Annotated in this window: 55 protein-coding genes (1 of these 55 cut by a window edge); 36 read left to right on the plus strand and 19 right to left on the minus strand. The window is 64.3% G+C overall.

Annotated elements, in window-relative coordinates:
- Positions 1–16 precede the first annotated feature (16 nt).
- Both B3P22_RS20580 and B3P22_RS20585 read right to left on the minus strand, forming a co-directional pair.
- Positions 17–568: an NUDIX hydrolase gene (locus tag B3P22_RS20580; RefSeq protein ID WP_296272357.1), complete on the minus strand. Its 552-nt coding sequence runs from the start codon at positions 566–568 to the stop codon at positions 17–19.
- A complete protein-coding gene (locus tag B3P22_RS20585) occupies positions 568–1,620 on the minus strand; it encodes a DUF2333 family protein (protein WP_296272358.1) in 1,053 nt (350 codons plus the stop codon). The genes B3P22_RS20580 and B3P22_RS20585 overlap by 1 nt, the downstream gene beginning before the upstream one ends.
- A gap of 257 nt (positions 1,621–1,877) precedes the next feature.
- Between B3P22_RS20585 and B3P22_RS20590 the strand changes: the two genes are divergently transcribed.
- The 25 genes from B3P22_RS20590 (at position 1,878) to ureC (ending at position 31,816) form a co-directional block, all read left to right on the plus strand.
- A complete protein-coding gene (locus B3P22_RS20590) occupies positions 1,878–3,491 on the plus strand; it encodes a response regulator (protein ID WP_296272359.1) in 1,614 nt (537 codons plus the stop codon).
- Positions 3,492–4,520: 1,029 nt separating this feature from the next.
- Positions 4,521–5,564 carry a methyl-accepting chemotaxis protein gene (locus tag B3P22_RS24005; RefSeq protein WP_419096454.1) on the plus strand — a complete coding sequence of 348 codons (1,044 nt, stop codon included), beginning with the start codon at positions 4,521–4,523 and terminating at the stop codon, positions 5,562–5,564.
- 181 nt (positions 5,565–5,745) lie between these two features.
- Positions 5,746–7,530, plus strand: a complete 1,785-nt coding sequence (locus B3P22_RS20600) for a protein-disulfide reductase DsbD (protein WP_296272361.1) — start codon at positions 5,746–5,748, stop codon at positions 7,528–7,530.
- A 166-nt stretch (positions 7,531–7,696) separates the two neighbouring features.
- A complete protein-coding gene (aroQ, locus tag B3P22_RS20605) occupies positions 7,697–8,143 on the plus strand; it encodes a type II 3-dehydroquinate dehydratase (protein ID WP_275547258.1) in 447 nt (148 codons plus the stop codon).
- A gap of 50 nt (positions 8,144–8,193) precedes the next feature.
- Complete coding sequence (accB, locus tag B3P22_RS20610) at positions 8,194–8,658, plus strand: acetyl-CoA carboxylase biotin carboxyl carrier protein (protein WP_275547259.1); 465 nt, start codon at positions 8,194–8,196, stop codon at positions 8,656–8,658.
- Between the two features lie 17 nt (positions 8,659–8,675).
- Positions 8,676–10,031: an acetyl-CoA carboxylase biotin carboxylase subunit gene (accC, locus tag B3P22_RS20615; RefSeq protein WP_296272362.1), complete on the plus strand. Its 1,356-nt coding sequence runs from the start codon at positions 8,676–8,678 to the stop codon at positions 10,029–10,031.
- Between the two features lie 75 nt (positions 10,032–10,106).
- A complete protein-coding gene (locus tag B3P22_RS20620; protein WP_296272363.1) occupies positions 10,107–10,778 on the plus strand; it encodes a DUF4272 domain-containing protein in 672 nt (223 codons plus the stop codon).
- Between the two features lie 85 nt (positions 10,779–10,863).
- Positions 10,864–11,742, plus strand: a complete 879-nt coding sequence (prmA, locus tag B3P22_RS20625; protein ID WP_296272364.1) for a 50S ribosomal protein L11 methyltransferase — start codon at positions 10,864–10,866, stop codon at positions 11,740–11,742.
- A gap of 139 nt (positions 11,743–11,881) precedes the next feature.
- Positions 11,882–13,150, plus strand: coding sequence for a DUF3426 domain-containing protein (locus tag B3P22_RS20630; RefSeq protein ID WP_296272365.1), 1,269 nt, complete (start codon positions 11,882–11,884; stop codon positions 13,148–13,150).
- Positions 13,151–13,379: 229 nt separating this feature from the next.
- The gene (dusB, locus tag B3P22_RS20635; protein WP_296272366.1) at positions 13,380–14,378 is read left to right on the plus strand and encodes a tRNA dihydrouridine synthase DusB; all 999 of its coding nucleotides are present in this window, start codon (positions 13,380–13,382) and stop codon (positions 14,376–14,378) included.
- Positions 14,375–14,695: a DNA-binding transcriptional regulator Fis gene (gene fis / locus B3P22_RS20640; protein WP_026088753.1), complete on the plus strand. Its 321-nt coding sequence runs from the start codon at positions 14,375–14,377 to the stop codon at positions 14,693–14,695. The genes dusB and fis overlap by 4 nt, the downstream gene beginning before the upstream one ends.
- A 74-nt stretch (positions 14,696–14,769) precedes the next feature.
- Positions 14,770–16,377 carry a bifunctional phosphoribosylaminoimidazolecarboxamide formyltransferase/IMP cyclohydrolase gene (purH, locus tag B3P22_RS20645; RefSeq protein ID WP_296272367.1) on the plus strand — a complete coding sequence of 536 codons (1,608 nt, stop codon included), beginning with the start codon at positions 14,770–14,772 and terminating at the stop codon, positions 16,375–16,377.
- 183 nt (positions 16,378–16,560) lie between these two features.
- A complete protein-coding gene (gene purD / locus B3P22_RS20650) occupies positions 16,561–17,850 on the plus strand; it encodes a phosphoribosylamine--glycine ligase (protein WP_296272368.1) in 1,290 nt (429 codons plus the stop codon).
- 108 nt (positions 17,851–17,958) lie between these two features.
- The gene (locus B3P22_RS20655) at positions 17,959–20,739 is read left to right on the plus strand and encodes a hybrid sensor histidine kinase/response regulator (protein WP_296272369.1); all 2,781 of its coding nucleotides are present in this window, start codon (positions 17,959–17,961) and stop codon (positions 20,737–20,739) included.
- Positions 20,740–20,791: 52 nt separating this feature from the next.
- On the plus strand, positions 20,792–21,385 hold the full coding sequence (locus B3P22_RS20660) for a MarC family protein (protein WP_197859371.1): 594 nt from the start codon (positions 20,792–20,794) through the stop codon (positions 21,383–21,385).
- Positions 21,386–22,047: 662 nt separating this feature from the next.
- On the plus strand, positions 22,048–23,313 hold the full coding sequence (gene urtA, locus B3P22_RS20665; protein ID WP_197859372.1) for an urea ABC transporter substrate-binding protein: 1,266 nt from the start codon (positions 22,048–22,050) through the stop codon (positions 23,311–23,313).
- A gap of 172 nt (positions 23,314–23,485) precedes the next feature.
- Complete coding sequence (gene urtB / locus B3P22_RS20670) at positions 23,486–25,054, plus strand: urea ABC transporter permease subunit UrtB (protein WP_296272370.1); 1,569 nt, start codon at positions 23,486–23,488, stop codon at positions 25,052–25,054.
- Positions 25,054–26,145, plus strand: a complete 1,092-nt coding sequence (urtC, locus tag B3P22_RS20675; protein ID WP_296272371.1) for an urea ABC transporter permease subunit UrtC — start codon at positions 25,054–25,056, stop codon at positions 26,143–26,145. The genes urtB and urtC overlap by 1 nt, the downstream gene beginning before the upstream one ends.
- A 53-nt stretch (positions 26,146–26,198) precedes the next feature.
- Positions 26,199–26,984, plus strand: a complete 786-nt coding sequence (urtD, locus tag B3P22_RS20680; protein WP_296272416.1) for an urea ABC transporter ATP-binding protein UrtD — start codon at positions 26,199–26,201, stop codon at positions 26,982–26,984.
- Positions 26,985–27,089: 105 nt separating this feature from the next.
- Positions 27,090–27,788: an urea ABC transporter ATP-binding subunit UrtE gene (gene urtE, locus B3P22_RS20685; protein ID WP_296272372.1), complete on the plus strand. Its 699-nt coding sequence runs from the start codon at positions 27,090–27,092 to the stop codon at positions 27,786–27,788.
- 149 nt (positions 27,789–27,937) lie between these two features.
- On the plus strand, positions 27,938–28,774 hold the full coding sequence (locus B3P22_RS20690) for an urease accessory protein UreD (protein ID WP_296272373.1): 837 nt from the start codon (positions 27,938–27,940) through the stop codon (positions 28,772–28,774).
- Positions 28,775–28,856: 82 nt separating this feature from the next.
- Entirely contained in the window at positions 28,857–29,159 is a 303-nt protein-coding gene (ureA, locus tag B3P22_RS20695; RefSeq protein WP_004425162.1) for an urease subunit gamma, read from the plus strand.
- A 2-nt stretch (positions 29,160–29,161) separates the two neighbouring features.
- Positions 29,162–29,662: a GNAT family N-acetyltransferase gene (locus tag B3P22_RS20700; RefSeq protein WP_296272374.1), complete on the plus strand. Its 501-nt coding sequence runs from the start codon at positions 29,162–29,164 to the stop codon at positions 29,660–29,662.
- Positions 29,663–29,669: 7 nt separating this feature from the next.
- Entirely contained in the window at positions 29,670–29,978 is a 309-nt protein-coding gene (locus B3P22_RS20705) for an urease subunit beta (protein ID WP_296272375.1), read from the plus strand.
- 137 nt (positions 29,979–30,115) lie between these two features.
- Positions 30,116–31,816: an urease subunit alpha gene (gene ureC, locus B3P22_RS20710; protein ID WP_296272376.1), complete on the plus strand. Its 1,701-nt coding sequence runs from the start codon at positions 30,116–30,118 to the stop codon at positions 31,814–31,816.
- A gap of 39 nt (positions 31,817–31,855) precedes the next feature.
- Here ureC and B3P22_RS20715 read toward each other — a convergent pair whose 3' ends face one another.
- The 7 genes from B3P22_RS20715 to B3P22_RS20745 all read right to left on the minus strand — a co-directional run bounded on the left by B3P22_RS20715 (position 31,856) and on the right by B3P22_RS20745 (position 37,349).
- Positions 31,856–32,299: a hemerythrin domain-containing protein gene (locus B3P22_RS20715; RefSeq protein ID WP_197857107.1), complete on the minus strand. Its 444-nt coding sequence runs from the start codon at positions 32,297–32,299 to the stop codon at positions 31,856–31,858.
- A 75-nt stretch (positions 32,300–32,374) separates the two neighbouring features.
- Positions 32,375–32,641 (minus strand): DksA/TraR family C4-type zinc finger protein, encoded by a 267-nt coding sequence (locus B3P22_RS20720; protein ID WP_197857106.1) that lies wholly within the window; start codon positions 32,639–32,641, stop codon positions 32,375–32,377.
- Between the two features lie 69 nt (positions 32,642–32,710).
- Positions 32,711–33,574, minus strand: a complete 864-nt coding sequence (locus tag B3P22_RS20725) for an isocitrate lyase/PEP mutase family protein (protein ID WP_296272417.1) — start codon at positions 33,572–33,574, stop codon at positions 32,711–32,713.
- 137 nt (positions 33,575–33,711) lie between these two features.
- Complete coding sequence (locus B3P22_RS20730; RefSeq protein ID WP_296272377.1) at positions 33,712–34,713, minus strand: type II secretion system F family protein; 1,002 nt, start codon at positions 34,711–34,713, stop codon at positions 33,712–33,714.
- Between the two features lie 53 nt (positions 34,714–34,766).
- Positions 34,767–35,522, minus strand: coding sequence for a substrate-binding periplasmic protein (locus B3P22_RS20735; RefSeq protein ID WP_296272378.1), 756 nt, complete (start codon positions 35,520–35,522; stop codon positions 34,767–34,769).
- Between the two features lie 53 nt (positions 35,523–35,575).
- Positions 35,576–36,349, minus strand: coding sequence for a substrate-binding periplasmic protein (locus B3P22_RS20740; protein WP_296272379.1), 774 nt, complete (start codon positions 36,347–36,349; stop codon positions 35,576–35,578).
- Between the two features lie 76 nt (positions 36,350–36,425).
- Positions 36,426–37,349 carry a substrate-binding domain-containing protein gene (locus tag B3P22_RS20745; protein WP_296272380.1) on the minus strand — a complete coding sequence of 308 codons (924 nt, stop codon included), beginning with the start codon at positions 37,347–37,349 and terminating at the stop codon, positions 36,426–36,428.
- Positions 37,350–37,515: 166 nt separating this feature from the next.
- Between B3P22_RS20745 and B3P22_RS20750 the strand changes: the two genes are divergently transcribed.
- From B3P22_RS20750 to B3P22_RS20785, 8 genes are all read left to right on the plus strand, one after another.
- On the plus strand, positions 37,516–38,244 hold the full coding sequence (locus B3P22_RS20750; protein WP_197857101.1) for a VC0807 family protein: 729 nt from the start codon (positions 37,516–37,518) through the stop codon (positions 38,242–38,244).
- Positions 38,245–38,278: 34 nt separating this feature from the next.
- Positions 38,279–38,716, plus strand: a complete 438-nt coding sequence (locus B3P22_RS20755; RefSeq protein ID WP_296272381.1) for a YqaA family protein — start codon at positions 38,279–38,281, stop codon at positions 38,714–38,716.
- A 197-nt stretch (positions 38,717–38,913) separates the two neighbouring features.
- Complete coding sequence (locus B3P22_RS20760; RefSeq protein WP_296272382.1) at positions 38,914–39,888, plus strand: lysylphosphatidylglycerol synthase transmembrane domain-containing protein; 975 nt, start codon at positions 38,914–38,916, stop codon at positions 39,886–39,888.
- 63 nt (positions 39,889–39,951) lie between these two features.
- Positions 39,952–41,217: an Hsp70 family protein gene (locus B3P22_RS20765; protein WP_296272383.1), complete on the plus strand. Its 1,266-nt coding sequence runs from the start codon at positions 39,952–39,954 to the stop codon at positions 41,215–41,217.
- Between the two features lie 99 nt (positions 41,218–41,316).
- Complete coding sequence (locus tag B3P22_RS20770) at positions 41,317–41,673, plus strand: DUF6152 family protein (protein WP_197857097.1); 357 nt, start codon at positions 41,317–41,319, stop codon at positions 41,671–41,673.
- Positions 41,674–42,156 carry a hypothetical protein gene (locus B3P22_RS20775; protein WP_296272384.1) on the plus strand — a complete coding sequence of 161 codons (483 nt, stop codon included), beginning with the start codon at positions 41,674–41,676 and terminating at the stop codon, positions 42,154–42,156.
- Between the two features lie 111 nt (positions 42,157–42,267).
- Positions 42,268–42,801, plus strand: coding sequence for a hypothetical protein (locus B3P22_RS20780; RefSeq protein ID WP_296272385.1), 534 nt, complete (start codon positions 42,268–42,270; stop codon positions 42,799–42,801).
- 91 nt (positions 42,802–42,892) lie between these two features.
- Positions 42,893–43,099, plus strand: a complete 207-nt coding sequence (locus tag B3P22_RS20785) for a hypothetical protein (RefSeq protein ID WP_275545370.1) — start codon at positions 42,893–42,895, stop codon at positions 43,097–43,099.
- Between the two features lie 66 nt (positions 43,100–43,165).
- Here B3P22_RS20785 and B3P22_RS20790 read toward each other — a convergent pair whose 3' ends face one another.
- The 8 genes from B3P22_RS20790 to B3P22_RS20825 all read right to left on the minus strand — a co-directional run bounded on the left by B3P22_RS20790 (position 43,166) and on the right by B3P22_RS20825 (position 52,566).
- Positions 43,166–44,335, minus strand: coding sequence for an iron-containing alcohol dehydrogenase (locus B3P22_RS20790; RefSeq protein WP_296272386.1), 1,170 nt, complete (start codon positions 44,333–44,335; stop codon positions 43,166–43,168).
- A 9-nt stretch (positions 44,336–44,344) separates the two neighbouring features.
- Positions 44,345–45,733: an aldehyde dehydrogenase family protein gene (locus B3P22_RS20795; RefSeq protein WP_296272387.1), complete on the minus strand. Its 1,389-nt coding sequence runs from the start codon at positions 45,731–45,733 to the stop codon at positions 44,345–44,347.
- A 100-nt stretch (positions 45,734–45,833) separates the two neighbouring features.
- Entirely contained in the window at positions 45,834–47,207 is a 1,374-nt protein-coding gene (locus B3P22_RS20800) for a glutamine synthetase family protein (RefSeq protein WP_296272388.1), read from the minus strand.
- A 256-nt stretch (positions 47,208–47,463) separates the two neighbouring features.
- Entirely contained in the window at positions 47,464–48,501 is a 1,038-nt protein-coding gene (locus B3P22_RS20805; protein WP_197857091.1) for a TRAP transporter substrate-binding protein, read from the minus strand.
- 135 nt (positions 48,502–48,636) lie between these two features.
- Positions 48,637–49,962: a TRAP transporter large permease subunit gene (locus tag B3P22_RS20810; protein ID WP_296272389.1), complete on the minus strand. Its 1,326-nt coding sequence runs from the start codon at positions 49,960–49,962 to the stop codon at positions 48,637–48,639.
- Positions 49,962–50,468 carry a TRAP transporter small permease subunit gene (locus B3P22_RS20815; protein WP_275545375.1) on the minus strand — a complete coding sequence of 169 codons (507 nt, stop codon included), beginning with the start codon at positions 50,466–50,468 and terminating at the stop codon, positions 49,962–49,964. Before B3P22_RS20815 ends, B3P22_RS20810 begins: the two co-directional genes overlap by 1 nt.
- 158 nt (positions 50,469–50,626) lie before the next feature.
- Entirely contained in the window at positions 50,627–51,574 is a 948-nt protein-coding gene (locus B3P22_RS20820; RefSeq protein ID WP_296272390.1) for an alpha/beta fold hydrolase, read from the minus strand.
- Positions 51,575–51,666: 92 nt separating this feature from the next.
- Complete coding sequence (locus B3P22_RS20825; RefSeq protein WP_296272391.1) at positions 51,667–52,566, minus strand: AEC family transporter; 900 nt, start codon at positions 52,564–52,566, stop codon at positions 51,667–51,669.
- A 272-nt stretch (positions 52,567–52,838) separates the two neighbouring features.
- Here B3P22_RS20825 and B3P22_RS20830 point away from each other — a divergent pair, with 272 nt between their 5' ends.
- Positions 52,839–53,174, plus strand: coding sequence for a hypothetical protein (locus B3P22_RS20830; RefSeq protein ID WP_296272392.1), 336 nt, complete (start codon positions 52,839–52,841; stop codon positions 53,172–53,174).
- Between the two features lie 73 nt (positions 53,175–53,247).
- Here B3P22_RS20830 and B3P22_RS20835 read toward each other — a convergent pair whose 3' ends face one another.
- Positions 53,248–54,330 carry a fatty acid desaturase family protein gene (locus tag B3P22_RS20835; RefSeq protein ID WP_419096453.1) on the minus strand — a complete coding sequence of 361 codons (1,083 nt, stop codon included), beginning with the start codon at positions 54,328–54,330 and terminating at the stop codon, positions 53,248–53,250.
- Entirely contained in the window at positions 54,327–55,412 is a 1,086-nt protein-coding gene (locus B3P22_RS20840) for a ferredoxin reductase (RefSeq protein WP_296272394.1), read from the minus strand. Before B3P22_RS20840 ends, B3P22_RS20835 begins: the two co-directional genes overlap by 4 nt.
- Positions 55,413–55,560: 148 nt before the next feature.
- On the opposite strand from B3P22_RS20840, the gene B3P22_RS20845 reads away from it, so the two are divergent.
- Positions 55,561–56,196 carry a TetR family transcriptional regulator gene (locus B3P22_RS20845; protein ID WP_013713896.1) on the plus strand — a complete coding sequence of 212 codons (636 nt, stop codon included), beginning with the start codon at positions 55,561–55,563 and terminating at the stop codon, positions 56,194–56,196.
- A 163-nt stretch (positions 56,197–56,359) separates the two neighbouring features.
- A protein-coding gene (gene ureE, locus B3P22_RS20850) for an urease accessory protein UreE (protein ID WP_296272395.1) crosses the window boundary here: on the plus strand, positions 56,360–56,839 show its 5' portion. 21 nt of this gene lie beyond the right edge of the window; 480 of the gene's 501 nt are visible here — the first part of the coding sequence; its start codon is at positions 56,360–56,362; the stop codon falls past the right edge of the window.

Below are 56,839 nucleotides of genomic sequence, written 5' to 3' on the forward strand. Positions count from 1 at the left end.
CATAAATGGGAGAGGGTCATCGGAAGGCCGCAAGCGGCCTATTTATGTAGCGCTGCAGCGCCGCTAGCGAGTCCGGGCAATATGGCAGGTGGCGAGTTTCCTCAAGCGCCTGTTCGATACTGATGAAGCGCGCCTCCAGCACCTCTTCCGGCTGCAGCACCAGCGGCGCGTCGGATACCGCCGAGTAGGCCATGCACCACAATCGGCTCTCCGGCGCGTCGTAGAGAAAGTGCGCATGCTCGACCAACTCGGCGTCGACGATGCCCAGCTCCTCGGCCAGTTCGCGTTCGGCAGAGAGCCGATAGCCCTCGCCTTCCAGCACCATGCCGCCGGCTGCGACATCCCAGTAGCCGGGATACAGCGCCTTGCTCAAGGTGCGCCGGTGTACGCACAGCAGACCGGCCGAATTGAACAACAGGATATAGGTACCACGCCCGATCAGCCGGCGCTCGCGCAGCTCGGCGCGGGTGACGCCGCCCAAGGGCTGATCGCGCTCGTCGACCCAGGCGACCCGCTCCCGGTCCGAAGCAGCGCGATGCGCCGCCTCGGTCGCCGAAATCGCGTCCATCACCCCTGGCTCAGCAGTTGGCGCAGGTCGATCAGGCCGGCGTTGGCACGGGAGATGTAGTTGGCCATCACCAGCGAGTGGTTGGCGAGAATGCCGTAGCCGCTGCCGTTGAGGATCATCGGGCTCCACAAGGTCGCTTGCGCTGCCTCCAGCTCGCGGATGATCTGGCGCACGCTGACGGTGGCGTTCTTCTTCGCCAGCACGTCGGCGAAATCGACCTCGATAGCGCGCAGCAGGTGAGCCAGCGCCCAGGCCTGACCGCGGGCTTCGTAGAACACATTGTCGATCTGCAGCCAAGGCGTCTCGTATACGCCGTCGCGCCCGACCAGGCCGGACTCTTCGGCGTCGTTGCCGACCTGCAGGTTCTCGTTCAGGCGCACCTGGCCGACGCTGGCGGAGAGGCGCTGCGACAGCGAGCCGAGACGCGTGCCGGCATCGCCCAGCCAGTTGTTGAGGTTGTCGGCACGGGCATAGAACTGCGCATTCTTCTGGCTCAGGTCGGCCAGGTAGCGGTCCAGCGACTTGATGCCTTCGCGATACTCGGACTCGGACGCCGGTAGCGCCCAACTCTTGTTGTCGAAGTGAAAGCGCGGCTCGGCCTTGGCCAGGTCCGGGTTCTCCGTGGACTGCGACTGCGAGCGGGCGAAATCCTTGCGCAGCGCGCGGGAGAAATCACGCACCTGCACCAGCACGCCGTATTCCCAGCTCGGCATGTTGTCCAGCCACAGACCCGGCGGGGCCAGGTCGTTGGACAGGTAGCCGCCCGGCTTGTCGAGCAGCGTAGTGGCGACCTGCTTGAGGGTTTCCACCGTCGTGTAGCCGGTCACTATCTGCCGCTGCGCCTGCTGCGCCGCGCTCTGCGCGTGCTGCTGCACCTGGAAGGCAGACGGCTCCTGGCTCCAATACCAGCCGACCACCAGAGCGATCAGTAGATAGACGCCGATCAGGCCACCCAGTGCCCGGGCGATCAGGCTACCGCCGCTGCGGCTGCCTCCTGAGGCCTTGTCGGCGCCCTCTGGCGAGTTCGTCGCACGATTCTTCCAATCCAGCATGGCAGTGTCCTTTTCAAACGAATTCGAGTGTTCGACCACAACCCGGGCAACGGGTTGCGACCTGTTGCGCACTATAAGACAAGCCCACAGCAAAGCGCAGGGAACAGAGGCAAACTTACCGTTGGTACGGGAAAACGCTATTTGTGTCGCTTATTCGACAGAAATACCGACGTCAATTGATCGACGGCAATGTCATCGCCCCCCTCAAGTGATAGCATCAAGCCACCACTTACTTAACCACTTATAGAAGTCGGCCCATGACCGAGCACCCCGACCCCAGTCGCGATCGCCTCAAGCATCACTTCGCCCAGCGCGTGATTCACCAGGCACGTCAGGTGCTGGAAGTCTGGCAACGCCTACAACGCAGCGAATGGAACGATGTCGGCATGACCGAGCTGACCGAGGCCAACCTGCGCCTGCTGCGTTATGCCGAGCGCTTCGAACAGGTCGAGCACGCACAGCTGGCGCAAAGCATCGGCGCCAGCCTGGATGAAGTGGCGGAAAACCGTGGCCGACTCAACAGTAGCCTGATCGCTCGGCTCAATCAGGCCATGCAGCGCCTCTCACGTACCGGCCTGCGCCACAGCGATGCCTTCGAGCAGACCTTTCTGCCGCCGCTGCGCAAGCCGGTCTACATCACCCTGCAGGATGCTCAGCGTGGCGAGCGCCTGGCCCAGCAGCTGGAGTTCTTCGGCCTCGCCGCGCAGGCGCTGCGCGATGAGCGCGCCTTCCGCGCCGCCATCACCGAACGCCATCCTGCGGCCATCGTCATGGACGTCGACTTCGCCGGCGCCGGGCTGGAACTGGCCAATTCGGTGCAGGAAGGCCTGGAACAGAAGATTCCGCTGCTGTTCTTCAGCCATTGCGACACCGACACGCCCACGCGCCTGGCCGCGGTACGCGCCGGTGGCCAGGAGTTCTTCACCGGCTCGCTGGATGCCTCGAGCCTGCTCGAACGCATCGAGGTGCTGACCCACGTTTCGCAGTACGACCCGTACAAGGTGCTGATCGTCGACGACTCCAAGGCCCAGGCGACTCACACCGAACGTGTGCTCAACAGCGCCGGCATCCTCACCCATACGCTCACCGAGCCGATCCTGGCGATGGATGCGCTGGCCGAGTTCCAGCCGGACCTGATCATCCTCGACATGTATATGCCCGAGTGCAACGGCACCGAGCTGGCCAAGGTGATTCGCCACAACGACCGCTACGTCAGCGTGCCGATCATCTACCTGTCGGCCGAGGACGACCTGGACAAGCAGCTCGACGCCATGAGCGAGGGCGGCGACGACTTCCTGACCAAGCCGATCAAGCCGCGCCATCTGATCGCCACCGTGCGCAACCGCGCGGCGCGCGCGCGCAACCTCAAGGCGCGCATGGTGCGCGACAGCCTCACCGGCCTGTACAACCACACCCACACCCTGCAGTTGCTCGACGACGCCTGCTACCGCGCGCGCCGCGAAGAGCAGCCGCTGGCCTTCGCCATGCTCGACATCGACCATTTCAAGAAGGTCAACGACACCTATGGCCACCCCATGGGCGACCGGGTGATCAAGAGCCTGGCGCTATTCCTCAAGCAACGCCTGCGCAAGACCGACCATATCGGCCGTTACGGTGGCGAAGAGTTCGCCGTGGTGCTGCCCGATACCGACGAGCAATCGGCGCTCAGGGTGCTGGAGGAAATTCGCCAGCGATTCGCCGAGATCCACTACCCGGCGCAGCCGCAGGACCTGTCCTGCACTTTCAGTTGCGGCATCGCCATGCTGCAACCGGGCCTGGATGGCAACTCGCTGTCCAAGCGCGCTGACGAAGCGCTTTACAAGGCCAAGCATGGCGGCCGCAACCGGGTCGAGCTATTCAGCGTCGATTGACGGCCGCTGCGGCTGCCCACGAAACGTGATGCAGCGCACGCCGTCATAAGCCTGTAATCAAACCGCAATAAGCTCGCGCGCATCGTTCAGTTGTCGATCGAGCCCGCCATGCGCCTCAAGCTGCTCACCAATCTCAACACTCTGCTGCTGGTCACCGTCTGCGTCGCCCTGGCAGCAACACTCTGGTGGTCGCAGCGTGCGTTGCAGCAGCCGGTGCAGTTGATGGAGCGCTACCTGACGCTGTCTCAGCAGTTTCAGCACGAAGTGGCGGACAACATCCAGGCCTACCTGGCCAGTGGCAATGCCGTGCAGCACAGCGCCGCGACCCAGGCCATCGACGCCTTCGACGAATCCTTGGAACAGCTTCCGCAACAACTGGCCAGTGAACTGCGCCCAAGCCTGCAACAGTTGCGCGAGTTCAGCGCCAACCAGTTACTCGCCGCCGGCAAGCTGGCGGGCGATCCGCAAGGGTTGCTGCTACAGGCCGAACGCGAAATGCTCGCCACGCTGGAGCAACTGGGTCAGTACGTCGACAGCACCAGCAGCCCAGGCGCCGCCAGCTATCGCAAGCCGCTGCAGGAGGCGGGTTCGCGCCTGCTGAAGCTGGCGCATGCTCGTGAACGCTTCACCAGCCAAGGTCGCAGCGAGCTGCTCGGTGACGTCGAGCGTGAACTCAAGGCCCTGGGCCAGCAAGTGGAAGCGCTCGACAGCCTGCCACTGCTTGGTGTGCAGCAGGCCGACAGTTCCGCCAGCGCTGGCTTCGCCGCCCTGCTCGGGCTGGATGACGACGAGCAGGAGCAACAGACACAGGACCGCGGTATCGACCTCAAGCGCGAGCTGAGCACGCTGGTGCGCCGCTATCCCGGCGAACTGCAGCGCACCCGGGAGCTGGTCGAGCAGCGCCAGCAACTGGCCGTGACCACGACCGAGCGCGTGAGCCAGGTGCAGCAGGCCCTGGCTGCGCTGGAGCCGTTGGTCAAAGGCGAGTACGCACGCATCCAGGGCGAAGTGCGAGTGGTCCAGGGCTTGATGATCGGCCTGATCCTGCTCATCGCCCTGCTCATCGATCGCATCCAGCGGCGTCTGTCGCAGGTGCTTGGCAACCTGGTCCCGGCCCTGTCGCGCTGGGCCGGCGGCGATTTCGCCACGCCGGTCTCGATCAACTCACGCACCCGCGAGCTGCGCGACATCGAAGACTCGCTCAATCATCTGCGTCGTTATCTGGTGGAACTGGTCGCCAGCATTCGCGGCCATGCCGAACAGGTCGCCGGCTCCAGCCGCACTTTGGCCGACCTCAGCGGCGGTCTGCACGGCGGCGCCGAACGCCAGGCCGGGGATACCGCGCTGATCCGCGATGCATTGGGCGAGCTGGAAGCGACCATCGGCCAGGTCGCCGAGGACGCCAGTCAGACCGCCGATGCCAGCCGCGATGCCGACCGCGCTCTGGTGCACGGCCAGCAGGTCATCGGCCAGAGCCTGGAGGGCCTGCATGCGCTGGTCAGCGAGGTACAGGACAATGCCCAGGCCATCGAACGCCTGGCCAGCGAAACCGAGACCATCGGTGGCGTGCTGACAGTGATCCGCAGCATTGCCGAACAGACCAACCTGCTGGCCTTGAACGCCGCCATCGAGGCTGCGCGTGCCGGTGAGGCCGGCCGCGGCTTCGCCGTGGTCGCCGACGAAGTGCGCTCGTTGTCGCAGCGAACCGGCAGTGCCACCGCGGAAATCCAGGAGGTGATCGGTCGCCTGCAGCAGGCCGCCCACCAGTCCGTGCAGGCCATGCGCGCCCAGGTCGAGCATGCCGAAGCCACCGCAGGCAAGGCCGAGACGGCTGATGGCGCGCTGGACGAGATCGTCAGCGCCATCCGCACCATCGCCAGCATGGCCGAGCGCATCGCCGAGGCCACCGCCCAGCAGAGCGGCGCAGTCGGCGAGATCCGCGAACATGGGGAACGCATCCATCAGTTGGGTGATGAAAACCTCGGTCTGATCGCCAACGGGCGCAACGAGAGCGAGCGCCTGCTGCAGCTTGGTGGTCAGTTGCACAGCGCCGTGCAGGCGTTTCGCGTCTAGGCACTGAACGAACAGGGCCTGCGACACGGCAGCGCAGGCGACTCTCGGCAGGAACTCCCGCAGACCGGCCATCTCCAAGGTTCCGCTCATCCCCGGCATTCGACGCTCCGGCGTGGCGACAGCGATGCGGCTGAGCGCTTTCCGGTATCATGCCGCCACCTTTCGCCGAGATATTCGCCCGATGTCACTGCGTCGCCTGCTGCTTCCCCTGCTTCTGCTCTGCCTGAGCCTGCCCGCCAGCGCCGGCCTGTTCGATCAGCGCCCGGCCGCCTCGCCGATCGGCGCGCCGCTGAACAACAGCAGCGATTTCCTGCCCGTACGCGAAGCCTTCAAATTGAGCCTGGTCAGCAGCGATGCGCAGTCGGTGACCCTGCGCTTCGTCGCCACCGAGGGCTATTACCTCTACCGCCACCGCTTCAACTTTAGCGTCGAACCGGCAGACCTGGCGCTCGGCGAGCCCGAGTTGCCCGCTGGTCAGGCCAAGCACGACGAATTCTTCGGCGATGTCGAGGTTTATTACGGCGTGCTGGATATTCGCCTGCCGCTGGAGAACCCCGACAACCGCCCGCTGCGCCTGCAGGTCGGCTATCAGGGCTGCGCCGACAAGGGCCTGTGCTACCCGCCGGAAACCGAGTTCATCGAGATCGGTGACATGCCCGCCGCTAGCGGCGATGCGGCACCTGTCGCGGCTGACTGGAACTGGAAGGAGCTGGCGCTATTCTTTCTCGGCGGCCTGGCACTGACCTTCACGCCTTGCGTACTGCCGATGCTGCCGATCCTCTCCGGCGTGGTGCTGCGCGGCCAACTCGGTGGCCTGCGCAGCCTGACGCTTTCGCTGGCCTATGTGCTGCCGATGGCGATCTGTTTCGCCGTCCTCGGTACCCTGATGGGCCTGTTCGGTGCCGGCCTCAATCTGCAGGCGCGTCTGCAATCAGCATGGGTGCTGGTGCCCTTCGCGGCCTTCTTCACGGTGTTCGCGCTGGCCATGTTCGGCCTGTTCGAGTTGCGCCTGCCACGCTTCGTCAGCGAGCCACTGGATCGTCTCGCCGGCAAGACTCAGGGTGGTTCGCATGTGAATGCCGCCCTGCTCGGCGTCCTTTCCAGCCTGTTGGTCAGCCCCTGCGTTTCCGCACCGCTGGCCGGCGCGCTGCTTTATATCAGCGCCAGTGGCGATGCCCTGGGCGGCGGCCTGAAGCTGCTCGCGCTCGGCCTTGGCATGGGCACGCCACTGGTGCTGTTCGCCGTAGGCGGCGGTGCACTGCTGCCGAAAACCGGCACCTGGATGGTCACCGTGCGCAACGCTTTCGGCGTGCTGCTGCTGGCCGTTTCGGTGTGGCTGCTCGAGCGCGTCCTGCCGGGCAGCCTCAGCCTGGCACTCTGGGGCCTGCTGGCCGGCGGCGTGGCGGTGTTCCTCGGCGCGCTGGAGTTCGGGCCCAAGACGCACCTACAGAAGCTCGGCCAGATCGCCGGGCTGGCGCTGCTGGTCTATGCCCTGGCCGCCTGGGTCGGCGCCCTGCAGGGCGCCACCGATCCGCTCAAGCCGCTCGGTCAGTTGCAGGCTGGCGCAAGCCAGAGCAGCGCCAAGAGCGGCGCCTGGCAAACCCTGAGCAGCCCGGCCGAACTGGACGCGGCCTTGGCCGAGGCCAAAGCTGGCGGCCAGCCGCTGCTGCTGGACTGGTACGCCGACTGGTGCATCAGCTGCAAGGTGATCGAGCGCGAGGTGTTCGGCAATGCCGAGGTCGGCAGCAAACTGGCCGGCTGGCGCCTGATCCGCTTCGACATCACCGAAAGCAACGCCGCCCAGCGCGCCCTGCTCGACCGCTACAAACTGTTCGGCCCTCCCGCTATTCAGCTGTTCGCCGGCAATGGTGACGAATTGCTCGACCTGCGTGTCGTAGGTGAGGTCGATGCCGCCACCTTCGCCACCCGCCTGGACCGGGCCAGCAGCCGTCAGGCCGGTCGCTAGAGCGGTCGACACCCTCATCGCGCGCGGCCAACCAGCCCTGGCAACGACCAAAACCAGCGCTATAGTCATATTTCTGCCGCAAACGCCGGGCATCGTGTCGGCTATTGCCGTTATCGTACGCGCTACGGCATAGTCCGGCGCAGCCCGAACAACAAGGAACGCGACCATGGCCACTCTACTGGTGCTGCACGGCCCCAACTTGAACCTGCTCGGCACCCGCGAGCCCGACAAATATGGCGCCACCACCCTTGCCGAGATCAATCAGGATCTGGAGCAGCGCGCCCGCGAGGCCGGTCACCATCTGCTGTACCTGCAGAGCAATGCCGAGTACGAGCTGATCGAGCGCATTCACGCCGCAAAGGGTGAAGGTGTCGACTTTATCCTGATCAATCCTGCCGCTTTTACTCATACCAGCGTCGCATTACGTGACGCGTTGCTGGCGGTGAGCATCCCATTCATCGAAGTGCACCTGTCCAACGTGCACAAGCGTGAACCGTTCCGCCATCACTCCTACTTTTCCGACGTTGCCGTAGGGGTGATCTGCGGGCTTGGCGCCAGCGGTTACCGGCTGGCCCTGGAAGCAGCACTCGAACAACTGACCGGGCGCGCCTGACGCGTAGCCTGGTAGACAAGTCCTACCTCACCTCTGGGAGTTGACCCTTCATGGATATCCGTAAAGTCAAGAAACTGATCGAGCTGCTGGAAGAGTCCGGTATCGACGAGCTGGAGATCAAAGAGGGCGAAGAGTCCGTACGCATCAGCCGTCACAGCAAGCAGCCGGCCTATGCCGCCCAGCCGATCTACGCCCCGGCACCCGCTCCAGCCGCCGCGCCTGTAGCCGCAGCCGCCGCTCCGGGCGCTGAAGCCGCTCCGGCCGCTGCGCCGAAACTGAACGGCACCGTGGCTCGCTCGCCGATGGTCGGTACCTTCTACCGCGCCGCTTCGCCAACCTCGGCCAACTTCGTCGAAGTCGGTCAGACCGTGAAGAAGGGCGACATCCTGTGCATCGTCGAAGCGATGAAGATGATGAACCACATCGAGGCCGAAGCCAGCGGTGTGATCGAGTCCATCCTGGTGGAAAACGGCCAGCCGGTTGAGTACGACCAACCCCTGTTCACCATCGTTTGATGCACGGGGAGCCTGCAATGCAGAAGCTGGAAAAAGTCCTTATCGCCAACCGTGGCGAAATCGCCCTGCGTATCCTGCGTGCCTGCAAGGAGCTGGGTATCAAGACGGTGGCCGTGCACTCCACCGCCGACCGCGAACTGATGCACCTGGGCCTGGCCGACGAATCCGTCTGCATTGGCCCGGCAGCTGGCGCGCAGTCCTACCTGAACATCCCGGCGATCATCAGCGCCGCTGAGCTGACCGGCGCCACCGGCATCCACCCGGGCTACGGCTTCCTCGCCGAGAACGCCGACTTCGCCGAACAGGTGGAGAACTCCGGTTTCGCCTTCATCGGCCCGACCGCCAGCGTGATCCGCCTGATGGGCGACAAGGTGTCGGCCAAGGACGCCATGATCAAGTCCGGCGTACCGGTGGTTCCCGGCTCCGACGGCCCGCTGCCGGAAGACGAGGAAGAGGCCCTGCGCATCGCCCGTGAAGTGGGCTACCCGGTGATCATCAAGGCCGCGGGCGGCGGTGGTGGTCGCGGCATGCGCGTGGTGCACAAGGAAGAAGACCTGATCAAGTCGGCCAAGCTGACCCGCACCGAAGCCGGTGCCGCGTTCGGCAACCCGATGGTCTATCTGGAAAAATTCCTCGGCAACCCGCGTCACGTGGAAGTCCAGGTGCTGTCCGATGGCCAGGGCAACGCCATTCACCTGTATGACCGCGACTGCTCGCTGCAGCGTCGCCACCAGAAGGTGATCGAAGAAGCGCCGGCCCCGCTGATCGACGAAAAGGCCCGCGCCGAAGTGCTCAAGCGCTGCGTCGATGCCTGCGTCGAGATCGGCTACCGTGGCGCGGGCACCTTCGAGTTCCTCTACGAAGACGGTCGTTTCTACTTCATCGAAATGAACACCCGTGTTCAGGTGGAGCACCCGGTCACCGAGATGGTCACCGGCATCGACATCGTCAAGGAGATGCTCAGCATCGCTGCTGGCAACCCGCTGTCGATCAAGCAGAAAGACGTGAAGATCCTCGGTCACTCGGTCGAGTGCCGGATCAACGCCGAAGACCCGGACAACTTCATGCCCAGCCCCGGCAAGGTCAAGCACTTCCATGCCCCGGGCGGCAATGGCGTTCGCGTCGACTCGCACCTGTACAGTGGCTACAGCGTGCCGCCGCACTACGACTCGCTGATCGGCAAGTTGATCACCTACGGCAAGGACCGTGACGAGGCCATGGCGCGCATGCGCAATGCCCTGGACGAGATCGTGGTCGACGGCATCAAGACCAACGTGCCGCTGCACCGCGACCTGACCCGCGACAAGGGTTTCGTCAAAGGTGGCGTGAACATCCACTACCTGGAAAAGAAACTGGGTATGGACAAGCACTAAGCAGGTTCTTGTAGCATCGAAAGGGAGCGGCCATGGCCGCTCCCTTTTTCATTCCACCCGAGAAGGATGAACGACATGAATGGACTCAGCCCCGAACAGCGCAAGGCCGCTTCCATCGCCAGACTCAAGGCAGCCGGCATTCCCCATATCGACCATCTGCCAATGATCGAACCCGCCAGCGAGGTTCGCGTGCGCAGTGCAGAGGAAATCGCCCAGCGCGCCATTGCCTGCCTGATCACCATCCAGGCCGCCTGTGACCGCAATGCCGGCAACTATTCGCCTGACACAGCGCAATGGTGCCAGCAACTGCTGGAGCAATACGGCATCACCCAGCTGACACCGGCCGAAGTGCGCATCCTCAACAATCAGGGCGAGCAACAGGACGTGATCAACATGGTCTGGAAGTACGAGGCCTACTGGGTGCTGCTCTGGGCCCTGGGCATCGTCGAGACGCTGGATTTTCCCAACCAGACCATCGACTGCGACTTCGCCATCGAGGCCGTTTCACGGCATGAGGATTTCGCGGCGTTCCTGCAGCACACTCGTCTGCGCGATATCCACAGCATCCTCGACGAGGCCGATCTGATCTATCGCTACCACTGGGCCTGTGTCGATGCACGCCTGAAACAGGCACCAATGCCCGCCGGCATGAACGCAAGCGTAGTCATGGAACGCCACGCCGCTTTAAACTGGCTGATCGATAACGATGGCCAGAACGACTGGGACAATCCCGACGTCAGTACCTGAGTCAGCCCATTGCCTCGCCTTCGGGCACCCGAATCAAACACGCCGCGCCCAGCTCGACCGCGCGGCTCGCACAGAGAGTTGCCCCATGCCCTGGTTACAAGTCCGTCTCGCCATCACTCCCGAACAGGCGGAAACCTACGAGGACGCCCTGCTGGAAGTAGGCGCCGTATCGGTGACCTTCATGGATGCCGAAGATCAGCCGATCTTCGAGCCGGACCTGGGCACCACGCCGCTGTGGTCGCATACCCATCTGCTGGCCCTGTTCGAAGCCGACACCGACGAGACCGCATTGATCGCCCACCTGCAACTGCTGTGTGGCGGCTCGCTGCCGGAGCATCATGTCGAGCGCATCGAGGATCAGGACTGGGAGCGCAGCTGGATGGACAACTTCCAGCCGATGCGCTTCGGCCGGCGCCTGTGGATCGTACCGAGCTGGCACGCCGCCCCGGAGCCGGATGCAGTGAACCTGCTGCTCGATCCGGGCCTGGCCTTCGGCACCGGCACTCACCCGACCACCGCACTGTGCCTGGAATGGCTCGACGGTCAGCCGCTTGAAGGTTGCGACGTGCTCGACTTCGGCTGCGGCTCGGGCATCCTCGCCATCGCCGCCCTGCTGCTCGGCGCGCCGCAGGCGGTAGGCACAGATATCGACCCACAAGCCCTGGAAGCCTCGCGGGACAACGCCTCGCGCAATGGCATCGACCCGACACGCTTCCCGGTCTATCTGCCGGCCGATCTGCCGCAGCAGCCGGCGGACGTGGTCGTCGCCAACATCCTCGCCGGCCCGCTGGTTTCCCTGGCACCTCAAATCACTGCGCTGGTCAAAGGCGGTGGACGCCTGGCGCTGTCGGGCATCCTCGCCGAGCAGGCCGATGAAGTCCGCGCCGCCTATGCCGGCGCCCTCGACCTCGACCCGACCGCCACCAAGGACGGCTGGGTACGCATCAGCGGGGTCAAACGCTAAGCACGCGGCAAGACTGAAGGCCGCAACCTGCAGGCGAGCCCGGATGAAGGCCGGGCTGCTTTGCCCTTACTTGCAGCTTGTGGCTTGCAGCTTGAAGCCGCTCCTTTAGACTAGCCGCTTGGATTTTCCGGACCCGCGCATGAGCGAAAGCCACGTCACCCAGTGCCCCCATTGCCGTACCAGCTTCCGCGTCAGCCAGGCGCAGCTGGCTGCTGCCCATGGCGCCGTGCGCTGCGGGGCCTGCCTGCACGTGTTCAACGCCGCCGAACAGTTGTTCGGTTCCCGCACGACGACGCCAACGCCAAGCAAAGCGACTAGCGATCAGGTCAGCCAGGCTCAAGCCGACACCAGTGCCAAGCCGGTAAAGAAGCCGGTCGACGATACCCTGTGGATTCATGACGACCTCGACCTGGACAGCCTTGACCTGGACGAGGAACTGGCCAGGCTGGAAGAGCAGGAGCAGCAACTGTCGCAGCAGTTCCTCGCCCTGGAGCGAGCGCCGCGCTACAGCGAGAACTTCGACAGCAACGCGGCGGATGAACGCGAAGAAGCGCATGACGAAGCCTGGGCCGAAGCCCTGTTGCGTGACGAGCCGGCGAAGCACGAGCGCGACAGCTTCGAACTGCAACCGACCGACCATCAGCCCGAACCGATTGCCGCACCAGAGCCCAAGGCCAACACCGAGTTCGCCCCGCCGGTCACGCCCCGCAAGCAGGCCCTCGACGACGACCTCGACGAAACCGACGAGCCGCGCCTGGGTAATCTCGAGGACGAACCCGACGAGCGCGAGCAGCAGGACGAAGACCTGCACAGCGAGCGTGAAGCGCCCAGGGTGACGCGCAACGAGCCGGGCCTGCGCGAGGAGCGCCTGTTCGAACTCGACGACGAACCCCTGCAGCTCGACTGGCGCCAACCACAGGGCATCGCCTGGGGACGCGTGTTCGGCTGGGGCCTGCTCAATCTGCTGGCGGCAGGCGGGCTGCTGGCGCAATACGCCGCCTACAACTTCGATGAACTGGCGCGCCAGGATCGTTATCGCCCCTGGTTCGAACAGCTGTGCCCTAGCATCGGCTGCACGCTGCCGTCGAAAGTCGATATCGGCCAGATTCGCAGCAGCAACCTGGTGGTGCGCAGCCACCCGGAATTTTCCGGAGCGCTGATCGTCGACGCCATCCTTTATAACCGCGCGCCCTTCGCCCAGCCGTTCCCACTACTGGAAATGCGCTTCGCCGACCTGGGTGGGCAACTGGTCGCCAGCCGTCGTTTCAAACCCAGCGAATACCTCGCAGGCGAGCTGGCCGGGCAGAGCGAAATGCCGCCGCAGACGCCCATTCATATCTCGCTGGACATCCTCGACCCCGGTACCCGCGCGGTCAATTACAGCCTCAGCTTCCACTCGCCCGACTAGCCCGAAGGCGGCGCGACCCGTGGTCGCAGACTGCCCATCTAACTACTGGCGATAAGCCCATAGCTGTTCAGAATTTGTTCAAAACGACCTTTATCCGGTCATCCAGAGCGGGTATCATGCCCACCCTTTCGCGAGCACCGACCCACCATCGTTTCCCCTGAGGACACAGTGGAGGCCAGGTGTTGATCGCTTACAGTCTCAACTGCGAACCAACAAGCAGGGACGCCCCATGTCGGCCCCACGTATCGGCCCCTACACATTGCCCAATCGGTTGATCCTGGCCCCTATGGCCGGCGTCACCGATCGCCCGTTCCGCCAGCTGTGCCGTCGTCTCGGCGCCGGCCTGGTGGTGTCGGAGATGGTCACCAGCGATGTGCGCCTGTGGAACAGCCGTAAATCCAGCCTGCGCCTGCTGCATGCCGGTGATCCCGAGCCGCGCTCGGTGCAGATCGCCGGTGGCGACCCAGAAATGATGGCCGACGCCGCGCGCAAGAACGTCGAGCTGGGCGCGCAGATCATCGACATCAACATGGGCTGCCCGGCCAAGAAGGTCTGCAACAAGGCCGCCGGTTCCGCCCTGCTGCGTGACGAGCCGCTGGTGCGCGAGATCCTAGACGCCGTGGTCGGCGCAGTGGACGTTCCGGTGACCCTGAAGATCCGCACCGGCTGGGACCGTGCGAACAAGAACGGCGTTACCGTGGCAAAAATCGCCGAAGACGCCGGTATTTCTGCACTTTCCGTACACGGCCGCACCCGCGCCGATCTGTACACCGGCGAAGCCGAGTACGAGACCATCGCCGCCATCAAGCAGGCGGTATCGATTCCGGTGTTCGCCAATGGCGACATCGACTCCCCACAAAAAGCCAAGGCCGTGCTCGACGCCACCGGCGCCGACGCCTTGCTGATCGGCCGCGCTGCTCAGGGCCGGCCGTGGATCTTCCGTGAAATCGAGCACTACCTGCGTACCGGCGAGACCCTGCCGGCACCGAGCCTGCTCGAAGTGGAACGCATTCTGCTGGAACACCTTGCCGCACTGCACGCCTTCTATGGCGAATTGATGGGCGTACGCATCTCCCGCAAGCATGTCGGCTGGTATCTGGCAACCCTGCCGGGCGCCAGGGAGTTTCGCGCCCAGTTCAACCGTCTGGACAGCACGGACGCACAGTGCGCCCACGTTCGCGCGTTCTTCCGCGAACGGCACAACGATGAAAACGAGGTGGCCGCATGACGTTGATGACAGAGACCCTAGTGAGTGGAATTGCACCCGTGAGTGACAACACCAGCCTTAAACAGCACCTGAACACGCCGAGCGAAGAGGGCCAGACCCTGCGCGGCGCCGTGGAGAAGGCGCTGCACAACTACTTCGCCCATCTCGAGGGCGCGGACGTCACCGACGTGTACAACCTGGTGCTCACCGAAGTCGAAGCGCCGCTGCTGGAAACCGTCATGAATTATGTGAAAGGTAACCAGACCAAGGCGTCCGAGCTGCTCGGCCTGAACCGTGGCACGCTGCGCAAGAAGCTCAAGCAGTACGACCTGCTGTAACACCGAACTCCCGAAAAGGGCGGCCCGAATGAGCCGCCTTTTTTGCTGATATCCCCGCTCTGATGGATAGTGAAATGACCGACCAGACCACCCTTCTGCCCGTCCGCCGCGCGCTGATCAGCGTTTCCGACAAAACCGGTGTCCTCGAGTTCGCTCGCGAGCTGGCCGCCCTCGGTGTCGAGATTCTCTCCACCGGCGGCACCTACAAGTTGCTTAAGGACAACGGCGTGGCCGCAGTGGAAGTCGCCGACTACACCGGCTTCCCGGAAATGATGGACGGCCGCGTGAAGACCCTGCACCCGAAGATCCACGGCGGCATCCTCGGTCGCCGTGCGCTGGACGGCGCGGTGATGGACGAGCACGGCATCAAGCCGATCGACCTGGTCGCGGTCAATCTCTATCCTTTCGAAGCCACCGTGGCCAAGCCTGATTGCGACCTGGCCGATGCCATCGAGAACATCGACATCGGCGGCCCGACCATGGTCCGCTCGGCGGCGAAGAACCACAAAGATGTGGCCATCGTGGTCAACACCGGCGACTACGCCGGCATCGTCGAGTCCCTGAAAGCCGGTGGCCTGAGCTACGCCCAGCGCTTCGACCTGGCGCTCAAGGCCTTCGAACACACCGCTGCCTACGACGGCATGATCGCCAACTACCTGGGCACCATCGACCAGACGGCGGACACCCTGTCCACCGAAGGCCGTGGCGCCTTCCCGCGCACCTTCAACAGCCAGTTCATCAAGGCGCAGGAAATGCGCTACGGCGAAAACCCGCATCAGAGCGCGGCCTTCTACGTCGAAGCGAAGAAGGGCGAGGCCAGCGTTTCCACCGCCATTCAGCTGCAGGGCAAGGAACTGTCGTTCAACAACGTGGCCGACACCGACGCTGCGCTGGAATGCGTGAAGAGCTTCGTCAAGCCGGCCTGCGTCATCGTCAAGCACGCCAACCCGTGCGGCGTGGCCGTCGTCCCTGAAGACGAAGGCGGCATCCGCAAGGCCTACGACCTGGCCTACGCCACCGACACCGAGTCGGCCTTCGGCGGCATCATCGCCTTCAACCGCGAGCTGGATGGCGAAACTGCCAAGGCCATCGTCGAGCGCCAGTTCGTCGAAGTGATCATCGCCCCGAAAATCAGCGCTGCCGCCCGTGAAGTGGTGGCCGCCAAGGCCAACGTACGCCTGCTAGAGTGCGGCGAATGGCCGGCCGAGCGCGCTGCTGGCTGGGACTACAAGCGCGTCAACGGTGGCCTGCTGGTACAGAGCCGCGACATCGGCATGATCAAGGCAGAAGACCTGAAGATCGTCACCCAGCGCGCGCCGAGCGAGCAGGAAATCCACGATCTGATCTTCGCCTGGAAAGTGGCCAAGTTCGTCAAATCCAACGCCATCGTCTACGCCAAGAACCGCCAGACCGTGGGCGTCGGCGCCGGCCAGATGTCGCGCGTCAACTCCGCGCGCATCGCCGCGATCAAGGCCGAGCACGCCGGCCTGCCGGTACCGGGCGCGGTGATGGCCTCGGACGCCTTCTTCCCGTTCCGCGACGGCATCGACAACGCCGCCAAGGCCGGTATCACCGCAGTGATCCAGCCGGGTGGCTCGATGCGCGACAACGAGGTGATCGCGGCTGCCGACGAGGCTGGAATCGCGATGGTATTCACCGGCATGCGCCACTTCCGCCATTGATGATCGTGCCCACGCTCTGCGTGGGCATGATCGAAGTTACGCAGGTATCCGGACCAATCGAGATACCGTGGGAGCGGACCTGTCCGCGACAAGGATGGCGAAATCAGCGCCATATTCGCGGGCAAGCCCGCTCCCACAAAGCACTCCGGACACCCCTGAACTCAGCGTCATCGAGGGTTTGACATGCAAGTATTGATCATCGGCAGCGGCGGTCGTGAACACGCCCTGGCCTGGAAAGTGGCGCAGGACAAACGCGTAGAGAAAGTCTTCGTCGCCCCCGGCAACGCCGGCACCGCGGTGGAAGCCAAGTGCGAGAACGTCGCCATCGACGTGCTGAACATCGAAGCGCTGGCGGACTTCGCCGAGAAGAACGTGCAACTGACCATCGTCGGCCCGGAAGCGCCGCTGGTCAAAGGCGTGGTCGACCTGTTCCGCACCCGCAAGCTGGACATCTTCGGCCCGACCGCCGCCGCTGCCCAGCTGGAAGGCTCCAAGGCCTTCACCAAGGATTTCCTGGCACGCCACAAGATCCCCACCGCCGACTACCAGAACCTCACCGAGATCGAGCCGGCACTGGCCTACCTGCGCGAGAAAGGCGCTCCGATCGTGATCAAGGCCGACGGCCTGGCCGCGGGCAAGGGCGTGATCGTCGCCATGACCCTGCAGGAAGCCGAGGATGCCGTGCGCGACATGCTCGCCGGCAACGCTTTCGGCGATGCCGGTTCGCGCGTGGTGATCGAGGAATTCCTCGATGGCGAAGAAGCCAGCTTTATCGTCATGGTCGACGGCGAAAACGTGCTGCCGATGGCCACCAGCCAGGACCACAAGCGCGTCGGCGACGGCGATACCGGCCCGAACACCGGCGGCATGGGCGCCTACTCACCGGCACCGGTGGTCACCGCCGAGGTGCACAAGCGCGTGATGGACGAGGTGATCTACCCCACCGTGCGCGGCATGGCCAGCGAAGGCAACGTCTACACCGGTTTCCTCTACGCCGGCCTGATGATTGACAAGGCCGGCGCGCCGAAGGTCATCGAGTTCAACTGCCGCTTCGGCGACCCGGAAACCCAGCCGATCATGTGCCGCCTGGAAAGCTCCCTGGTGCTGCTGGTCGAAGCTGCGCTGGCCAAGGCGCTGGACAAGGTCGAGGCGACCTGGGACCCGCGTCCGACCGTGGGCGTGGTGCTGGCCGCTGGCGGCTATCCGGGCGACTACGCCAAGGGCGACGTAATCGAAGGTCTTGATGAAGCGGCCAAGCTCGACGGCAAGGTGTTTCACGCCGGCACCGCGCTCAAGGACGGCCAGATCGTCACTGCCGGTGGCCGCGTGCTGTGCGCCACTGCCATCGGTCGCACGGTGGCCGAGGCCCAACAGCAGGCCTACCGCCTGGCCGAGAAGATTCGCTGGAACGGCATGTTCCACCGTAACGACATCGGCTATCGCGCCATCGCCCGCGAGCAGGGCGAAGGCTAAAGGCGCTCAAGAATACGGCGCGGTAGGCGGTAAAAAGGCTCGCCGCGCCGTATTCCCCCGAGCAAATGCTTGGCTATAATCCGGCCACACATTTAGAAGGATTTGCCCGTGCGCCGGCCCAGGATTGCCATCGGACTACTCGCCAGTTTGCTGTTGCTCGGCCTTGCCCTGACAGCCAGTGCGAACTCAGCTCCAACAATCGCACACGGCTGGTCCTATCTGGTCGACGCCAGCGCCCGCCTGGGCCTCGAAGAAGTGCGCGCCCAGCGCCAGCAGTTCAAGCCGCTGAGCAAACAGTCCTTCACCTTCCCGCCCAGTGACCACGCGGTCTGGCTTCGCGCCGAACTGGCGCCACAGCAGCAGCCGGCCTGGCTGTGGATCTTCTCGCCACGGGTGCAGTATCTCGACTATTACCTGCTGAAAGACGGCCAGCTGGAGCAGAACCTGCACACCGGCGAAGCCATGCCACTGGATTCGCGACCGCTGCCATCGCGTTTCTACCTGATGCCCCTGCCAAACGACGGCCAGGCCCGCGTCGCCTATGTGCGCCTGACCTCCAACCATCCGCTGATGACCTGGTTCAAGGTCATGGATCAGGCCGAGCTGGTCAGCCTGGAGAAGCCCGCCTACCTCTACGGCATGCTGTTCGGCGCGCTGTTGCTGCTGACCCTGTACAACCTTATTCGCTTCTTCTACAGCCGCAGCGCCAGCGGCCTGTGGCTGGCCGGGGTGAATATCGGCCTTGCGGTGTGCTCGTCGGCCAACCTCGGTATCTTCGCCCAATGGTTGCCCAGCCTGGGCTACAACCAGTCCCTGATCGCCGACCTTTCCGCACTGTTCGCCGCGTTTAGCGCGCTGGCCTTCGGCCTCAGTTTCATGAATGGCACGCCGGTGCAGCACAGCCCGCTCAATCGCCTGCTGCAGGGCAATGCCCTGCTGATCCTGACCTATGCCCTGTGCATCACCGTCACCGGTTTGTTCTGGTACAGCTCACTGGTGTACCTGTTGGTAGTCCTCAGCTCACTGAATCTGCTGCTGGTGAGCAGCCTGCACTGGCGCTCGGGTTATCAGCCGGCACGCCTGATTACCATCGGCATGGTGGTGTTCAATCTCGGCTTCGGTTTCTTCGTACCCGTGCTGCTCGGTTTCGATCAGCTCAATCCAGGCTGGCTGGTGCTCGGTGTATTCAGCGTCGCCACCCTGGCCGGCCTGATTCTCAGCGTGTCGCTGACCGAGCGCCAACGGCAGATTCAAAGTGACACCCTGCTGAAGAGTACAGCGCTTGCGGCCAGCAGCGCCGAACTGCGGGCCAAGGCCGAATTCCTGGCGAAGATCAGCCACGAAATCCGCACTCCGATGAACGGCGTGCTGGGCATGACCGAGCTGCTGCTGGGCACGCCGCTGTCGGCCAAGCAACGCGACTATGTGCAGACCATCCACAGCTCAGGCAACGAGCTGCTTACCCTGATCAACGAAATCCTCGACATTTCCAAGCTGGAATCCGGGCAGATCGAGCTGGACGATGTGCAGTTCGATCTCGGCGCGCTGATCGAGGACTGCCTGGACATTTTCCGCGCCAAGGCCGAGCAGCAGAAGGTGGAGCTGATCAGCTTTATCCAGCCGCAAGTTCCGCGGGTGATCAGCGGCGACCCCACGCGTCTGCGCCAGGCCCTGCTGAGCCTGCTGGACAATGCCTTCAAGCAGACCGACGAAGGCGAGATCCTGCTGGTCGCCGCGCTGGACAGCAGCGACGGCCAGCATCGCCTGCGCGTCGCCGTCCAAGACAGCGGCCGCCCGCTGCTGCCGGAGGAGCGCGACGCGCTGCTCAATGCCGAATTGCAAAGCCGTGATTTCCTTGCTGCCACGCAACTGGGCGGGCGCCTCGGCCTGATCATCGCGCGCCAGCTGGTGCGCCTGATGGGCGGCGAATTCGGTATTCAGGGCAGCGGCAACCAGGGCACCACCCTATGGCTGACCCTGCCACTCGATGCCGCGCGCCTGGAACAGCCGGAGACCGACCTGGACAGCCCGTTACAGGGCGCGCGCCTGCTGGTGGTGGACGACAACGACACCTGCCGCAAGGTGCTGATGCAACAGTGCAACGCCTGGGGTATGCAGGTCAGTGCCGTGCCGTCCGGCAAGGAAGCGCTGGCGCTGCTGCGCACCAGGGCACATATGCGCGAGTACTTCGACGCGGTGCTCCTCGACCAGGACATGCCCGGCATGACCGGCATGCAGCTGGCGGCCAAGATCAAGGAAGACCCGAGCCTCAACCACGACATCCTGGTCATCATGCTCACCGGCATCAGCAACGCGCCGAGCAAGGTGATCGCGCGCAACGCCGGGATCAAGCGCATCCTGGCCAAGCCGGTGGCCGGCTATACGCTCAAGACCACTCTGGCCGACGAGCTGGCCCAGCGCCCCAACGACACCCCCGCGCAGGCCGCGCCGACGCCGGTGAGCACGCCGCTGAACGTACCGGTCGATTTCCGCATCCTGGTGGCCGAGGACAACAGCATCTCCACCAAGGTGATCCGCGGCATGCTCGGCAAGCTCAACCTCAAGCCGGACACCGCCAGCAACGGCGAGGAAGCCCTCAGCGCGATCAAAGCGCAGCCCTACGACCTGGTGTTGATGGATTGTGAAATGCCGGTGCTCGACGGTTTCTCCGCCACCGAACAGCTGCGCGCCTGGGAACAGAGCGAAAAGCGCCCGCGCACCCCAGTGGTGGCGCTGACCGCGCATATTCTCAGCGAACACAAGGAACGCGCCCGCGCGGTGGGCATGGATGGCCATATGTCCAAGCCGGTGGAGCTGTCGCAGCTGCGCGAGCTGATCGAGCACTGGATCGCCGAACGCGAACTGCGCCGCCAGCGTGAAGTGTCGTAGGGCGGGTGAAACCCGCCCGACTATCGATGCCCTACTCTCAAACGAGCGCCCCATGTCCGAGTTGTTCAGCCTGTACCTGAAGATGCTGGTGCTCTACAGCCCCTTCTTCGTCCTGTCCTGCTTCATCGGCCTGAGCCGTGGCTACACCCTCAAGGAGCGCAAGCGCCTGGCCTGGAAGGTGGCGCTGGCGACGCTGATCGCCAGCGTACTGCTGTACCTGTTCGGCAAGCACATCTTCACCCTGTTCGGCATCACCATCGACGCGTTTCGCATCGGCGCCGGTTCGGTGCTGTTCATCTCCGCTCTGGGCATGGCCCAGGGCAAATCGGCGGTGCAGAGCGACAACGTGCAGCAGGACGTCACCATCGTGCCGCTGACCATTCCCATCACCGTCGGCCCCGGCACCATCGGTGCCCTGCTGCTGATGGGCGCCAGCCAGCCGCATTGGGACGACAAGCTGGTGGCGGTGGCGGCGATCCTTCTCGCCAGCCTCACCGTGGGCATCGTGCTGTACCTGTCCAACCAGTTCGAGCGCCTGCTCGGGGACCAGGGCCTGCAGATCGTCAGCCGTTTGATGGGCCTGTTCGTCTGTGCCCTGGCGGCGCAGATCATCTTCACCGGGGTGAAGAACTACCTCGTGCCTTAATCTCGGCCGATCAGCGCAACCGGATCAGCGGCGCTGAAAAAGTCGCAGCGCATCCTTGAGATAACTACCCTCCACTCGTTCTGCTGGCAGTACCTGCGCGCCTGAGCGGGTTCCCCCAGGCCCGGCACCGCGTTCCTAGATCCCCTCTGATAGCCGCTGCGCTTTCGCGATGCCCTCATCTCGCGCCCGGCCGGCACACGAGCGCAGCGCCCCACAGACGAACATACGCCTGCACTACCACTGCCGAAGCGCACCCGTATGGTGCGGCACCTGCGATCAGCATGCGTCCGTCGCCCCTGGACGAAGCGCTGCACTGCCAACTTGCACCCGTTATCGACAGTCGCGATGAGGCCCGTGCGCGCCCGAACTCGGCGAGAAAATCCGCATTCCAGGGCGGCTGGGCAGCGTTCAGGCGCTGCGCGCCAGAGGGAATCCACACCGCGCACGGGCCAGTTCTGAAGAGCGATCCTGCCCCGTCGCACAGAAGAGGCACAGCAATTGCTCAAGGGCCATATAGAGGTCAACAAGGCACAGACCAAGTCCTGGCTGTACGCCGCTCGCCAGCGCGTCGAGCCGATGCCGGAACAACCGCGCCATGACCTTCACTGCATGCCCATAACAACGCTGTCCGCTTACTCACATTCGTGAATGGAGATCGCACCATGCAACGTCGCAGCCTGATCAAGGCCTTCACCCTTTCCGCTTCCATCGCCGCGATGGGCCTGTCCTGGTCCATCCAGGCCGCCGAGACCATCAAGGTCGGCATCCTACACTCGCTGTCCGGGACCATGGCCATTTCCGAAACCTCGCTGAAAGACATGGCGCTGATGACCATCGACGAGATCAACGCCAAGGGCGGCGTGCTCGGCAAGCAGCTGGAGCCGGTGGTGGTCGACCCCGCGTCGAACTGGCCGCTGTTCGCCGAACGCGGCCGCCAGTTGCTGACCCAGGATAAGGTCGCGGTGACCTTCGGCTGCTGGACCAGCGTGTCGCGCAAATCGGTGCTGCCGGTTTACGAGGAACTGAACGGCCTGCTGTTCTACCCGGTGCAGTACGAAGGCGAAGAGATGTCGCCGAACGTGTTCTACACCGGTGCTGCGCCAAACCAGCAGGCCATTCCGGCGGTGGAATACCTGCTCAGCGAAGACGGCGGCGGCGCCAAGCGCTTCTTCCTGCTGGGTACCGACTACGTCTACCCGCGCACCACCAACAAGATCCTGCGCGCCTTCCTGCACAGCAAGGGCATCGCCGACAAGGACATCGAAGAGGTCTACACCCCCTTCGGTCATAGCGACTATCAAACCATCGTCGCCAACATCAAGAAGTTCTCCGCTGGCGGCAAGACGGCCGTGGTCTCCACCGTCAACGGCGACTCCAACGTGCCGTTCTACAAGGAGCTGGCCAACCAAGGCCTGGAAGCCACCGAAGTACCGGTGGTGGCCTTCTCCGTGGGAGAGGAAGAACTGCGCGGCATCGACACCAAACCGCTGGTCGGCCACCTGGCGGCCTGGAACTACTTCCAGTCCGTGGAGAACCCGGTCAACGAGAAGTTCGTCGCCGACTGGAAGGCCTACGCCAAGGCCAAGAAGCTGCCGAACGCCGACACCGTGGTGACCAACGACCCGATGGAAGCCACCTACGTAGGCATCCACATGTGGGCGCAGGCCGTCGAGAAAGCCGGCACCACCGAGGTCGACAAGGTCCGTGAAGCCATGGCCGGCCAGGAATTCGCGGCGCCGAGCGGCTTCACCCTGAAGATGGACGAGAAGAATCACCACCTGCACAAGCCGGTGATGATCGGCGAGATCCAGGAAGACGGTCAGTTCTCCGTGGTGTGGGAAACCGAGGGCCCGATCCGCGCCCAGCCGTGGAGCCCGTTCATCGAAGGCAACGACAAGAAAGCCGATACCCCGGTGAAGTCGAACTGAGGCAAAAGCCCTTCTCCACAAGCGGCAGCCACAGCTCGTCAATGGCTTGCAGTCCCGCTTGTCTCCCCTCTCCCGCTTGCGGGAGAGGGGTCGGGGGAGAGGGCCGCCGTAGCCCGGATGCAATCCGGGACGCTCACCCCGGATTGCATCCGGGCTACGCCAAGGACCCCTTATGCCCACTGCCCTTACCCGAATTCTCCTAAGCCTGCTGCTTTTGCTGCCACTGGCGGCGCAGGCTGGCGAAGCCGACGATTTCGTCGCCGCCAATGCCGGCAAGCAGGCCAAGCTGTTGCAGGACTGGGCCGCCGCGCCCAGAACCGAACGTATGCCACTGCTGCAAGCCCTGCAGCAGGGCCGCGTCGGCGGCGATGCCGACAAACGTGCCTTTATCGAACAGGACGGCACCTGGCAGGCCGCCGATGGCGACGCCGAAGCCAATGGCACGCCACGCAAACTGCGTCTGAACAACCGCCTGCGCGGTCTGATCGGCTTCGCCGTGGCCAGCCATCAGTTGCTCGACAACGACGCACGCGTGCGTCTCGAGGCCGCCCGGCAACTGCAGCGCAATACACCGCCGGCTCTGCTGCCGCTGCTCGAGAGTCGAATGAGCATCGAAGCGGACGAAACCGTGCAGGACGCCATCACCCTGGCCCTGGCCAATCTGCAGCTGAGCGACGCTAACCCCGCAGTGCGCCTGGCGGCCGTGGAGCGTCTGGGCAAGACCGGCGACCCGCTTGCCCGCACCCGCTTGCAAAGCCTGCTCGATGGCGAAGAAAGCGATGCCACCGTACGCGCCGCTGCCGAGCAGAGCCTGGCCCAGGTGAAGAACAAACTGCTGATCGGCGAACTGCTCGGTCAGGCCTTCAGTGGCCTGTCGCTGGGTTCGATCCTGCTGCTCGCCGCCCTCGGTCTGGCCATCACCTTCGGCCTGCTCGGGGTGATCAACATGGCCCACGGCGAGATGCTGATGCTCGGCGCCTACACCACCTATGTGGTGCAGCTGAGCTTCCAGCGCCTGGCCCCCGAATACCTCACGCTCTACCCGCTGGCCGCGCTGCCGATCGCCTTTCTGGTCACCGCCTGCATCGGTATGGCGCTGGAGCGCACGGTGATCCGCCATCTCTACGGCCGCCCGCTGGAAACCCTGCTGGCCACCTGGGGTATCAGCCTGATCCTCATTCAACTGGTGCGCGTCACCTTCGGTGCGCAGAACGTCGAAGTGGCCAACCCGGCCTGGCTCTCCGGCGGCGTGCAGGTGCTGCCGAACCTGGTGCTGCCGTACAACCGCATCGTCATCATCGGCTTCGCGCTGTTCGTCGTGGTGCTTACCTGGTTGCTGCTGAACAAGACGCGCCTCGGCTTGAACGTGCGTGCGGTGACGCAGAACCGCAACATGGCCGCCTGCTGCGGCGTACCCACCGGCCGCGTGGACATGCTGGCCTTCGGCCTCGGCTCGGGCATCGCCGGCCTCGGCGGCGTGGCCCTGAGCCAGATCGGCAACGTCGGCCCGGACCTTGGCCAGAGCTACATCATCGACTCCTTCCTGGTGGTGGTACTCGGCGGTGTCGGGCAACTGGCCGGTAGCGTGCTGGCCGCCTTCGGCCTCGGCGTGGTGAACAAGTTCCTCGAACCGCAGATCGGTGCCGTGCTCGGCAAGATCCTCATCCTCGCGCTGATCATTCTGTTCATCCAGAAACGCCCGCAAGGCCTCTTCGCTCTCAAAGGACGGGTGATCGACTGATGACCATGCCACTGAACCAAACCGTTCTCGCTCGCGCCACAGCCAAGCTCGGCCCGCAGGTTTCGCTGGCTGTCGGCCTGCTGGTGCTGGCGATACTCGTTGCCATGCCCCTGCTGCACTTGTTGCCGGCCGACCACGCCCTGCACGTCTCAGCCTACTCGCTGACCCTGGTGGGCAAGATTCTCTGCTACGCCATCGTCGCCCTGGCGCTGGACCTGGTCTGGGGTTACGCCGGCATGCTGTCGCTGGGCCATGGCCTGTTCTTCGCCCTCGGCGGTTATGCCATGGGCATGTACCTGATGCGCCAGTCGGCGGGCGACGGGCTGCCGGCCTTTATGAGTTTCCTGGCCTGGAGCGAGCTGCCCTGGTACTGGTACGGCACCTCCAGCTTCCTCTGGGCCATGTGTCTGGTGGTGCTGGCGCCCGGGCTGCTGGCCCTGGTGTTCGGCTTCTTCGCCTTCCGCTCGCGAATCAAGGGCGTGTACTTCTCGATCATGACCCAGGCGCTGACCTTCGCCGGCATGCTGCTGTTCTTCCGCAACGAAACCGGCTTCGGCGGCAACAACGGCTTTACCGGTTTCACCCGCATTCTCGGCTTCGATATCACCGCGCAGAGCACTCGCGCGGCGCTGTTCTTCGCCACCGTGGTGTTGCTGGTGGGCAGCCTGTATCTGGGTTTTCGCCTAGCGCGCAGCAAGTTCGGCCGCGTGCTCACCGCCCTGCGTGACGCCGAGAACCGCCTGATGTTCTGCGGCTACGACCCACGCGGCTACAAGCTGTTTATCTGGGTGCTCTCCGCGGTGCTGTGCGGGCTGGCCGGCGCGCTGTACGTGCCGCAGGTGGGCATCATCAACCCCAGCGAAATGGCGCCAACTCAATCCATCGAGGCCGCTGTCTGGGTCGCCCTCGGTGGTCGCGGCACGCTGATCGGCCCGCTGCTCGGCGCCGGCCTGGTCAACGGCATGAAGAGCTGGTTCACCGTGGCCTTCCCGGAATACTGGCTGTTCGCCCTGGGTGCGCTGTTTATCGTCGTCACCCTGTATCTACCGCGTGGTGTAGTGGGCTTGCTGCGCAAGGAGAAGGATCAATGAAAGCCAATCCAGTACCCGAAACCATGCTCGAAGCCGCTTTCGACCCCACCGGCATGGCGCTGGACACCGGCAAGAACGTCGGCAAGGGCGTCAACGTCCGCCACGGCACCATCCTTACGCTGGAAGACATCAACGTCAGCTTCGATGGCTTCAAGGCGCTGACCAACCTGACGCTGTACATCGGCGTCGGCGAGCTGCGCTGCATCATCGGCCCCAACGGCGCCGGCAAGACCACCATGATGGACGTGATCACCGGCAAGACCCGCCCGGACAACGGCGTCGCCTACTTTGGTGAGCAGTACGACCTGACGAGCATGAGCGAAGTGCAGATCGCCCAGGCCGGCATCGGCCGCAAATTCCAGAAGCCGACGGTGTTCGAGGCGCTGACGGTGTTCGAAAACCTGGAGCTGGCGCAGAAGACCAACAAGTCGGTATGGGCCAGCCTGCGCGCCCGCCTGTCCGGCGAGCAGAAGGATCGCATCGAGGAAGTGCTGACCACCATTCGCCTGGAAGCCTCGCGCAACCGCCCGGCTGGCCTGCTCTCCCACGGTCAGAAGCAGTTCCTCGAGATCGGCATGCTGCTGATGCAGGAGCCGCACCTGCTGCTGCTCGACGAACCGGTGGCCGGCATGACCGACGCCGAGACTGAGTTCACCGCCGAGCTGTTCAAGTCCCTGGCACGCAAGCACTCGCTGATGGTAGTGGAACACGACATGGGCTTCGTCGGCTCCATCGCCGACCACGTCACCGTGCTGCACCAGGGCAGCGTGCTGGCCGAAGGCTCGCTTGAGCAGGTGCAGAATGACGAGCGGGTGATCGAGGTTTATCTGGGGCGCTGACGCGCCAGCTACAAGCGGCAAGCTTCAAGCCGCAAGCCAAAAGCACTCACGATTGGTTTTTACTTGCCGCTTGCAGCTTGAGGCTTGCGGCTATGAGGAACAGCCATGCTGCAAGTCCAACAACTCCACCAGTATTACGGCGGCAGCCACATCCTCCGTGGTCTGTCGTTCGACGTGAAGGTCGGCGAGGTCACCTGCCTGCTCGGCCGCAACGGCGTGGGCAAAACCACCTTGCTCAAATGCCTGATGGGCCTGATTCCGGCCAAGGACGGCAGCGTGCAGTGGGAAGGCAAGGCCATCACCGGCTTCAAACCGCACCAGCGCGTACACGCCGGCATCGCCTACGTGCCACAGGGCCGCGAGATTTTCGGCCGCCTGACGGTGGAAGAGAACCTGCTGATGGGGCTGTCACGCTTTCCCGGCAGCCAGGCCAAGACCGTGCCCGAGTTCATCTACGAGCTGTTCCCCGTACTGCGCGAGATGAAGCATCGCCGTGGCGGCGACCTCTCCGGCGGCCAGCAGCAACAGCTGGCCATCGGCCGCGCCCTGGCCAGCCAGCCGCGCCTGCTGATTCTCGACGAGCCCACCGAAGGCATCCAGCCCTCGGTGATCAAGGAGATTGGCGCGGTGATCAAGCAGCTCGCCGCTCGCGGCGACATGGCCATTCTGCTGGTCGAGCAGTTCTACGACTTCGCCGCCGAACTGGCCGACCAGTACCTGGTGATGAGCCGTGGCGAGATCGTCCAGCAGGGCCGTGGCGAAAACATGGAAGCCGAAGGTGTGCGCGGGCTTGTAGCCATCTGATGCACGCCCCCTGAGGGAGGGGCTTTAGCCGCGACGGCTCCTGGCGCCTGCACGCATGGTTGCTGCGGGCAACCACGCACCGAATTGGTTCAGGGCACGCCTCTTGCTTGCCCACTCGGTCAACTATCCTGCGGAACCGCTGCCTTAACATGAATCTGCCTGCCGCCCTGTTCACGCCAAGCTGGCCTGCCGAGCTGGAATTGGCTTACGCGCGCCACGGCGAACGCACCACGCCAGTGCAGAGGCACCACCTTGGCCCTCTAAGGGTGCAGAAGCACCTGTATGCCGAAGGCCCGGAGGTGTGCCAGCACATCATCGTCCACCCGCCCGGCGGCATCGCCGGTGGTGACATCCTGGATATCTCGGCCCATGCGGGCGAGAACACCTGGGTGCAACTCACCAGCCCCGGCGCGGCCAAGTGGTACCGCGCGGCCGGTGTCGCCCGGCAGGATCTGCGCCTGCGCGTCGACGCCGGCGCCACCCTGGAATGGCTGCCGCAGGAAACCATCCTCTATGCCGGAGCCCAGGCCGAACTGCACACGCAGATCGACCTGCACGGTGACGCCCGTCTGTTCTACTGGGACATCGTTGCCCTCGGCCGCCCCGCCGCCGACGAGCGCTTTGCCAGCGGCTATTTTCAGGCTGCGCTGGATATCCGTCGCGACGGCAAACTGCTCTGGCACGAGCGCCAGCGCGTGATCGGCGGCGACGGCCTGCTCGACTCTCCCATAGGCTTGGACGGCCAGCCGGTGTTCGCAACTCTGCTGGTCAGCGGCGAAGTCGATAGCGATTTGCTCGAACGTTGCCGCGAGCTGAAGATCGACGGTGTACGCGGTGACCTCAGCCAGCTCGCGGGCTTGCTGGTCGCCCGTTGTCTGGCCAGCGAAGCCCTCAAGGCTCGCGCCTGGCTGATCGCCTTGTGGCGCCTGCTGCGCCCTGCAATGCTGGGCCGTGAGGCCTTGTCGCCACGTATCTGGAGCACATGACGGCGGATGTAAAGAGCGACATCCGCCCTACCAACACGACGCGTTCCGGCGATGCCAGGCAACGCCGCATTGGAGTAACACGATGGATCTGAGTCCACGCGAGAAAGACAAGTTGCTGATCTTCACCGCCGGCCTGGTGGCCGAGCGCCGCCTGGCGCGCGGGGTGAAGCTGAACTACCCGGAGGCCATGGCCTATATCTCCGCCGCCCTGCTCGAAGGCGCACGCGACGGCCAGACAGTTGCCGAGTTGATGCACTTCGGCACCACCCTGCTGGCCCGCGATCAGGTGATGGAGGGTGTGCCGGAGATGATTCCGGAGATTCAGATCGAAGCCACCTTCCCCGACGGCACCAAGCTGGTGACCGTCCACCAACCGATTGCATAACCATGAGCTACGAAATAGCGAACGCCAGTGAAGCCGACCTGTCCGGCATCCTAGCCATCTACAACGACGCGGTGCAGCACACCACGGCGATCTGGAACGAGACCCTGGTGGATCTGGCCAACCGCCGCGCCTGGCTGGCCGAACGCACTGCAGCGGGCTTTCCCGTACTGGTCGCACATGACGCTGTCGGCGAGGTAGCTGGCTACGCCAGCTACGGCACCTGGCGCAGCATCGAAGGCTTCCGCCACACCGTCGAGCATTCGGTCTACGTGCGCAGCGACCAACGCGGCCAGGGCCTGGGTCCGGCGCTGATGCAGGCACTGATCGAACGCGCCCGCGCAGCCGGCCTGCACGTCATGGTCGCCGCCATCGAGTCGGAAAATGCCGCCTCGATTCGCCTGCACCAGCGCCTCGGCTTCGTCACCACAGGACAGATGCCCCAGGTCGGCCGCAAGTTCGGCCGCTGGCTGGATCTGACCTTCATGCAACTGACTCTGGAGTGAGCACCCCATGATTCCCGGCGAATACCAGATTGCCGACGGCGAGATCGAGCTCAATGCCGGTCGCCGCACCCTGACCCTATCCGTGGCCAACAGTGGTGACCGGCCGATTCAGGCCGGCTCGCACTACCACTTCTTCGAGACCAACGATGCGCTGATCTTCGATCGCGCCGCCGCACGCGGCATGCGCCTGAATATTCCGGCCGGCACTGCGGTGCGCTTCGAACCCGGGCAGAGCCGTGATGTGGAGCTGGTCGAGCTGAGCGGTGCGCGCCGGGTGTTCGGCTTCGCCGGCCGAGTAATGGGCGACCTGGATTGAGGTGACTCTTGTAGGAGCGGCTTTAGCCGCGATAACTATCTCGCGGCTAAAGCCGCTCCTACAGAAGAACCACAGCGCCTAATCCCCTGACAGACAGAAAAATACGCGCCAGCCTTCGCGCCACAAGGGAAGCGAATATGAAAATCAGCAGACAAGCCTATGCCGACATGTTCGGTCCCACCGTCGGCGACAAGGTGCGCCTGGCCGATACCGACCTGTGGATCGAAGTCGAAAAGGACTTCACCACCTACGGTGAAGAAGTGAAATTCGGCGGCGGCAAGGTGATCCGCGACGGCATGGGCCAAGGTCAGCTGTGCGCCGCCGACGTGGTCGACACCCTGATCACCAACGCGCTGATCATCGACCACTGGGGCATCGTCAAGGCCGACGTCGGCCTCAAGGACGGACGCATCGCCGCCATCGGCAAGGCCGGCAACCCGGATATCCAGCCGGACGTGACCATCGCCATCGGTGCCGGCACCGAGGTGATCGCCGGCGAGGGCATGATCCTCACCGCGGGTGGCATCGACACCCACATCCACTTCATCTGCCCGCAACAGATCGAAGAGGCGCTGATGAGCGGCGTCACCACCATGATCGGCGGCGGCACCGGCCCGGCCACCGGCACCAACGCCACCACCTGCACATCCGGCTCGTGGCATATGGCGCGCATGCTGCAGGCCGCCGATGCCTTCCCGATGAACCTGGGCTTCACTGGCAAGGGCAACGCCTCGCTGCCGGAGCCCTTGATCGAGCAGGTCAAGGCCGGCGCCATCGGACTCAAGCTGCACGAGGACTGGGGCACCACCCCGGCGGCCATCGACAACTGCCTGAGCGTGGCCGACGAATACGACGTGCAGGTGGCGATCCACACCGACACCCTGAACGAGTCCGGCTTCGTCGAGACCACCCTCGGCGCGTTCAAGGGCCGCACCATCCACACCTACCACACCGAGGGTGCCGGCGGCGGCCACGCGCCGGATATCATCAAGGCCTGCGGCTTCCCCAACGTGCTGCCGTCCTCGACCAACCCGACCCGGCCGTTCACCAAGAACACCATCGACGAGCACCTGGACATGCTCATGGTCTGCCATCACCTCGACCCGAGCATCGCCGAGGACGTGGCCTTTGCCGAGAGCCGCATCCGCCGCGAAACCATTGCGGCAGAGGACATCCTCCACGACCTGGGCGCGTTTTCCATGATCAGCTCCGACAGCCAGGCCATGGGCCGCGTCGGCGAGGTAATCACGCGCACCTGGCAGACCGCCGACAAGATGAAGCAGCAGCGCGGCCCGCTGCCCGAGGACGCCCCCGGCAACGACAACTTCCGCGCCAAGCGCTATATCGCCAAATACACCATCAACCCGGCCATCACCCACGGCATCAGCCACGAGGTGGGCTCGATCGAAGTGGGCAAGTGGGCGGATCTGGTGCTCTGGCGCCCGGCCTTCTTCGGCGTGAAGCCGACGCTGATCCTCAAGGGCGGCGCCATTGCCGCCAGCCTGATGGGCGACGCCAACGCCTCGATCCCGACGCCGCAGCCGGTGCACTACCGGCCGATGTTCGCCAGTTACGCCGGCAGCCGGCATGCCACCAGCATCACCTTCATCAGCCAGGCGGCGTTCGACGCCGGCGTGCCCGAGCAGCTTGGGCTGAAGAAGAAGATCGGCGTAGTCAAAGGCTGCCGCGAAGTGCAGAAGAACGACCTGATCCACAACGGCTACCTGCCGAACATCGAGGTCGACCCACAGAACTATCAGGTCAAGGCCGATGGCCAGTTGCTCTGGTGCGAGCCAGCCGAAGTGCTACCGATGGCGCAGCGTTATTTTCTGTTCTGATGAAAGAGCCGGGCGTTACGCCCGGCTCTCGCTTGTCTGTCAGGACGCCTGTTTCATCTCGTCGTAGGCGCTGAGATAGTCGCCCGCCAGTTGCTGCTTTTCCTTGTCGCGTAGCAGCTTGCCGGCCATCTGGAAGAAAGTGTGTTCTTCTTCCTTGAGGTGATGCTCGACCTTTTCTGCCAGCGCCTTGGCTTGCGCCAGCCAGCTGGGGCTGCTGGGGTCGGTTTCCTCCAGGCCCTCAACCATTTCGTCCATCTCGTGATGCTCGGCGATGGCGTGGCGTGACAGATCGACGCCCGCATCTTGCTGCATCAGGGGGATGTAGAAATGGCGCTCCTCGGCCACCGAATGCACGGCCAGCTCGTGCTTGAGCTGAGAAAACAAGGCGTGGCGCTCGGCGCTGTCGCCCTGGGTGGCGATCAGTTTTTGCGCCAGTTCGCGCTGGATGTCGTGGCTGATGCGTAAGGCTTCGAAAATCGTCATGCAGGCACCTCTTCCTGAGTCGCGGTAGTAGTAGCACTAGACCATCAGGACTCGTAGAGGTGCCGTATCGCTTGTTCAACGCAACTGGCTGTCCTTGCTGCCCCGGCGGTTATAACCGCTATAGGCGGCGTTTTCCCGGTCGTGCTCGGCCTGGCACTTGACGCACAGGCGCACACCGGGAATGGCCTGGCGACGGGCCTCGGGAATGGGCGCATCGCATTCTTCGCAGTGACGCAGGCTCTCGCCTTTCGGCAGCTGGCTACGGGCACGCGAGACGGCGTCCTCGATGCTGCTGTCGATCTGTTCCTGAACTGCGTCGTCGCTTGCCCAACCACCTGCCATGCTCCACCTCCTCGCGTTCCCTGGACAGATATGCGCCCGGGAGACGCGAAGTGCAAGTGCAGCCTGTCGCTACTCGCGGACTTCCATGAACTCCTTGGCCCAGCGGATGTAATCCTCGGGCATGGTGTACTTGTGGGTCAGCTCGGTGGCGTTGAGGTCGCATTGCTGCGCGCCGCGCTGTTCGCGCAGGCAATCGTAGGTGGCCTTGATCGCGGCGAAGTAGGCGGCGTGGCCGTTGACCACGATGCGTACGCCGAGCCGGGCCAGACGCTGGTTGTCGCGCAGCTCGGGGTTACCGTAGGTGACCAGCATCAGCGGCACCTTTAGGCCCGAGGCGATCTGCTCCAGATGGGCAAAATCCTTGACCCCGACCAGGCAGATGCCGTCGGCGCCAGCCGCCTCGTAGGCGCGGGTGCGACGGATCACTTCGTCCACCTCCAGCACACCGGCATGGGTGCGGGCGATGATCGCCAGCTCGGGGTCGACGCGTGCTTCCAGCGCCGCGAGGATCTTGCCGACGCCCTCCTCGATGGAGATCAGATCGGTGGATTTGCGGCCGAACTGGGCCGGCAGCAGCGTATCCTCGATGGTCAGCGCGGCAACGCCGGCACGCTCCAGCTCGACCACGGTACGCATCACGTTGAGCGCGTTGCCATAGCCATGGTCGGCGTCGGCGATCACCGGCAAACGCGAGACACGGCCGATGCGCGTGGCCTGCTCGACGAATTCGCTGAGGGTGATCAGGGCGAAGTCCGGCGCGCCGAGCACCTGCAGAGAGGCGACGGAGCCGCCAAGGATACCGACCTCGAAGTCGAGATCGGCGGCGATGCGGGCGGACATGGGATCGAAGACCGAAGCGGTGTGATAGCAGCGGTCGGACGCCAGCAGGGCACGAAAGGCGCTGCGTAGCTCATGGTGGGATGCACGTTGCAGGATGGGCATGGGGCGTATTCCAAAGTCGGTTGAATCGCTTTTTTCTCGTTTTAGTAATGGCGTAGACGTGACCAATGCTAGCGCAAGGCACTTGCTGCCAGCTTTCAGACGGCTCGCCGTGGTCAATGACCAGCAATTTATCGGCCAGCCAGCTCCGCGGGCAGCGAGGGAAAGAAGCCGCCGCAGGTCAGCAGGCCGTATGCCATCCAGATGGCAACGGCCAGATAGAACAGCCGTGGCGCCCAGCTCGCCAGCATCTGCTGGCTCGCGGCCAGCTGCTGCGCCTGCAGGCGGGCGAAACGCAGCAATGCCTCGTCCGGGCGGCCGGTCGCTTCACCGGTATTAAGCACGCCGATCAGCATGGCTTTGCCGGGAAAGTTCAGCGCATCGAAGGCACGCACCAGCGACTGCCCGGCGGCGACTCGCGGCGCCAGGCTGGCGAAATCCCGCCGTAGCCTTATGCTGCTCACCGTATTACAGGCGCGTGGCAAGGCGTCGAGCACGGGCATGCCGGCCTCCAGCAACAGCCCAAGGCTATCGCAGAAATTTCGCAGGTCGGCGCGGCGCTGCAGGCCGCCGAGCACTGGCAGGGCCAGTAGCAGATCGTCGATAGAGCCCGATTGATCGGCTCGCCGCTGCTGCCAGCGGCGCCACAGTGCTCGAGCACCAAGCAGCAATATCGATAGCCACAATACGGGTAGCAGCACGGCCGCGAGGTAGCCGGCGACACTCAGGTTTCCAGCGACCAAGGCGGGCAAGGGTTTGACCGCCAGCGCCAGCATCAACACGCCGGCGGGCAGCAGCAAACGTGAGACGAGTTCGGCGGCGTGGCGTGCCTGCTCCTCGTAGCGCTGTGCCAGTTGCTCGTAAGTATGCGCCAGCGCACCGGCTTCCTGCGCGGCGCGCACCAGGGCGCTTTCCAATGGCGTGAACACGCCAGTCAACTGGCCGGAACTCGCCAGGTCGCGCCCACCGCCGACCATCTGCCGCAAGCGCTTCACGGCGGCCTCATGGCGCGCGCCGAGACTCAAGCTGGCCAGCGCTCGATCGATGGGCACGCCCGCCCGTTCCATCGCCCCCAGGTGAGCGAACAATCCGGCGCGGCTGCGTAGATCGAGAGTGACATTGGGACGCGACATGATCGGGCTCGGTGAATTGCAGCGTTCAGGTTAACCAGTCGCCAGGCGAGCCGCTACGGTTCCATCGGCGGCATCGTTGCGTGCGGCAGCCAGCGCCTGAGAATGGCTTCGAGGCTGCCGTCCTCGTGCATCTGCTGCAAAGCCCGCTGCCAGCGCAGCACACGCACCACCGAGGTTTGCGGGGAAAAGGCGATGTAATAGGCCGAGCGCATGAACGGCACGTGCGCGGTGACGTCCTGTGGCTTGAGCTCGACGGCGGCGAGCTCGCCAGCCAGGGTCAGGTCCTCGGTGGCGATCAGCTTGACCCGGCCATGCTTGAGCAGGGTCATCATATGCTTCGAACTGGGCACGCCGTAGAGGTTGTCAAAACCCCTGGCGCTCAGGATCTCGAAGGTGTACCACTGCTTGGGCAGTGCCAGCGGCCCACTGGCTGCAGCCTGCTGCAGCGTGTCGATGACGAGGTGGTGGGATTTCAGCGAGTAGAAGCTGGTGGTGCCGACCACGATGGGGCCGACCCAGTGGAATCTGTCCTCACGCTCGGGCGTACGCACGGTGGAAAACAGCGCGATGTCTTCGTCCTGCTGGGCGAGATGCAGGGCACGCGTCCAGGGCATCAGCTCGATCCGCCCGCTATCACCGGTGCGCGCCAGCAAGGCTCGAACTACCTCGACGGAAAAACCGCTGGGCTCGTTTTCACGCATGAAGCTCATCGGCGGTGCATCCTCGGTGAGCAGGCGCAGCTGCGCTGCCGCTGGCGCACATAGCACCACCAGCACGACACACAACCATCGATGCAAGCGCTTGCCCATCAGGCCCCCTCCCGCTTGCAGCCTAGCAAGCCGCGTTGCGCCACGCAGCAGCTTCACTCGGCGCGAAGCAAATCGGCCAACGCTCGCTCGTCGGCGCCTGGAAACCAGTGCCTGTAGATACGCGCCAGGCTGCCATCATTGCGCATGTCCTGAAGGGCCCGCTGCCAACGGGCGACACGAGCGGCATCGGTCTGCAGGGAGAAGGCGATATAGGAATCGTTGGGCATCAGGTCGAACTGTTCCTGCAACTGCTCGGCATTCATACCCTGTTCAGCGAGCATGCCATCGAGGGTCAGAGTGTTGGCCAGCAACAACTTGACCCGGCCATGGCGAAACATGCGCAGCATGTCCTGCGGGGTCGGCACGCCGTAGAGGTTATCCAGATTCTGCTGGCGAAGCACTTCGTAGCTGTACCACTGCTTGGGCACGGCGAGGGTACCGAGTTGGCGCACATCATCGAGGCTGGTGACCCGCAACCCGGCATCCTTGTGCGTGTAGAACCGCGTGTAGCCCCGCGCGATCGGCCCGACCCACTGGAACTCGGCTTCACGCTGCGCCGTGCGCACGGTGGAAAACAGCACGGTGTCGGCCTGATGACGAGCCTGGTGATAGCCGCGCGTCCAGGGCACCAGTTCGATGCGCGCGGTTTTGCCGGTACGGCGGATAAGCGCCTCGACCACCTCCACTGCCATGCCGCTGGGCTTGCCGTCCTGCAGATAGCTGAACGGTCGATAGTCTTCGGTGTACAGCCGCAACTCGGCAGCCGACAGATGAGCGCCAAGACTGCAAAGGAGCAACAGCAGGGCAACCGGGTACTTCAGGTTCATACGTCATACCGTCAAGGGCCGCCCTACAGCGAATTCAGGGCGGCCGACGCAGGATCATAAACGCCTAGCGCATCCATCACCAAGGCTGCGCTGGCGCGGCGGTCTCGGCCAGATCCCTGGCGGTCATCACCCTCGGTTCGAGCAGCAGTTGCAATCGCGTAATGGCCCGCTCGCCGCTCAGGGCGCGCTGCACCAGGCGCACCGCATGGTCACCCATGGCTTGTGGCTGTTGCAGCAACAGGGCCTGAATCTGCCCCTCACGCAATGCACCGAACAGCGGCTCGCCACCGTCAAAACCAACGAAGTCTACCTGTCCGGCCTTGCCCAACTGGCGCAAGGCCGCCAGGGTGGCGCGGCTGCCACTGCCATTGGGGCTGAACAGGCCGTCGAGTCTGGGCAATTGCTCACTCAGGGCCTCGACGATGCGCTGGCGGTCATCGCCCAGGTACGTATCGAATACCACCTGCAGCCCCGCCGATTGCGCTGCGAGCAGAAAACCGCGCTCGCGTTCCTCGGTCGATTGCAGACCCGGGCGCAAGCGCAACACGCCGACCCGGCCACCGCGCCCGAGACGTTCGGCCAACTGCTGCCCGGCCAACTGGCCGGCAAGGAAATTGTCGGTCGCCACCAGCGCATAGGCGCCCTCACCGGCGACACTGCGGTCGACGTAGACGGTAGGAATACCCTCGGCGCGCAGGGCCACGATACGGGCGTCGATGGCATCTCCGGCCGGAGCGATGATCAGCGCTTTGCAGCCATGGGCGAGGACATGATCGATCAGTTGCAGTTGCACCTCGACGCTACCCTCATGCGCGGGGCCACGGGTATAGAGTTGCAGTTGCAGATCCTCGGCGGTGCGCCTCGCCCCGGCCTCCAGCTCGGCCCAGTAGGACGAGGTGCCGGCCGGCACCAAGCCGATGCAGTCGCGCGCCCAGGACGGTGGCGCCGCCAGGCCCCAGGCGCTCAGCAGCAGGCAAATGAAGGGGATGATTCTTGGCATGTTCGACTCCAGAGCCTCGCCATCACTTTAGCAGCGCCATTGCACGGTGCTACTCCTGTCGGCAAGCTGTCGACTCATACTTTTTCACATTCAAAACCGACAGTCGGGCTAGCTCTGGCGCGCCGGGCAGGCGATCATCGGGCTTCCTACGCAGACTCCAGCTACCATGACCGCCACCACTGACAGCCGTACCCCGACGCACAAGCCCCGCCCGCTGATCGATCTGGCCATCAGCATCCTGATTCCCTCGTTCATTCTGATGAAGCTCAGTGGCGAGCACCGCCTCGGTGCCGACGGCGCGCTGCTGCTGGCCCTGGCGTTTCCCCTGGGCTGGGGCGCGTTCGAGCTGATCAAATACCGCAAATTCAATTTCATCGCCCTGCTCGGCCTGGTCAGCGTCGCGCTCACCGGCGGCATCGGCCTGTTAAAGCTCGACACCCAATGGCTGGCGGTCAAGGAAGCCCTGATCCCCGGTCTGATCGGCATCGCCGTGCTGGTCTCGACTCGCACCCGCTACCCGCTGATCCGCACCCTGCTGTTCAACAAGACCGTACTCAACGTCGACAAGATCCATGATCGCCTGGAACAGGGCGGCCACGTCGAACACTTCGAAACACGCCTGATGCGCGCGACCTACTGGCTCAGCGGCACCTTCTTCTTTTCCTCGTTCATGAACTACGTGCTGGCCAAGTGGATCGTGGTCAGCCCGGCCGGTACCGAGGCATTCAACGACGAACTCGGGCGCATGACCCTGCTCAGCTATCCGATGATCGCCATTCCCTCGATGATCATGCTGATGGCCATCTTCTACTACCTGTGGAAGACCATTCATGGCCTGACCGGGCTGAGCCTGGAAGAGATCATGGCCAACACTGGCCAGGAATCGCAGAGCTGAGCCGCGCCGACCTCCGGGTCGGCAGCTGCTGAACATGCTCGGGCTTTCCGCTTACCTGGGTCTGTTTCTTTCCGCCTTCGGCGCGGCAACGCTGTTACCCCTGCAGTCCGAAGCCGTGCTGGTGGCGTTGCTGCTGGCCGGCCAGCATCCGCTATGGGCGCTGCTGCTGGCTGCAACGCTGGGCAACGTGCTGGGCTCATGGGTCAACTGGCTGCTGGGGCGCTCGATCGAACATTACCGCGAGCGGCGCTGGTTTCCGGTCAGCCCGGTTCGGCTGCAGCAGGCGCAGGCCTGGTACGCGCGCTACGGGCGCTGGTCGTTGCTGCTCAGCTGGATGCCGGTGATCGGCGACCCACTGACATTGGTCGCCGGGGTGATGCGCGAGCGCCTGTGGGTATTCCTGCTCATCGTCACCCTGGCCAAAGCCAGCCGCTACGCGGTGCTGGCGGGGCTGACCCTGGCCTGGATATGAACGTATCGGGACAATCGCTGACACAACTACTAAGGGGCGCCTGCATGCCTGCCAGTTGATGACTGGCGGCGGCTCCCTGATACTGCGCAGCGCGCCGTGCGGGCACGATCCGCCAACGGTCGGCCAGCCGGTGAACAGGCGCCTCGTCAGAGGCATGCGGCCCCACAACTCCGGGGCTTGATGAGCGAGGAATAGCGGTGTCTGTCGTAGAAGCCAAACCCAAACTGAAGCGCAGCGACCTGATCTGGACGCTGATCGGGCTCGGTGCCGTGGTGCTGTCTGGCTTCCTGCTCTACCGCGAACTGCGCAATATTTCCTTCGACGAGATCAAGGGCAGCCTCGAGGCGATCTCGCACATGAACTGGCTGCTCGCCGCAGCGGCCACCCTCGGCGCTTACTGGGCACTGGCCTGGTACGACCGCATCGCCGTCGCTCACCTGGGCAAGAAGATTCCCTGGCGCTTCATCACCCTGTGCTCCTTCACCACCTACGCACTGGCGCACAATATTGGCGCCTCGGTGTTCTCCGGGGCTGTGGTGCGTTATCGCGCCTATCGCAGCAAAGGCCTGACGCCACAGGAAATCGGCATTCTCATCGTCTTCTGCTCCTTTACCTTCGCCCTCGGCACCCTGCTCGCCAGCGGCTGCGTACTGATCGCCCAGCCCGACCTGATTCACCGGGTGGCCAATATCACGCCGCTGGTGTCGGTGGTGATCGGCAGCGTGTTGCTGAGCCTGGTCGGCCTCTACGTGCTGGGCTCGTGGCGCCAGTTCAAACCCTGGACTCTGGGCAAGCTGCACGTGGAATATCCACGCCTGCCCATCGTCAGTCGCCAGTTGCTGGCCGGCCCGCTGGAGCTGCTGTGCGCGGCGGCGATCATCTACTTCGCCCTGCCGGCCGATAATCACCCCGGCTACCTGGTGATACTCGGCGTGTTCCTCGCCTCCTTCTCCCTGGCGCTGCTGTCCCACGCGCCGGGTGGCCTGGGCGTGCTGGAAGTGACCTTCCTCGCCGCCCTGCCGGAGATACCCGCCGCCGATGTACTGGCCGCGCTGATCGTGTTCCGCATGTTCTACCTGCTGCTGCCCTTCGCCCTGTCGCTGCTGGTGGTGCTGGGCTTCGAATGGAACCAGTGGAAGGAAAAACAGCGAGGCAACAACCTACCGTCCTGACGACTCGCCGCCACCGCGGCGCTGGCATAGAATACGCGGCCATTTTTTCGGCCCTGCGTTTCCATGTCCTTCTCTACGCCTGCCCGCGCCTGCGGCATCGACTTCGGCACCTCCAACTCCACCGTCGGCTGGCTGCGCCCCGGCCAGGACAGCCTGCTGCCCCTGGAAGACGGCAAGATCACCCTGCCCTCGGTGATCTTCTTCAACACCGAGGAGCGCCGCCCGGTCTACGGCCGTCTGGCCCTGCACGAGTATCTGGAAGGCTATGAAGGGCGCCTGATGCGCTCGCTGAAAAGCCTGCTCGGCTCCAAGCTGCTGAAGAGCGAGACTACCGTACTGGGCAGCGCCCTGCCGTTCAAGGACCTGCTCGGCTTCTTCATCGGTGAGTTGAAGAAACGTGCCGAGAGCCAGGCCGATCACGCCTTCGAGGAAGTGGTGCTGGGCCGCCCGGTGTTCTTCGTCGACGACGACCCGGCCGCCGACCAGGAGGCACAGAACACCCTGGTGGCCGTGGCGCACAAGCTCGGTTTCAAGGAGGTGTCCTTCCAGTACGAGCCCATCGCCGCGGCCTTCGACTACGAGTCGAGCCTGGAGCGCGAGGAGCTGGTGCTGATCGTCGACATCGGTGGCGGTACTTCGGACTTCTCCCTGGTGCGCCTGGCGCCTGAGCGTCACCACCTGGCCGAGCGCCAGGGCGACATTCTCGCCACCGGCGGCGTGCACATCGGCGGTACCGACTTCGACAAGCAGTTGTCGCTGGCCGGCGTGATGCCGCTGTTCGGCTATGGCAGCCGGATGAAGAGCGACGCCTTCATGCCCACCAGCTACCACCTCAACCTGGCCACCTGGCACACCATCAACGCGCTGTACGCGCAGAAGACCCAGTTGGCCCTGCAGAACATGCGCTACGACATCGTCGACGCGACCGGCATCGACCGCCTCTTCGGTCTGATCGAACAACGCGCCGGGCACTGGCTGGCGATGCAGGTGGAAGAGAGCAAGATCGCCCTCAGCGAACAGGACGCGCGCCCCATCGACCTGTCGCGCGTCGAGCCGGGCCTGGTCGCCGAACTGACCCGCCCCTTGTTCGAGAACGCCATCGAGCCGCTGCTCGAACGCATTCGCGCCAGCCTCACACAGTTGCTGGCCGATGCCGGCGTCGCGGCAGATCAGGTCGATACGCTGTTCTTCACCGGCGGTTCCAGTGGCGTGCCGGCGCTGCGCCAGAGCGTGGCAGCGATGCTGCCCAACGCGCGTAGCGTGGAGGGTAATACCTTCGGCAGCATCGGCAGTGGCCTGGCCATCGAGGCGAAGAAACGCTACGGCTGAGACTGGCGCCATTCTGTTTCCAAATGTGCCGGTGCGCCCCGGCGCCGGTCTCAGCGTCTAGGTTTACCCGGTGTTCAATCAGCCCACCGGGTGATCGCCATGCTGAAGAAACTGCTGCTCGTTGCCACCGCCCTCGGCCTGCTGCTGGCCGGCTCCCTCGCCCAGGCCCACCATGGTTGGAGCTCCTACGACTCGGATCAGCCACTGACCCTGGAGGTGCCGCTGCAGAGCGTCAGCTACCGCAACCCTCACGCCGACGTGAGCATCGAGCATGACGGGCGCACCTGGCAGGTGATCCTCGCCCCGATCAGCCGCCTGCAGGCGCGCGGTCTGCCGGAAGCCGACCTGACGGAGGGCAAGACCGTGACCATAGTCGGCTACCCACGCAAGGACGGCACCCCGGAGATTCGCGCCGAACGCATCATCGTCGACGGTCGCACCATCGAACTCAGGTAGATGGACAGCCTGATCGCCTGGGCGGCCTGGCTCGAAGCCTCGGCACTGGGCGCGCAGATGCGCAGCTCGACGCTGCTCTATCCTGCGCTGAACCTGCTGCACCTGCTGGGCCTGGTTCTGCTGCTGGGGCCGATGCTGCTGCTTGATGCGCGTCTGCTTGGCGCCGGCCGCGCTTTCTCACTGCCTGCCGTGTCGCGGACGCTGACGCCGCTGGCAGTGCTGGGTCTGGTTCTGTTGCTAGGCAGCGGCTTCTGCCTGTTCGCCGCCGACGCCGGGCCACTGACCGTTGACCAGCTACTGCAGCTCAAGCTGCTGCTGATCGCCCTGGCCATCGGCAACGCCCTGTTGTTTCGCCAGCTGTGGAGTGCACGGCTGAGCGACTGGGACCTGCACGCACCGCTACTCGGCCGGGTACAGGCGGCGCTGTCGCTGCTGCTCAGGCTGCTGGCGATGAGCCTCGGCCGCCTGCTGGCCTACTTCTAGCGCAGCGCGCCTTGCCGCGACAGGCCGCTGAAAAACCACTGCATCGGCAAGACCGGGGTGAAAACGACCTGTTATCCTGCGCGCCTTCGCCCTCGTTACAGGAATGCCCCGATGCAAGCCCAGCTGGAAGAACTGATCGCCAAGATAAGCTCCGGCTGCCTGGCCGAAGACGAGATCGCGCGTATCGCCGATGAGGCGGCGCAGGCCTATGCCGACCCGGCCGCGTTCCTAGCCGCCAACCCGGACGTCAACTACGACGACGAGTTCCCCATCCCGCTGGGCGAATGGGTGGTGGTCGGCAGCCTGCCGGAGACGGTGCTGTTTCAGGCCGACAGCTATGAAGAGCTGTTCCAGCGCATCACCGAATCCTTCGGCCCGCAAGTGCAGTTCGTACTGAAGGCCAAGCAACTGGCCAAGACCGAACCGCTCAAGGCGCTCAACCGCATCCAGGTGCAGCTCTCGGCGCTGTCACCGGAAACCGGCGGCTACGTACTGGTGGATTTCAGCGAACCGCTGGACGACGAGTTGCAGGCGGTGCTGGTGTACGCCAGCGATCTGCCGCGGGTGATGGAGCTGGCGGTGGAAGTGGGCATCTACGCCGCCCCGGCGCTTGAAGCCTTGCAGGCGGAGCACGCCGAAGAATAGGACGCGGCTTGCCCTCTCCCCAACCCTCTCCCATAAATGGGAGAGGGGGCTGACCACCTATCCCGTAACGCTTTTGCCCCTTGGAGTCACCATGCGCCCGATCCGCCTCGCCCTGTTGTTCAGCCCTTTGCTGCTCGCTGCCTGTGGCGGTCCGGAAACGGCTACCACCGCCACCCTGCAGGCACAGGACGCGGCGCAGAAACAGCAGCAGATGGCGCAGCTCAAGCAGCAGATTGAGCAGGTCAACCAGCAGGCCCAGCAGCGTCTGCAAGAACAGCTGGACGCCGCCGGGCAGTAAACGCCCGCCCCGTAGGCCGGACGCAATCCGGGGCAGCAGGCCAAATGTCCCCGGCTTGCATCCGGGCTACAACATCCCGCGCAGCGCTTCTTCGAACAATGCGCTGTACTGCATAGCGCTGAAGGAGATGGGGTTGGTGCCGGCTGACGGGTCCACTTCAGCCATGCGCCCGACCTGCTCGATGCGTGCATCGTCGATGCCGATCTCGCTCAGACTATGGGGGATGCCCACCTCGCTGCGCAGCGCCAGCACCCAATCGAGCACCGCATTGAAGCCGCTGCCAGGCAGCGCCAGATAGCGCGCCATCTTTTCCATCTGCGGCTCGATGGCGCCACGGTTAGCCACCAACACGTAGGGCATCAGCACCGCATTGAGCAGGCCGTGGTGGGCGTCATACAGCGCGCCCAGCGGGTGCGCCAGCGCGTGCATCGCACCGAGGCCGCGCTGGAATGCGGTAGCGCCCATGCTCGAGGCCACCAGCATCTGCAGCCGCGCCTCGACATCCGCACCCTGAGCGACCGCGCGCGGCAGGTACTGCTGCACCAGGCGCATACCTTCCAGGGCGATGCCCTCGGCCATGGGGTGAAACAACGGCGAGCAGAACGCCTCCAGGCTGTGCGACAGCGCGTCCATACCGGTGGCGGCGGTGATCTTCGCCGGCAGGCCGACGGTCAGTTCCGGGTCGAGGATCACCAGCGCAGGCAGCATCCGCGCATGGAAGATGATGCGTTTGACATGCGCCGCGTCATCGGTGATCACCGAGGCGCGACCGACTTCCGAGCCGGTGCCGGCGGTGGTCGGCACCGCCACCACCGGAGCCATGCCGGCTGCATTGACCCGGCTGGCGTTGTCGCCGACGTCCTCGAAATCCCACAGCGGCCGATCCTGGCCGACCATCAGGGCGATGGCCTTGCCGGCATCCAGCGCCGAGCCGCCACCGAAGGCAATCACGCCGTCATGCCCGCCCGCCTTAAATGCGGCGACACCGTCCGTCACGTTGGCGCCGGTGGGGTTGCCCTTGATCGCCGAGAACAGCCCGGCATTCAGCCCGGCATCGCGGCACTGGCGCAGCGCCGCGTCGATCATCGGCAGCGCGGCCAGACCGGGGTCGGTACACAGCAGCGGCGCACGCATACCAAGTTGACGGCAGCCCTCGGCCAGCTCGCTGATGCGGCCGACGCCGACGCGCATCGAGGTCGGGTAATTCCAGTTCATGCGGTACTGATCGAAAATCATGGCGCGACCTCACAACTGAGTCTTGAAGTGAAAGGATTTCGGCCGGGTCAGTTGCTCGTAGCCGACCCGCGACAAGGTGCAGCCGCGTCCCGAGTGCTTCACGCCGGTCCAGGCCAGGCCGGGATCGAGGTAGTCGCAGCGGTTGAGAAACACCGTGCCGGCCTCCACCCGATCAGCCAGGGCCATGGCGGCATCTACATCACGGCTGAAGATCGCCGCGGTCAGGCCAAACTCGCTGTCGTTCATCAGCGCCAGCGCTTCCTCGTCGCTGGCAACCTTCTGAATGCCCACCACGGGGCCGAAGGATTCCTCGGTCATCACGCGCATTTCATGGCTGACGTTGGTCAGCACCTGCGGCGCCAGGTAGGGCGTGCCCGGCGCATCCTGGGGAAATTCGGCCGGGTCGATATGCGCCTTGGCGCCCTGCTCGACCGCCTCAGCGATCTGAGCACGGACGAAGTCGGCGGCATCGCTGCGCACCACGGGGCCCAAGGTGGTTTCGGGATCGTCCGAACGCCCCAACTTGTACTGGCGCACCAGCGCCACGGCACGCTCGACGAACTCGTCGTACAGCGACTCGTGCACGTAGATGCGCTCGATCCCGCAGCAGGATTGCCCGGAATTGAAAAAGGCACCGTCGATGGCGGTTTCCACCGCATGCTGCAGATCGGCATCGGCGCGGACGTAGGCCGGGTCCTTGCCGCCCAGCTCCAGCCCGACGCTGATGAAACGTCCGGCCGCCGCACGCTCGACCATCGCGCCCCCGGGCACCGAACCGGTGAAAGCGACGTGGTCGATGCTCGGCGAACGAATCAAGGCCTCGGTCTCACCATGGCTCAGGTGCAGGTACTGGAATACGCCTTCGGGCAGGCCGGCCTCGGTGAAGGCCTCCACCATGCGTTCGGCGCACAACGGTGTCTGCGCCGAATGCTTGAGCAATACCACATTGCCCGCCAGCAGGGCCGGCATCACTGCGTTGACGGCAGTCAGATAGGGGTAGTTCCAGGGGGCGATGATCAGCGCCAGGCCGAGTGGTTCACGGCGAATGAAGCGGGTGAAACCGGCCTTGTCCGGCAGGCGCATATCGGCCAGCGAGCCCTCGGCGATATCAGCCATATGGCTGGCACGTTCGACGAAACCACGGATCTCGCCGGCGGCGTAGCGGATCGGCCGCCCCATCATCCAGCACAGCTCCTCGGCCAGCTGCGCCTCACGTGCGGCGAAGACTTCGATGGCGCGTCGGCCGATGGCGATGCGTTCACGCAACGGCGTCTGCTTCCAGGCCTGCTGCGCCAGCTCGGCCTTGGCCAAAGCGACCAGCACCTCGGGATTGGAGGCCAGATGACGCTCGACGTAGACCGAGCCATCAATGGGGGAAATGCATTGCAGTTTGCTCATTAGGTGCTCCGTAAGAGGAATCGCGATCCACGTGGTGGATCGCGTACCGCGCTCAGCCCCCTCGCCCCTCCGGGGAGAGGGTTGGAGAGAAGGGGAGCGCTCAGATGATTTCGAAGTAGCGATCCAGCTCCCAGTCGCTGACGTGGCGGCGGTATTCGCGCTCCTCCCATTCGCGGCTGGCGGCGAAGTGCTCGACGAAGGCATCGCCGAACAACTCGCGTGCAGCCTGCGAAGCCTTCAGGCGTTGCGCGGCGTCCCACAGGGTGCGCGGCAGCGCCAGCTCCTCGGGATGCTTGACCGCATAGGCGTTGCCGCTGACCGGGTCGGTCGGCTCCCACTCCTGCATGATTCCGTACAGGCCTGAGCCGATGGCCACCGACAGGGCCAGGAACGGGTTGCCGTCGGCGGCGCCAAGGCGATATTCCTGGCGCTGCGACTTGTCGCTGCCGGGAATCACGCGCAGCGCTGCGGTGCGGTTCTCCACGCCCCAGGTCGCATCGGTAGGCGCCCAGAAACCGGGAATCAGGCGCCGGTAGCTGTTCAGGGTCGGCGCCACCATGCACAGGAACTCCGGCATCAGACGCTGCTGGCCGGCGAGGAAATGTCGCTGCAGCTTGCTCATGTTGTGCGCCTGATCGGGGTCGTAGAACGCCGACTTGTCCGTCTTGCGGTCACGCAGCGACACATGGATGTGCCCGCTCTGCCCCGGATACTTGCCCGACCACTTGGCCATGAAGGTGGCCATCAGGCCGTTGCGCTGGGCCAGTACCTTCATGAAGGTCTTGAACAGCGCGCCCTTGTCCGCCGCCGCCTCGGCGCGATCAACGGCAATCGCTGCCTCGAGCACCCCTGGCCCGGTCTCGGTGTGCAGGCCTTCGATGGGGAAATCCATCTCTTCGCCCATCGCCAGTATCTGGTGGTAGAGCTCGGCATGCACCGAGTTGCGGATCATCGAGTAGCCGAACCAGTCCGGGGTGAACGGTTTGAGGTCGCGAAAACCCTTGGCCCGCGCCGAGTCCGGCGTTTCGTCGAACATGAAGAACTCGTACTCCAGCGCGGCATAGGGCTCGAAACCCATGGCCTGGCAGCGCTGGATCACCCGGCGCAGCGTGCCGCGCGGGCACACCGCCTCGGCCTGCTGATCGAACTCGGCGAGAAACAGCAGCATGCCGTTCTCGAAGGGAATCTCGCGGCAGCTGTGCGGCAGGATGCGTACCGGTGCGTCCGGGTAGCCGCTGTGCCAGCCGGTGTACTGGGTGTTGTCGTAGAGCTGATCCTTCACATCCCAGCCGAGCACCACATCGCAAAAGGCGAAGCCGTGCTCCAGGGCCGAAAAGAACTTGCTGCGGCTCATGTACTTGCCGCGCATCACCCCATCGTTGTCGAACAGACCGACCTTCACGTGGCTCAGGCCACGCTCCTCGACGATGCGCCGCGCATCGCCCAGGGTCTTTACATCCCGTGGTTTGAACATGCTAACCCCTGTGTCTTGTTGTTATGGCAAGCGGGTCAAGCTCAGGGCTGGGCATCGATGATCGGCCAGGCAAGGCCGACAATGCACGAGCGCAGCACGACGCTTGGTATAGCGTCCGTTTCAGGCTCATAGAGTGTGGTACAGGATTGCCGGGATGGCAGGCGAACGCAGGGAAAAATCTGCCTGGCGCGATGCCGAGCTATATAGAACCGCGCCCGTACCGCTCGGTACGGGCGCTCTGGCTCACTCAATGACATCAACCGCGATAAGGCGCTCCGGCCTTGGCCATCAGCGCGTTGTACTTCTTGAAGATGTCCACCACCTTGGCGCAGCGCGGGCTGGTCTTGGCGATTTCGTCCCAGAACTTCTGCGCCTCGGCTTCCACCGTGGCCCATTCCTCGGCAGGGATCGAGGTCAGCTCCAGCTTGCCGCCCTCCACGCGCAACTGCGCCTCGCCGCCCCAGTACCAGTGCTGGCGGTAGTAGTTGGAACTGTCCATGCACAGCTTGAATAGGGTCTTGAGATGCTCGGGCACCTCGGCCCATTTATCCGAGTTGGCGAAGTAGGAACCGCACCAGGCGCCGGAGATGTTGTTGGTGAGGAAGTACTTGGTGACGTTGGCCCAGCCGACGGTGTAGTCCTCGGTGATGCCGGACCAGGCGATACCGTCCAGCTCGCCGGTCTGGATCGCCACCTCGACGTCTTCCCAGGGCAGGGTCACCGGGATCACGCCGAAGCGCGAGAGGAACTTGCCGGCAGTGGGGAAGGTGAAGATGCGCTTGCCCTTGAGGTCATCGAGCTTCCTGATCGGCTCGACAGTGGCGAAGTGGCAAGGGTCCCAGGCGCCGGCGCCGAGCCAGGTCACGCCCTTGACCTCGCCATAGGCCTCGGCCCAGATTTCGTTGAGGCCGTACTGCTCGAACAGTACCGGCACGTCGAGGCTGTAGCGGGTGGCGAAGGGGAAGTAGCCGCCGAATACCGAGACGTCCACCGGCGCGGCAATCGAGTCGTCGTCGCTCTGCACCGCGTCGATGGTGCCGCGCTGCATGGCGCGGAACAGCTCGCCAGTGGGCACCAATTGATCAGCGAAGTACAACTTGATCTCCATCTGGCCGTTGGCCGCCTTGTTGAAGGCGTCGATCGAGGGTTTGATCACGTGCTCGGCCAGCGCCGCACCGGCGTAGGTCTGCAGGCGCCAGGTGATCTTCTTCGGCTCGGCGGCGTAGATATGCGCCGAGCCGAGGGCGGCGGTGCCGACCGCGGCGGTTTTCAGGAAATCGCGTCTCGTACTCATGCTGGTCTCTCCAATAGTGTCGATGCAGATGCAATACAACCGCTCATTGCCGCCGCGTGCACCGCGGCGGCCTTGCCAGTGGCCGGCGGGTGCCGGCTCGACTGTTGGCGCGCCAGGCACGCCGATTTCCGTGAATCAACCGCCGTAATGCAGTTGCGGCAACCACAGCGCCAGCTGCGGGAAAACCATGACCAGAGTCAGCGCCAGGGCCATGATGATGACGAAGGGGATGACCGAGACGTAGATGTCGCGCAGGGTCACTTCGGGCGGTGCCATCGCCCGCATGAGGAACAGGTTGTAGCCGAACGGCGGCGTCATGTAGGCGATCTGGCAGGTGATGGTGTAGAGCACGCCGTACCAGACCAGATCGAAGCCCAGGGCGCCGACCAGCGGGATGTACAGCGGCGCGACGATCACCAGCATGGCGGTGTCATCGAGGAACATGCCCATCAGGATGAACGACAGCTGCATGATGATCAGAATCTGCCAGGGCCCCAGGTGCAGGCTGTCGACAAAAAAGTTCTCGATGGCCCTGACCGCGCCGAGGCCGTCGAATACGGCGCCGAAGCACAGCGCCGCAAGGATGATCCACATGAACATGCAGCTGATGGCGAGCGTCTTGCGCAGCGTCTCCTCCATCACCTTGCCGGTCAGTCGCCGCTTGAACAGCGCCGCCAGGGTCGCCGCCGCTGCGCCGACTGCCGAGCTTTCCACCAGGCTGGTGTAACCCATCAGGAACAGGCCGGTCATCGACAGGAAGATGAACACCGGCACCAGCCCGGCGCTGAGCAGGCGCAGCTTCTCCTGCAGACTGATCTGCTCGCGCTCGGCCGCAGACAGCGCCGGGCCGAGCTGCGGTTGCAGGCGGCAGCGGATGGCGATGTAGAGCATGAACATGCCGGCCATCATCAGGCCCGGAATTGCCCCGGCCAGCCACAGCTGGCCCACCGGCTGGCGCGCGATCATGCCGTAGAGCACCAGCACCACACTGGGCGGAATCAGAATCCCCAGCGAGCTGCCGGCCTGGATCACCCCGGTAATCATGATCTTGTCGTAGCCACGCCTGAGCAGTTCGGGCAAGGCGATGCTGGCGCCAATGGCCATGCCCGCCACGCTCAGGCCGTTCATCGCCGAGATCGCCACCATCAGGAAGATGGTGCCGATGGCCAGCCCGCCTGGCAGCGGCCCCGTCCACACGTGGAACATCTTGTACAGGTCTTCGGCGATGCCCGATTCGGAGAGCATGTAGCCCATGAACACGAACATCGGCAGGGTCAGCAGCGGGTACCACTTCATCAGTTTCATCGCCGCGCTGAAGGCCATCTCCGAACCGCCGTCGCCCCATAGCAGCAGGGCCGCGGCGGCCGCGACGAAACCGATGGCACCGAACACCCGCTTGCCGGTAAGCAACAGCAACATCATCGAGGAGAACATCAGCAACGCGATCAGCTCGTAGCTCATCACAGCGTCTCCCCACGGGCGGCGTAGAAATCCTTGAAGAAGGTGGCGATGGCCTGCAGCAGCATCAGCGCTATGCCGAAGCACATGACGATCTTGATCGGCGCCATGTAGGGCGACCAGGCCGAATAGCTGGTCTCCTTGTATTCGATGGCGTATTCGGTGGAGGAGATGCCGCCGATCAGCAGCATCACCAGATAGAAGATCAGCATGAACACGGTGATGGCATCGACCACGGCGCGGGTGCGCGGCGACCAGCGGCTGTAGGCCAGGTCCATGCGCACATGGGCGTCGAGCTGCATCGAGTAGGCGCCGCCGAGCAGGAAGTAGGCGACCATGAGAAACTGGGCGCTTTCCAGGGTCCAGATCGACGGCGTGAAGAAGCTCTTGCTGATCGAGGAATACAGCAGCACCGCCAGCATGGCGAAGATCAGGTACATGGCGAAACGCCCAACCCTCAGGTTGAATGCGTCCACGACCCGGACGAAAGCTCTAATGCCGTTGCGCATGCAGTTTCCTGCTGTTCTTGTTCGTTATCCCGTCAGCCTAGACGAAGATTCGCCAAAGCCAACCGCCCCGCCGTGCCATAGCAGGAAACGCGCCAGCCCTTGGCGGCCGGCACTTCACCGAACAAAATCAAAGGCTTGGAAAATACCGCGCTAGAGCCTCAGCGCTGCAAAAAGGCGATCAGCACTGCAACGGTGCGCTGCGCGTCCTCTTCTTGGGGCACATGGCCAAGGTCATCGAACAGCACCCGCTGGCTGCCCGCGATGTCGGCGGCGAAGCGCTCGGCATTGTCCGGAGGAATCAGTCGGTCGCGCGCGCCCCAGATGATCAGCGTGGGCAATTGCAGTTCGCCGATACGCTCGTGCAGCTCGCCGCTGGGGGCCTGAGCGAAGCGCTGGCGCAAGGCCTGCCGATTCCCCTCGCGCAACGTCAGTTGGTAGTAGCGCTCGACCAGTTCATCGTCGACTTTGTCCGGATCGCCATAAACGTTGCGCACGCTCGACTCGATCATGCTCCGCGGCAACAAGCGCCTCATCAGCGGCGCCAAGGCCGGGATGCCTGCCAGGCGAAAGCCTATCGGTACCGACTCGGCGTTGCGCGGATAGCCGGCCGCATCCACCAGCACCAGCCGCGCGCTACGTTCGGGATGGGCCAGGACAAAGCGCCAGGCCAGCTGGCCGCCGAAACTGTTGCCGACCAGCACGACACGCTTCACCTGCAGATGATCGAGCAGGGCGAGGAGAAACGCCATGTATTGCTCGACGCGGTAATCGCCATCGGCGAATGGCCCGGTGAGGCCGAAGCCGGGCAGATCCAGGCTGATCACCCGGCGCTGCGGGGCCAGTTCCTTCACCCAGCCTTCCCAGGTGTGCAGGCTGGCGGAGGTTCCGTGCAGCAGCAGGATCGGCTCGGGGTCATCGCGCCGGCCCTCGTCACGCAGGTGCACCGACATTCCAGCGATGTCGACGAAATGCGAAGGCGGTGGTGCCCAGCGTGCCTTGAGCTCGCCGACGGGACGGTCCGGCGCCCAGTTGAGGGCGACGAATCCTGCAAGGCTCAGCCCGAACACCAGCAACAGACCGAGCAACACGTGGGCGAGGCGTTTCATCGATGCAGTCCTGAACGGAGCGGAAGCCCGATGCTAGCCGGCCACCGCGAACAGGCCTATCGCCCGGAAGAGGGAATTACCAGAAAGAGCGATCAGAACCCCACCAGCAGCATCCACAACGGCAGGGAAATCGCCGCCAGCAGCGTGGACAGGGAAATCGCCGCGCTGACGCTACGGCTGTCTTCAGCCGTACGGGCAAAGGCCATAACGTTAACCCCGCTGGGGCAGGCGGCGAGCAGCACCAGCACGCTGCGCGCGGTCTCGTTGAGACCGGGAAGCTGGCCGCTGAGCCACCAGACCAGTGCCGGAAACAGCAGCAGTTTGGCCGCGGCCACACCCCAGGCCTCGGCGGTCGGACGCAAGCGATAGCGCGACAGGCTGGCGCCTAGCACGATCAGCGCGCAGGGCAAGGCGGCCTGGCCCAGCCAGCTGATCGCCCGCCACAGGCTTTCCGGTACCTGCAGCCCGGACAGGTTGAGCAGCGCCCCTAGCCCCAGGCCGATGATCATCGGATTGGCCAGGTTCTTCAGCAACGCGCGGCCGTCAACGCGTTCCTGGCTGCCGAAGGCGGCGTAAAAGCTGTGCAGGGAAAACAGCGTGAGGCTGTGAAACACCAGGATGGCGAAGACGTAGAGCAGACCGTCGTTGCCCATCAGGCTGGTGATCAGGGGAATCCCGACCAGCACGTTGTTGGAGAACGCCGCCACCAACCCCAGCGGCGTCGCCGTACCACGGCGCCAGTGCGCCAGCGCATTGACCATCGCGAACACCAGCAGCACCGGCAGGTAGTACGCCAGCAGCAATACAGGCGACAGGCCCTCGGCAAGCGATGCTTTGGCGATGCCGGCGAACAGTAGCGTCGGCATGAATAGCTTGAAGGTGATGTTGGCCAGACCGGCCGCCGACTCGGTGGTGAGCCACTGGCGCCAGCCGAGCAGATAGCCGAGAACGATCAGAGCGAAGATCGGCAAAATGGCCTGTGCGGCGAGCATGGCTGAAGCGGCCTCCTGGGACTGCTGAAGAGGACGGATCGAGCTCGACCCGCAAGGGCCGCCAAGCATACGCGTGCCGGGCGCTCAGCGCGACGCCTTGCGAAACATGCGCCGCCAGGCTTGACACTCAGCCAGAAGCACCGAGATAGAGCGTTCCGATCAAGTATTGAGGGGATCGATGTTCACTATCAGGTCAGTCAAGTTCTTATCTGCGCTCATGTCCTCAAGAATTGCCTCCGACGCCACTTATTACTCCCTACGGAGACAACGACATGAAAACTCAACTGACCCTCGCCGCCCTCGCTCTAAGCCTGATGACCACCAGCGTATTCGCCGCTCCGAGCAGCGCGCCTTTCCCTCTGGTGGGCGAAGCCAAGGACAGCCAGGTGCAACAGCAACCCCTCGCACCGCTGGCCGAGAACGGCTCGGAACGCACTCCTGGTGCCAAGCGCATCCAACTGGTCGAAGGCGGCTATGAGCGCACTCCGGGCGCCCAGCGTGTTCAACTGGCCGAAGGCGGCTATGAGCGTACCCCTGGTGCCCAGCGCGTACAGTTGGCCGAAGGCGGCTCCGATCGTCTGATCGAGCAGCGCGGCCGTACGGCTTGAGCGCTGTTGCAACACCCACAAGCCCGGCCCAAGCCGGGCTTTTTCATGCCTGTGACGGGCTCAACCGAGTCACTCACGCCATCCCGGCAGTGGGCAAACGGTAGATCCAGATGCGCCGCAGCACCGTCGCGAACTGTCCCCACAGGGTCCCGCTGTTGTAGTGCTGACCGTAACGTTCGGCGATCAGACGCACCTCACGCGCCAACTCGGCATAGCGCCGCGCCGGCAGATCCGGAAACAGGTGATGTTCGATCTGGTGGCTGAGGTTGCCGGTAAGGATATGCAGCAGCGGGCCGCCGGACAGGTTGCTCGAACCACGCAGCTGGCGCAGGTACCAGCGCCCGCGCGTCTCCCCTTCCAGCACTTCCGGCACGAACACCGCTGCCTTCTCGGTGAAGTGGCCGCAGAAGATCACCAGAAAGGTCCACAGATTGCGTAGCAGATTGGCCATCAGGTTGCCGGTCAGAACGGCCAACGCATTGACACCGAGCAGCAAGGCCAGCAGCGGAAAAACCAGATAATCCTTGACCCATTGCCTTGCCAGCTTGGCGCCGAAATGACGGGCCAGCGGCTTCACTTCGTCCTTGCTGATACGCCCCTTGATAAGCTTGTCCAGGCGCAGGTGCTGAATGGCCACGGCGTACTGGAACAGCAGCGCCTGGATCGTCACCCACAGCGGTTGCCAGCGATAGAACGGCTTCCAGCGCTGCTCGGGGAACAGGCGCACCACGCCGTAGCCGACGTCATCGTCCATGCCCAGCACGTTGGTATAGGTGTGATGCACATGGTTATGCGTATGCCGCCAGAAGTCGGCCGGCCCGACGATGTCCCATTCGTACTGGCGCCCGGAGAATTCCGGATCGTTCATCCAGTCGTACTGGCCGTGCATCACATTGTGGCCCAGCTCCATGTTCTCGAGGATCTTGCCCAGCCCCAGCAGCAGGGTGCCGAGCAGCCAGGTCGGCGGGAACCAGCCGAACATCACCAGCGCGCGGCCGCTCCAACAACAGAAACGTACGGCACTGCGTACCCGACGGATATAGCGCGCATCGCTTTCGCCAAGGTCGGCCAGCGTGCGCTGGCGCAAGGCATCCAACTCCTGGCCGAAGGCCTCGAGTTCGGCGGGGCTCAGCTCTCGATCAAGACGGGCAGTCACAGGTCGATCTCCACATCCCCATGCGGGGCACTGACACACAAGCGAATAGGTTGATTGGGCTCGGCGAACAGCTCGCCGCTGCGCAGATCGCGCACCGAGCCGGCCAGCAGCAGGCAGGTACAACTGGTGCAGATGCCCTGACGGCAGCCATGAGCCGGGCGCAACCCGGCAGCTTCGGCCTGCTCCAGCAGACTTGCGTTGCTGCTGCCAGAGACCTGCTGCCGGCTCCGGGCGAAGCTCAAGCGGACCTCGCCAGCCTCCACGTCGGCCAGCATCGGAAGTGGACTGAAGCTTTCCGATTGCAGGCTGCTCCCGCGTCCGGCGCCATGCCACCAGCCACACGCCTGCTCGACGAAACCACGCGGGCCGCAGACCCGCAGATGATCGCCCGGCAACGCGGCCAGCCGTTCGGCCGACAGACGATCACCCTCGCCACTGAAAACCCACTGCACCTGGACGTTGGCATGACGTGCCGCCAATGCCTGCAGCTCGTCGGCAAACGCCTGTTGCCCCTGGCGGCGCACCTGATGCAGCAGTGTCACCGGCGCGGAGAAGCCACGCGCCAGAGCGTCACGCAGCAGGCCGAGCAAGGGCGTGATGCCGCTGCCTGCAGCCAGGAGCAGCATAGAGCCTTGCTCCTGCGGCCAGGTGAAATCACCGAATGCCTGGCCCAGTTCAATCACCTGACCGACCGCAAGGTGGTCGAGCAGCAGATTGGACAGGCGCCCACCCGGCTGGCGTTTGATCGCGATCTCGAGGCGCCCGTCGGCGGCCACCGACGTCAGGCTGTAACTACGCCCGTGGCGGACACCGTCCTGCTCCAGATACAGCTGGACATGCTGCCCAGCCCGCCAGTTCTGCGCATTGCCATTACAACGCAGCTCCAGCGCCAGCATGTCTTCAGCCACCCAACGACGCGCCTCGACCTGGGCGAACACACGATTGAGGCGCAGCGTCGGGTGCAACTGGCGCAGGCATAGATCGACATCCGCCTCACGCAGCCAACCGCCGCCACAGAGCCGGCGCAGCGGCCGCAGGCAACCCGCAACCCAACGCGCGCCTGACAGGGAAAGTAAAGCCATCGAAAAAATCCAGTGAACACTTGTACACAAGGCTGACAGAAAGCACAGTTTTCAGTCAACAACTGTTCACCGAACGATGTCGGCTCGGTTCGACGCTGGCGCTGCGCATTTGCTAGAGTGCGGCATCGCTCAACGACCCCGATCTCGCATGACGCCACGCGCCGAACAAAAGCAGCAGACCCGCCAGGCCCTGATGGCTGCCGCCCTCACGCTGATGGAAAGCGGCCGCGGTTTTGGCAGCCTGAGCCTGCGCGAAGTGACACGTGTCGCCGGCATCGTGCCCACCGGTTTCTATCGCCATTTCGCCGACATGGACGAACTCGGCCTGGCCCTGGTGGCGGAAGTCGGCGAGACCTTCCGCGCGGCGATCCGCCAGGTGCGCCGCCACGAGTTCGAAATGCGCGGCATGATCGACGCATCGGTGCGCATCTTTCTTGCTGAAGTGGCCGCCAATCACGGTCAGTTCCTCTTCCTTGCCCGCGAGCAGTACGGTGGCTCGCGCCCCGTGCGCCAGGCCATTGCGGCACTGCGCGAACGCATCACCAGCGACCTGGCTGCCGATCTCAAGCTGATGAACCGTATGCCGCACCTCGACGATGCAGCGCTCGACGTGGTCTCGGACCTGGTGGTCAAGACCGTGTTCGCCACCCTGCCCGAGCTGATCGACCCGCCCGCCGAGACCCTGCCCGCCCATCTCACTGCAGAAGCCAAGGTCATCCAGCAACTGCGCTTCATCATGGTCGGCGGCAAGCACTGGTTGGGCCTGGGCAAGCCCTCGGACTAACGCGCACCAAAAGCGCGCACTTCAAACGAAAACGCACCAAATCAATCCTGACCGCTTCGCCAAGTTATCCACAGAGGGCTTGAACGCCCCGGCCTGCGCCAATCTTCGGCCTTGGCAAGCCACTTGCACTATTTCCGGGCACATTGCCCCGGAATAGATACGCATGCTGGTGATCCACGCCCGAATCGCGCCGCAGAGCGCCTGCGACGCCGAACTGGAACTGACCTTCGAAGCCCGCAGCAAGAGCCGCCTGCGCTGTTTCACCACTGACGGTGAAGAGGTAGGCCTGTTCCTCGAACGCGGCCAACCGGCATTGGCCGATGGCGAGTGCCTGCTGGCCAAGGACGGGCGCATCGTCCGTGTACGTGCCAAGGCCGAACCGCTGCTGCACGTGACCTGCGCCAGCCCCTTCGAGCTGATGCGGGCCGCCTACCACCTGGGCAATCGTCATGTTGCCCTGCAACTGGGCGACGGCTGGCTGCGCCTGCCCGATGACTACGTGCTCAAGGCCATGCTCGAACAACTCGGTGCCACGGTCGAAGCCGTCGAAGCGCCCTATCAGCCCGAGCAAGGCGCCTACGGCGGCGGCCATCACCATTCCCATCACGGCGATGAAGAATTCAACTACGGCCCGCGCCTGCAC

This window comes from Pseudomonas sp. UBA6323, assembly GCF_002439135.1.
Taxonomy (GTDB): Bacteria; Pseudomonadota; Gammaproteobacteria; order Pseudomonadales; family Pseudomonadaceae; genus Aquipseudomonas.

What these genes read in the sequence shown, in the direction of transcription:
- B3P22_RS20765 (WP_296272383.1), top strand. Translation starts at nt 39,952, where the DNA reads ATGTCCTTCTCTACGCCTGCCCGCGCCTGCGGCATCGACTTCGGCACC.
- B3P22_RS20790 (WP_296272386.1), bottom strand. Translation starts at nt 44,335, where the DNA reads ATGATTTTCGATCAGTACCGCATGAACTGGAATTACCCGACCTCGATG.
- B3P22_RS20810 (WP_296272389.1), bottom strand. Translation starts at nt 49,962, where the DNA reads ATGAGCTACGAGCTGATCGCGTTGCTGATGTTCTCCTCGATGATGTTG.
- B3P22_RS20720 (WP_197857106.1), bottom strand. Translation starts at nt 32,641, where the DNA reads ATGGCAGGTGGTTGGGCAAGCGACGACGCAGTTCAGGAACAGATCGAC.
- B3P22_RS20660 (WP_197859371.1), top strand. Translation starts at nt 20,792, where the DNA reads ATGTCCGAGTTGTTCAGCCTGTACCTGAAGATGCTGGTGCTCTACAGC.
- B3P22_RS20745 (WP_296272380.1), bottom strand. Translation starts at nt 37,349, where the DNA reads ATGCCAAGAATCATCCCCTTCATTTGCCTGCTGCTGAGCGCCTGGGGC.
- B3P22_RS20815 (WP_275545375.1), bottom strand. Translation starts at nt 50,468, where the DNA reads ATGCGCAACGGCATTAGAGCTTTCGTCCGGGTCGTGGACGCATTCAAC.
- B3P22_RS20735 (WP_296272378.1), bottom strand. Translation starts at nt 35,522, where the DNA reads ATGGGCAAGCGCTTGCATCGATGGTTGTGTGTCGTGCTGGTGGTGCTA.
- B3P22_RS20715 (WP_197857107.1), bottom strand. Translation starts at nt 32,299, where the DNA reads ATGACGATTTTCGAAGCCTTACGCATCAGCCACGACATCCAGCGCGAA.
- urtA (WP_197859372.1), top strand. Translation starts at nt 22,048, where the DNA reads ATGCAACGTCGCAGCCTGATCAAGGCCTTCACCCTTTCCGCTTCCATC.
- purD (WP_296272368.1), top strand. Translation starts at nt 16,561, where the DNA reads ATGCAAGTATTGATCATCGGCAGCGGCGGTCGTGAACACGCCCTGGCC.
- B3P22_RS20750 (WP_197857101.1), top strand. Translation starts at nt 37,516, where the DNA reads ATGACCGCCACCACTGACAGCCGTACCCCGACGCACAAGCCCCGCCCG.
- prmA (WP_296272364.1), top strand. Translation starts at nt 10,864, where the DNA reads ATGCCCTGGTTACAAGTCCGTCTCGCCATCACTCCCGAACAGGCGGAA.
- urtE (WP_296272372.1), top strand. Translation starts at nt 27,090, where the DNA reads ATGCTGCAAGTCCAACAACTCCACCAGTATTACGGCGGCAGCCACATC.
- B3P22_RS20770 (WP_197857097.1), top strand. Translation starts at nt 41,317, where the DNA reads ATGCTGAAGAAACTGCTGCTCGTTGCCACCGCCCTCGGCCTGCTGCTG.
- B3P22_RS20785 (WP_275545370.1), top strand. Translation starts at nt 42,893, where the DNA reads ATGCGCCCGATCCGCCTCGCCCTGTTGTTCAGCCCTTTGCTGCTCGCT.
- fis (WP_026088753.1), top strand. Translation starts at nt 14,375, where the DNA reads ATGACGTTGATGACAGAGACCCTAGTGAGTGGAATTGCACCCGTGAGT.
- purH (WP_296272367.1), top strand. Translation starts at nt 14,770, where the DNA reads ATGACCGACCAGACCACCCTTCTGCCCGTCCGCCGCGCGCTGATCAGC.
- B3P22_RS20795 (WP_296272387.1), bottom strand. Translation starts at nt 45,733, where the DNA reads ATGAGCAAACTGCAATGCATTTCCCCCATTGATGGCTCGGTCTACGTC.
- accB (WP_275547259.1), top strand. Translation starts at nt 8,194, where the DNA reads ATGGATATCCGTAAAGTCAAGAAACTGATCGAGCTGCTGGAAGAGTCC.
- B3P22_RS20700 (WP_296272374.1), top strand. Translation starts at nt 29,162, where the DNA reads ATGAGCTACGAAATAGCGAACGCCAGTGAAGCCGACCTGTCCGGCATC.
- B3P22_RS20845 (WP_013713896.1), top strand. Translation starts at nt 55,561, where the DNA reads ATGACGCCACGCGCCGAACAAAAGCAGCAGACCCGCCAGGCCCTGATG.
- B3P22_RS20805 (WP_197857091.1), bottom strand. Translation starts at nt 48,501, where the DNA reads ATGAGTACGAGACGCGATTTCCTGAAAACCGCCGCGGTCGGCACCGCC.
- B3P22_RS20800 (WP_296272388.1), bottom strand. Translation starts at nt 47,207, where the DNA reads ATGTTCAAACCACGGGATGTAAAGACCCTGGGCGATGCGCGGCGCATC.
- B3P22_RS20580 (WP_296272357.1), bottom strand. Translation starts at nt 568, where the DNA reads ATGGACGCGATTTCGGCGACCGAGGCGGCGCATCGCGCTGCTTCGGAC.
- B3P22_RS20775 (WP_296272384.1), top strand. Translation starts at nt 41,674, where the DNA reads ATGGACAGCCTGATCGCCTGGGCGGCCTGGCTCGAAGCCTCGGCACTG.
- B3P22_RS20630 (WP_296272365.1), top strand. Translation starts at nt 11,882, where the DNA reads ATGAGCGAAAGCCACGTCACCCAGTGCCCCCATTGCCGTACCAGCTTC.
- aroQ (WP_275547258.1), top strand. Translation starts at nt 7,697, where the DNA reads ATGGCCACTCTACTGGTGCTGCACGGCCCCAACTTGAACCTGCTCGGC.
- B3P22_RS20690 (WP_296272373.1), top strand. Translation starts at nt 27,938, where the DNA reads ATGAATCTGCCTGCCGCCCTGTTCACGCCAAGCTGGCCTGCCGAGCTG.
- urtC (WP_296272371.1), top strand. Translation starts at nt 25,054, where the DNA reads ATGACCATGCCACTGAACCAAACCGTTCTCGCTCGCGCCACAGCCAAG.
- B3P22_RS20585 (WP_296272358.1), bottom strand. Translation starts at nt 1,620, where the DNA reads ATGCTGGATTGGAAGAATCGTGCGACGAACTCGCCAGAGGGCGCCGAC.
- B3P22_RS20825 (WP_296272391.1), bottom strand. Translation starts at nt 52,566, where the DNA reads ATGCTCGCCGCACAGGCCATTTTGCCGATCTTCGCTCTGATCGTTCTC.
- B3P22_RS20840 (WP_296272394.1), bottom strand. Translation starts at nt 55,412, where the DNA reads ATGGCTTTACTTTCCCTGTCAGGCGCGCGTTGGGTTGCGGGTTGCCTG.
- ureC (WP_296272376.1), top strand. Translation starts at nt 30,116, where the DNA reads ATGAAAATCAGCAGACAAGCCTATGCCGACATGTTCGGTCCCACCGTC.
- urtD (WP_296272416.1), top strand. Translation starts at nt 26,199, where the DNA reads ATGGCGCTGGACACCGGCAAGAACGTCGGCAAGGGCGTCAACGTCCGC.
- accC (WP_296272362.1), top strand. Translation starts at nt 8,676, where the DNA reads ATGCAGAAGCTGGAAAAAGTCCTTATCGCCAACCGTGGCGAAATCGCC.
- B3P22_RS20620 (WP_296272363.1), top strand. Translation starts at nt 10,107, where the DNA reads ATGAATGGACTCAGCCCCGAACAGCGCAAGGCCGCTTCCATCGCCAGA.
- B3P22_RS20755 (WP_296272381.1), top strand. Translation starts at nt 38,279, where the DNA reads ATGCTCGGGCTTTCCGCTTACCTGGGTCTGTTTCTTTCCGCCTTCGGC.
- urtB (WP_296272370.1), top strand. Translation starts at nt 23,486, where the DNA reads ATGCCCACTGCCCTTACCCGAATTCTCCTAAGCCTGCTGCTTTTGCTG.
- B3P22_RS24005 (WP_419096454.1), top strand. Translation starts at nt 4,521, where the DNA reads ATGATCGGCCTGATCCTGCTCATCGCCCTGCTCATCGATCGCATCCAG.
- B3P22_RS20705 (WP_296272375.1), top strand. Translation starts at nt 29,670, where the DNA reads ATGATTCCCGGCGAATACCAGATTGCCGACGGCGAGATCGAGCTCAAT.
- ureA (WP_004425162.1), top strand. Translation starts at nt 28,857, where the DNA reads ATGGATCTGAGTCCACGCGAGAAAGACAAGTTGCTGATCTTCACCGCC.
- B3P22_RS20820 (WP_296272390.1), bottom strand. Translation starts at nt 51,574, where the DNA reads ATGAAACGCCTCGCCCACGTGTTGCTCGGTCTGTTGCTGGTGTTCGGG.
- B3P22_RS20730 (WP_296272377.1), bottom strand. Translation starts at nt 34,713, where the DNA reads ATGTCGCGTCCCAATGTCACTCTCGATCTACGCAGCCGCGCCGGATTG.
- B3P22_RS20590 (WP_296272359.1), top strand. Translation starts at nt 1,878, where the DNA reads ATGACCGAGCACCCCGACCCCAGTCGCGATCGCCTCAAGCATCACTTC.
- dusB (WP_296272366.1), top strand. Translation starts at nt 13,380, where the DNA reads ATGTCGGCCCCACGTATCGGCCCCTACACATTGCCCAATCGGTTGATC.
- B3P22_RS20600 (WP_296272361.1), top strand. Translation starts at nt 5,746, where the DNA reads ATGTCACTGCGTCGCCTGCTGCTTCCCCTGCTTCTGCTCTGCCTGAGC.
- B3P22_RS20780 (WP_296272385.1), top strand. Translation starts at nt 42,268, where the DNA reads ATGCAAGCCCAGCTGGAAGAACTGATCGCCAAGATAAGCTCCGGCTGC.
- B3P22_RS20740 (WP_296272379.1), bottom strand. Translation starts at nt 36,349, where the DNA reads ATGAACCTGAAGTACCCGGTTGCCCTGCTGTTGCTCCTTTGCAGTCTT.
- B3P22_RS20830 (WP_296272392.1), top strand. Translation starts at nt 52,839, where the DNA reads ATGAAAACTCAACTGACCCTCGCCGCCCTCGCTCTAAGCCTGATGACC.